This window comes from Clostridia bacterium (assembly GCA_036654455.1).
Classification (GTDB): Bacteria; Bacillota; Clostridia; order Christensenellales; family CAG-314; genus JAVVRZ01.
In genome coordinates this window covers 1-44,310 of sequence record JAVVRZ010000006.1, presented here as the reverse complement: position 1 = coordinate 44,310, position 44,310 = coordinate 1, and the positions used below count along the sequence as shown (strand labels likewise).

Here is a 44,310-nt window from a genome sequence, read left to right as displayed (position 1 = left end):
TGGATTGTGTATCCCGACGGAGTAATACAAAATACGACGCCTTATGGAGGTAAAATATGAAAGAATTTGATAGGGTAATTCTTACGGTAGAAAAAGAAAAATATGCAACAGAAGGCGTTCACAAAGGAATGGACGGATGGATTTGTGACCCGCGTAAAATTGACGGTAAACGGTTGGTGAGTTTTGACCAATACGGAGAATTGCCGGAAATCGCTTGCCTTTCCGTGAACGAAGAAGATTTGGAAGTTTTAATAAGTGATGAACCATATAATACGTATGCCATTGTAGTGACAGACAGAGAGAAATATGCAAGACTTGGCGTACACAAAGGAATGTACGGAAAGGTTTTGTGGGAAGAAAACAGCAAAAAAGGAGCGATTATGATAGAATTTATCGACAGTAATTCGAACAAAACTTTAAAAGTGGAAATTCTACGGGATGACTTAAAGGAATACAAGGGACAATTGTAGAGCGTTGTAGTTTTTTTGTATGTGAACGAAGAAAAGGACGGTTATTTTCTTCGTTTATGTTGACGGTATAATTTTGCCCGTAAATTTAAAGATTATGTATGCGGTCTTTTCGTTCTATAAAGACAATAAAACCACGCTTTTTAAGATATAATAACTTACTAAGCGTGGTTTTGTATATTTTGCGGTAAAGTACGCTAATAGATGTTTTAAGCTAGCAACATTAATGTTGCTAGCTTAATTTAATAACTTTTTATGCGATATTTATAAACCCAATAATTAGTTTATTTTATTTGTCAATTACAATTTAAACGCTAACTAGATATATTTATAGCTACGTTAATCTTTGCTTAACACAAAGCTACTTAGCTGGCGTATTTGTAGTTTGGCTATCGGTAATTTTAGAAGGCGCTACCGCAACTTGATTGTCGGTCGAAAGTTCTTGGCTGGGTTGTTCTGTAATAATTACGGGTGTTTTTTTAGACTTTTTGCCACGAGGCGAGTGTTTGCGTTTGCTTTTTTCGTCAACAAACATCTCTTTATAGGTTGCAAGCGGAACGGCTCGAAAAACTTTGCCCACAACGGCGATTGAAAAAGAAGGAAAAAGCCGATAAAAGAAACTCATAATATGGGCGGGAAGCCCTATCGTCATACGTTTGCGACAGCGACGCATTTTACTAATAATTTGTTTGGAGGCTTTTTGCGCAGATATACCGAAGTTAGTTATGAAATTATCTTTGACCAACTTATCTACGGTCTTTTTGTTGCGAGGTTTGTAAAGGTCGGTCTTGACAGGGCCGGGCATAACTGCGCCGACATAATATCCTTCGCCCGAGAGTTCTTCGTGCAAAACTTCGCTAAACGCAAGAGTTGCGCTCTTAGTAGCGGCGTAAAGACTAACTCCGGGGCAGGCAAGATAAGCGGAAGCGGAAGAGACGTTGATAATCGCTCTCTTAGGACTCTTGTCAAGCAAAGGCAGTAATATTCTTGTAGAATTGACAACCGAAAGAAAGTTGGTGTTGATTGTGTTATTTACTATTTCGTCGTTAAGCATTCTAAACTTAGCAAAACGGTGTATTACTCCGGCGTTATTGATTAAAATATCGGGACAAAAGTTAATCTCGACAAGCTTGTCATACACTTGTTGCCAACTCTGTTGAATTGAAATATCTGTTGCAAGATAGTCGAAGTTGTCGCCGATTTCTGCTTTGAGTGATTTCAATTTGTCGGTATTGCGAGCAAGCCCAAACACTTTGCAATTATACTTTTGACAAAAAAGAATAGCTAGCTCACGCCCAATACCCGAGCTAGCTCCGCTCAAAACAATATTAGAGTTATTAATCCAATTAAGTTTTCTCATACCCCACCCTGTATTATTAATTAGCATAGTTAAATAAATAATATAACTAATACGCCACCTAGTCAACTATATTGCTAAAATATGCGATTTTATGGTTTTTCTATTAGATAACTGCGTATTAATATATAAACGCTTGCTAAAATATATGCAATTTGCTATAATATCGCTGAGGGAGTAACTCCGCATTTAGTTTTTTGGTCAAATGCGAGACAAGTCAACATTTCATCGATTAGTTCGATTGGTTTGTCCTGATGAGTGAGACTCATATACTAAGTATATGAGTCTTTTTTTATAAATAAAACAAGGAGAAATTATGAAAGAATATTTGCAAAGCGTCGAAGACGTTTTGAAACAAAATCAAACTACAAACAAGGGTTTATCGGCTGGTCAAGCCGAAGAAAGACAACTGTCGCAAGGCAAAAATAAACTTAAAGAAGGTAAGAAAACACCCTTTATTTTGCGTTTCCTCAAACAGTTTGCCGACCCTATGACAATTATATTGATAGTTGCGGCTATAATAAGCGCAGTCACCGCAATTTTTTCTAACGAAGGTTTTGCCGACGTAATTATCATTATGATTGTAGTGCTAATTAACGCAATTTTGGGAGTATTGCAAGAGTCAAAGGCTGAAAAAGCTATTGAGGCGTTGCAAACTATATCGGCTACTACAAGCAAAGTTTTGCGTGACGGTAAAATAAACGTAATAAAGAGCGAGGACTTAGTCGTAGGCGACGTAATTATATTAGAGGCAGGCGACGCTATTCCTGCCGACGCAAGAATAATCGAATGCGCTAGTATGAAAGTCGAAGAAGCCGCCCTTACAGGCGAATCTGTGCCTGTAAATAAGCAAGTCGAATCGATTAAGCTAGGTCAACTCAAAGATATCTCGCTAGGCGACCGCAAAAATATGGTCTATATGGGTTCGACATTAGTATACGGTAGAGGCAAAGCTGTAATCGTAGCTATTGGTATGCAAACCGAAATGGGCAAAATCGCCGACGCTATTACTCAAACAAAAGACGGCAAAACCCCTTTGCAACGCAAACTTGGGCAGTTAAGCAAAGTTTTAAGCTATATGGTAATTGGTATATGCGTATTTATCTTTGCCCTTGATATAGTGCGAAATTTAATAAATACCGGCACAATCAACGGTAAGTTTGTGCTTGACACGTTTATGATAGCCGTAAGTCTTGCGGTTGCGGCAATTCCAGAAGGTCTTGCTACCGTAGTTACAATAGTGCTGTCAATAGGCGTTACAAATATGTCTAAGCGAAATGCAATTATTCGCAAACTTACAGCGGTAGAAACGCTAGGTTGCGCCCAAATAATTTGTTCGGATAAGACCGGCACACTTACGCAAAACAAAATGACGGTTGTAGAATATTCGTCCTCTAACCAAAAATTACTCGCAGAATCAATGGCGCTTTGTTGCGACGCAACGCTTGACGACGACTTTAACGCAGTAGGCGAGCCTACCGAATGCGCCCTAGTAAACTACGCATATTCGTTAGGACTTAACAAAGAAACAATCGAGGAAGATAAACCCCGAGTAGCCGAAGCTCCGTTTGACTCTATGCGTAAAATGATGTCGACTATCCACAAAACTGAAAGCGGTTATGTTCAATATACTAAGGGAGCGCCCGACGAAGTAATTAAATATTGTACTCACGCCCTTATCGATAATCAAATAGTAGAACTTAGCCCCAAAATTAAAAATGATATCTTAACGCAAAATAAAAAGATGGCTGACAAGGCCCTAAGAGTTCTTTGTTCGGCATACCGTAACTACCCGACTTTGCCACAAGACGTTCAACCTAGCACGCTTGAAAAAGGCTTGTGCTATATTGGACTAACCGGAATGATTGACCCTGTTCGTCCCGAAGTAATCGGCGCAATAGAAGAATGTAGATACGCAGGTATTAGACCTATTATGATTACCGGCGACCATCACGATACCGCAGTGGCAATAGCCCTTCAATTAGGAATAATTACCGACGAAGCGCAAAGCATTACAGGCGCAGAACTAGACGAAATTAGCGATGAACAACTAAAAACCGACATTATAAAATATTCGGTTTACGCCCGAGTTCAACCCGAACACAAGGTTAGAATAGTTAACGCTTGGAAATCTCAAAACAAGATTGTAGCTATGACGGGCGACGGCGTAAATGACGCCCCATCGATAAAGAGCGCCGACATTGGCGTAGGTATGGGTATTACCGGCACAGACGTTACCAAAAACGTAGCCGATATGGTGCTTGCGGACGATAACTTTGCAACCATAGTAACGGCTGTTGGCGAGGGAAGAAGAATTTATGACAATATTCGCAAGGCGATACAATTCTTACTGGCTAGCAATTTGTCCGAAGTTATGTCAATATTTGTAGCTACCATACTGGGCTTTACAATACTTAAACCCGTCCATTTGCTATGGATTAATCTAATTACCGACTGTTTCCCGGCGCTTGCGCTTGGACTAGAACAACCCGAAAAAGATATTATGAAACGTGAGCCTCGTAGCGCTACCGACGGAATATTTAGTAACGGTCTTGGCGTTGACGTAATTTGGCAGGGCGTTATGGTCACTGCGCTTACTATACTTGCCTTCTTTATAGGCGAGCGTATGGAGAATGGAGTTTGGCAAATCGCCGACAGCTTAGACGGAACAACAATGGCATTCTTAACGCTGTCTATGGCGGAAATATTCCACTCGCTAAATATGCGTAGCCGTCGTAAGAGCTTGTTTGCTATGCCTCACCAAAATTGGTATTTGTGGGGAGCGGCAGGAATTTCCCTACTTTGCACAACGGCTGTAATTTACATTCCTTTCCTTGCAAGAGCGTTTAGCTTTACTTCGATAAGTTTAATCGAATATGTCGTAGCTATGTCGCTTGCCCTATGCGTAATACCGATTACCGAGTTAGTCAAGCTAGGTCAAAGAATATACTATAAACACAGTATTTTAGGCAAAAACAAGGCAAAATAATTAGCAAATATCTAAATATATTTAAAAAGTCGTTAAAAGTTAACGACTTTTTTTATGTAGTCAATATGTAAAAAATAGTGCTAAAAAAGTACTTAACGGTATGCTATACCTTGATTTCTTGATTGAATATGTATTGACAAAGAATGTCTAGTAAACTATAATTATAATATATAAATAAAGCTAAAATTATCATTAATTTATATATTTTACGAGGACAAAATGCATTATTTAAGAAGATGTTGGGCAGAAATTAACCTAGACAACGTACTGTACAATTACAACTTATATCGTGACAAAATTAAGAACGAACAATCACGCATAATTGCAGTGGTAAAGGCAAACGCTTATGGTCACGGCGCAAATCAAGTTGCAAAGTTGTTGCAAGACAACGGCTGTGACTATTTTGCAGTTTCTAACGCTACCGAGGCAATCAACCTAAGAAAAAGCGGTATTTGCGGTAATATTATGTTACTTGGCTTTACCCCACTTGACAGCATTAGCGAACTTATCAAATACAACATTATAGTAACTATAACCTCAACTGCTTATGCGCTTGCTTTAAACGACCTAGCCATACGACTTAACAAGGTTATTCCCGCTTATGTCAAGCTTGACAGCGGTATGGGCAGAATCGGTTTTATCTGCGGTGAAAAAAACACTGTTGACGAAATTTACGCAATTAGTAAATTGTCTAATCTAACCTTACAAGGAGCGTTTACTCACCTTTGCGTAGCCGACAGTCAAAAAGACGAGGACAAACTATACACTCGTAATCAAATTAGCGCATTTGAACAAACAATAGATAAATTAAAAGAATTAGAAGTCCCTCTTCCCTTGTTGCACTGCTGTAATAGCGCAGGCGGACACTATCTATCGACAAAACATAAGTCGGCAATTAGACTGGGCATAAGCCTATACGGACTAACATTTAGCGACGGCGACATCGAAGGTTTGCCACTTCGTCCGGCAATGACGCTCAAAACAGCTATTTCTAATATTAAGACTATTCACTCGGGGCAAAGCGTAAGCTACGGCAGAAGATTTATCGCTAGCAAAGATACCGTAGTAGCTACCGTTACTATGGGTTACGCCGACGGCTATTCTAGACAACTTACTAATAAAGGGCAAATGTACCTTAACGGCAAACTAGTCAATGTAATCGGCACTGTCACAATGGACCAAGTAATGTTAGATATCACCGGCGTAAACGCTTCAATAGGCGACGAAGTAACCGTTTTTGGCGGACAAGGCTTAACTTGTACTCAACTTGCTAATTCAATAAATACCATAAACTACGAAATAACTTGTAATATATCTGCAAGAGTACCTAGAATTTACATCAAAGACAACAAAATTATCGAAGTTGTCGACCATACTTATTAGGAGAAGACAAATGTACAAAAAAATTATCACCAGCGACTTATTAGGTAGCGTTTCCAGCGTTCCTAACGAAATTAGCCCTCTAAAAGAAGTTCTACTTCACCGACCGGGTAGAGAACTGCTTAACCTTGTGCCGGAGTATTTGCCCGAAATGCTTTTCGACGATATTCCTTGGCTTGAAAAAGCGCAAGAAGAACACGACTATTTTAGTCAAGAACTAACAAAGAATGGAACAAAGGTCACTTATTTAGAAGATTTGGTAGAGCAATCTATTGTAAGCGAACAAGTTAAAGAACAATTTGTAATGCAGTATATAGCCGAATCAAGCGTCTATACCGACGGCGCAAGAAAAAGCGTTAAAGATTTTCTATATTCCGTATCAAATAAACAAATGATTGAGTATATGTTTGGCGGTATTCGCAAAAGCGAAATAACAAACCAAAAACAGCACTTGGCGGACTATCTTTCTAACGATTATCCTTTCGTTTGCGCTCCTATGCCCAACTTATATTTTAGCCGTGACCCGTTTAGCTTTGTTGGAAATGGCGTAATAATTAGCAAAATGTATACCAACCAAAGACAAAGAGAAACGCTATTTGCCGAATATATATTTAATTATCACAAAGAATTTAGTAAAGTTCCACAATATTATAGCAGAGACGCAATGTTTTCAATAGAAGGCGGAGATATTTTAATGCTCAACAGCTCAACTCTTGCCGTAGGCATTTCTCAGCGTACTCACCCAAGCGCCGTTGAAAAATTAGCTAAAAATTTACTATTTGGCAACAGTGGCATAACTACCGTACTTGCAATCGACATTCCAAAAAATCGTAGCTTTATGCACCTTGACACAGTATTTACAATGCTTGACAAAGATAAATTTACAATTCACCCTAACACAATGGGACAATTTAACGCATTTATCCTTACTGCAAAGGACGGCGAATTGTTAATCAATCAAAAACTCGATAAAATAGAAAATATTCTTAAAGAAGTTCTTGGACTTAACAATATTACTCTAATAAAATGTGGCGGAAACAACAGTATAGATTCGGCTAGGGAACAATGGAGCGACGGAGCTAACACACTTGCTATTGCGCCGGGCGAAGTAATAGTATACGCCCGAAACAATGTCACTAACAAATTACTTGAACAAAATGGAGTTATCATACATCAAATACCGTGTAGCGAATTATCTCGTGGCAGAGGCGGTCCTCGCTGTATGAGTATGCCTATCAAACGCAATTAATAAAAAATATTATAGACAAAGGAGTTATTGATATGACACAACAAAACATTAAAGTAGCCATTTGGGGCTTCGGCGCAATGGGTAGCGGTATTTGCAAAACGCTACTTGGCAAAAAAGGCGTAGACATAGTAGGCGTATGCGATATACACCCTCTACGTGTTGGCAAAAGCATATTTGAAATGCTTAAAGTTGAACGAGGCGACAGAGCAGATGTGCTTGTTCAAAGCGATATAAGTAAGGTAGTATTTAACAAAAATTGCGATATCGCCGTACTAGCGACCGACTCTTACACAGCAAAAGCCTTTGATAAAATTAAATATATTGTCGAACAAGGCGTAAACGTAATCTCAACCGCAGAAGAAATGTCTTATCCTAAGGCTCAACAACCTAAGTTAGCCCAAAAGATTGACTTACTTGCAAAAGAACACAACGTATCCGTACTCGGCACAGGCATTAATCCCGGACTGATTATGGACTTACTTGTAGTATGCTTAACGGGTTGTATGACCGACGTTACAGGCATTGAAGCAAAACGTGTAAACAGCCTATCCCCCTTTGGACCAGCAGTTATGGAAGAACAAGGTGTAGGCATTAGCGTAAAAGAATTTGAAGACGGCGTAACTAGCGGAAAACTTGCCGGTCACGTTGGCTTTGCAGAATCTGTAAATATGATTGCCGACGCTCTTAGCTGGAAAATTGATAAATTTACTCAACAAATGAAACCTATCGTAACCACAGTTGACCGTAAATCTCCATACGGAAAAGCCGACGCAGGCGACGTAGCAGGCGTAAATATGACCGGACAAGCCTATGTTGACGGCGAAGTAAAGATTAATATGATACACCCTCAACAAATCGAACCCGAAATGGAAGGCACGTTTACGGGCGACTATATTACCCTTGCAGGCAACCCTCCCGTATCTATGAGCATTAAGCCCGAAGTAAACGGCGGTATTGGCACAATAGCTATGGTAGTAAATATGATACCCGCTTGTATTAACGCAGATAGCGGACTTGTAACAATGATAGACCTACCTGTTCCACGCGCAATTATGGGCGACTATCGCAACGCAGTTAAAGATTATAAACGTATTATAAAATAAGGCGGTATAGATATGATTAAAAAAGGCGAATATGTGACTATTCGTTCGGTCGTACTTGACGTAGGTCAACGTGCCCCGCAAGTACCCGACGACACAAAAAAAGTTCCACTTGAAATGTGGGTTAAAGGGCGCTTAGTAGAAGACGCCGAAATGGGACAACAATGTAGCGTTATTACACGCACAAATAGACGCCAACGTGGCGAACTTTGCGAAGTTAATCCTAGTTACAAACACAACTTTGGTAACTTTGTTCCCGAACTCCTACAAATTGACGACCAACTGAGAGAGCTTCTCAAAAAGGAGGAGAAATGAACACTTATCAACAAGTAATGGATAGAAAGAACGACATAATGAAAAAAGCCGTTTCAATCGACTATTCCAAATTCGAAAAGGGCGTAATCGCATTCGATTACAACGCATTGATGGACGCAGTCCCCTATACGCTTGAAGAAATTGCAAAAATTCAACAAGAATACGCCGTTGGCAATACACCATTAATCGAACTAAGAAATATTACTAGACTTGCTCGTCAATGCTCCAAAAAAGGTTACGGCGCTAGAATAGTAATTAAAGACGAAGCTAGCAACGCTTCGGGCAGTTTCAAGGCTCGTCGTGCATCATTATCGGTTTATCAAGCCGAAAAACTAGGCTACAAGGGCGTTATATCGGCTACAAGCGGTAACTATGGCGCAGCCGTAGCTTCACAAGCGGCAATGCATAACCTTGACTGTATCATAGTTCAAGAGTGCTACGACAGCAAGAAGATAGGTCAACCCGAAATTATTGAGAAAGCTAGAAAGTGCGAAGCTCTCGGCGCAGAAGTAATTCAACTTACGGTTGGACCAGAGCTATTCTTCGAGTTCTTACAAATGCTAGAAGAAACAGGCTACTTTAACGCTTCGCTCTATACCCCATTCTCTATCGCCGGCATTGAAACCTTAGGCGCAGAAATAGCAAGTCAAACAATGGCTAAGTTTGGCAAACACCCCGACGTAGTCGTTTGCACTAACGCAGGCGGAGGCAACTTGACAGGCACGGCACGAGGACTTAAAAAGGCTAATTGCAACAGCAAAATTTGCGCAGCGTCAGTAGACCTTTCGGGGCTACACATGGCAAGCGATACTCAATTTAATAAAAAATCTTTCACAACCGGTCATACCGGCTTTGGTATCCCCTTTACAACTATGCCCGACAGAAGCGACGTTCCAAGAAGCGCCGCAAGACCGCTTAGATATATGGATAGATATCTAACAGTTACGCAAGGCGAAGTTTTCTATATGACAGAAGCCCTTGCAAATGTCGAAGGACTAGAAAAAGGGCCTGCCGGCAACGTTGCTTTGGCGGCGGCATTCTCAATAGCGCAAGAACTACCCGAAGACGCAATCGTGCTTGTGCAAGAAACCGAATATACCGGCGCAGGCAAACACCTTCAACCTCAACTTAGCTTTGCTCGTGACAATGGCATAGATATTCACTTTGGTTCTCCCAAAGACGAAATTGCAGGCAAAAACATTATTCTGCCCTCTCACCCGAGTTTAATTAAAGCAGTTGACGTTGATTTAACCAACCTACGCAAGAGCAACATTAAAAACGCTATCAAAAATGCTCACGAAAAACTAACCAAGATAGATATTGATTACCTAATTGAAGAGACAAATTCTTCACGTCAATTTGTAATTGATACAATATTAGAGATTAACAAGGAGTTATTATGAAAAGAGCCGACGATTACGCTACAAGACGAGCTCATCTTGCAGATTTAACCGATAAGCAGTTGGAAGACTATTTTTGGAAGCTAACCGGCGACCTTGTCGACCCGCTTATCAAACTTGGCTATGAAAATACAACGCCGTCGATTGAGCGTTCAGTTCTACTACGTATGGGTTTTTCTTCCCTAGAAGCTAAACCTCTTGTAAATAGCGCTATCGAACACAACTTAATCGGCTTTGGCGTAGGCAATGTTATTTACCGCTTGGCAAAGCACCTCAACAAAAATGTTAGAGAGGCAGGGCTAGAACTTCTTACCGGTAAATACTGGCAAGTAGCCGAAGAATTATTTAAGGAGGACAAATAATAATGGATTACCAACTACCTCCCAATAAAAAACTTGACGTAAAAGAAATATTAAAAGACTTAGAGCATTATGTTCCTCGTCGCTTCGGTTGGACGTGGAGAGAACCTAATCCTAACCAAGTCGAACCGCCTTTTACTTACAAAGAAATTAGTAAAGATTTAAAAAACAGCGTAGGTCTACCTACTGCGCACTACTTCAATAATATTGACCCTCAACCAATGCCGGTAATCACTACCGAAATTGCAAGCGGTCGTTTTGAAGACGATATTCGCCGTATGCGTATGGCAGCCCATCACGGCGCAGACCATATAATGGTAATTCGTACGGCTGGACAGAGTCACTTTGACAGCCTTATAGAGGGTACTCCGCAAGGAATAGGCGGTGTTCCAATATCTCGCAAACAAATTCGCGCGCAACGCAAAGCCCTTGATTTAATTGAAGACGAAGTCGGTAGACCAATTAACTACCACTCTTACGTTTCAGGCGTAGCCGGCCCTGATATTGCCGTTCTATTTGCCGAAGAAGGCGTAAACGGCTGTCACCAAGACCCGCAATATAACGTAATCTACCGCAATATTAATATGGTTCGTTCTTTTGTAGACGCTTGCGAAAGCAAAAAATTAATCGCTTACGCAAATATGGCGCAAATTGACGGAGCGCATAATGCAAACGCTACGGCAAGAGAAGCCTGGAAAGTTACGCCCGAGCTTATGGTTCAACACGGCATAAACGCATTATTTTCGGCAAAAGTCGGCATAAGCAAACGCAATATTTGTCTCTCAACCGTTCCTCCAACAGCAACCCCTGCGCCCTGCGTATATATGGACCTACCTTATGCGGTAGCGCTAAGAGATTTATTCCACGAATATCGTATGCGGGCTCAAATGAACACAAAATATATTGAGGCAAGTACAAGGGACGCAACAGTCACCCACGTTCTCAATATGCTTATAAGCAAACTGACTAGCGCAGACATTCAATCTACTATCACCCCAGACGAAGGTCGTAACGTTCCGTGGCATATCTACAACGTTGAGGCTTGCGACACGGCAAAACAAACCTTGCTAGGGCTTGACGGACTACAAGACCTTGTAACCCTTAAAAAAGACGGTTATATCGGCGAAAAGTCAAGAGAACTTAAAGAAAGAGCGGTATTATTCCTAGAAGAAATGATAAGTCTAGGCGGTTACTACAAAGCTGTTGAAGCCGGAATGTTTGTAGACAGCGGTTTCTATCCCGAGCGTAACGGCGACGGTATTGCTAGGGAAATTAATGGTGGCGTAGGCGCAGGCGCAGTATTTGCTCGCAAAAAGAATTATTTTGCCCCTGTTACGGCTCACTTTGGCTACAATAACGTAGCGCAGTACGATAAAAATGCAGTAAATAATCCTTCTTCCTTAATCAATGGTTGCACGCTAGAAGACCGCAGTAAAATTGTCTATATCGACGAGCTTGACGAAGTCGACAACTGCAACGTTCGTATGGCGGAAAATGACAAGTATAGAGATAAAAACTTAATCAAACCCGAGATGGAATGGCTTGCCGACGGCACAATACTTCTTACAATGTTCTTCCCGGCTAACAAACTTATTGCCGAAGCCGCCGCTCTTGAACTTGCAAAGCGACTCAATCTACTAGAACCCGAAGTAATCAATAGAGAAGTTATGCACGAACAAGAAGGCACAAGAATAGAACTTAAAGGTAAAGTAAACTTCGATATCGAAATAGACAAGCTAACTCTACCTGTCGAACCCGACATTATGAGCGACGAAGAAATTAGAGCCGATATCGAGCAGCACCCAATGACCGTAGTCGCAGGCACAATCGGCGAAGACGAACACTCGGTTGGACTAAGAGAAATTATTGACATTAAACACGGCGGAATTGAAAAATACGGTATCAAAGTACACTATCTTGGCACTTCTGTTCCTGTTGAAAAAATTGTCAACGCCGCAATAGAACTTAACTGCGACGCTATCCTTGCAAGCACAATTATTAGTCACGACGACATTCACTACAAAAATATTGCTAACATCGATAGAATCGCAAGAGAGAAGGGCGTAAGAGATAAGCTTATGTTTGTTGCCGGCGGTACGCAAGTTACTAACGAGCTAGCTATTAAACACGGCGCTGACGTAGGCTTCGGCAGAGGCAGTCACGGCGTTCACGTTGCAACCTTCCTTGTAAAACAAAGAAGAAAATTAAACAATATTAAATGAAAATAGATTGTCTTGTAGCCGAAATCGGCTCAACCACAACTTTAATCAACGCTTTTATGTTAGGAGCAAAGCCCAAATTTATTGGTCAGGGCTTTGCCCCTACTACTGTCGAGCAAGGCGACGTTTGTATTGGCTTAAACAATGCAATCGATAGCCTTGCAAAGACGCTAGGCGAAAAAGTCACCTACAAAGAAATGCTCGCCACGAGTTCTGCCGCAGGCGGACTAAAAATGACGGTGCATGGACTTGTTTACGAAATGACGGTTAGGGCGGCAAAAGAAGCCGCTCTTGGCGCAGGCGGAATAATTAAACTGCTAACCGCAGGCAAATTAAGTCAGTACGACTTAGGGCAAATTATTAAAACTAAGCCAAACCTAATTCTTCTAGCAGGCGGAACGGACTACGGCGCAACCGAAGTACCGCTCTATAACGCCGAATTGCTCGCTAAGGCAGATTTGCCCTGCCCTATTGTTTATGCCGGAAACAAAGCCTTAGACGGTCAAATAGCCCAAATTTTTGAGGACGCAGGCAAATCTTGCAAAATTGTAGACAATGTTTATCCTCAGCTTGACAACCTTTGCATCGAGCCGACTCGCAAAGTTATTCACTCGACTTTTGAACAAAATATAGTTAAGGCGCAAGGTATGGAGCATATTCGCAAACTTGTAAGCGGTAACATCATACCTACTCCGGGCGCAGTTATGGAATGCGCAATGCTTGCAAGCGAACTGCTTGGCAATATAGCCGTAATCGATATAGGCGGAGCAACAACGGATATTCACTCTGTTTGCGACGACAACGCCGAAATGGCAAGCCTTGCAATCGAGGCAGAACCTCACTGCAAGCGAACGGTCGAGGGCGACTTAGGCGTGTATATCAACGCTAGACACTTAATTGATTTACTTGGCGAACAAGAATTATCGGCAAAACTTGGTTTCGACATCGTTACTACGCTAGCCGAATATAAAGCAATTCCCGTAGGCGACAAACAAATCGAACTTGTCGAAGAACTTACCCTTCAAGCAGGCAAAATTGCTTTGACTCGTCACGCAGGCTCAATTAGATATATCTTTGGAAACAACGGTAGGCAAACCCTTACGCAGGGTAAAGATTTGACCGACCTTAAATATTTAATCGCTTCGGGCGGAGCGTTAACTCGTTTACCCCACCGAGAGCAAATTATGCGTAACCTTGCAAACATCAACGCAAATAAAACTATGCTTTTCCCCAAGGTGGACAAATTACAAATTCTATTTGACAACGATTATATTATGGCAAGTTTAGGAGTACTGGCAAAAACGCACAAAGACGAGGCGATTGAGCTACTTAAACAAACGCTGTCAATTAAATAAATTTTAATTTTTAAACAATCCTAATTTAGATTGTTTAATTTATAAAAAGAGGTAAAAACAATGCCGATTATTATTGATTTAGCAAAATTTAAACATAACGCCGACTTTTTAATTGAAAAATTGAAAAAACACAACTGCTATCCTGCATTTGTAACTAAGGTGTTCTGCGCCGACAAAAAGATGGTAAACGTACTTGAAAATACCGACTGTAAGTACTTTGCCGACTCACGAATTGAAAACCTTGCAAGCTACGCTAAAAGCTCTAAGACCAAAATATTGCTTAGGTTGCCTCAAAAAAGTCAAATTAAAGAGACGGTAAAATATGCCGACATCAGCTGTAATTCTTGTATAGAAATGCTTAGTTTGCTAAACAACGAAGCAAAAAAACAAGATAAAAAGCACGGCGTATTACTTATGATTGATTTAGGCGACCTTAGAGAAGGCGTAATGTACGACAATTTAGAATATATAGACGCATATTACCAGCAAGTAGAGCTATGTAGCAACTTATTTCTTGCGGGAATTGGCGCAAACCTTACGTGCTATGGTTCGGTGTTACCAAGTAACGACAATATGAACGTACTTGCAAACCTTGCTAATCGTTACGAAGAAAAATATCATAAAAAATTGCAAATCGTAAGCGGTGGCAATTCTAGCTCGCTACTACTTCTTGAAAAAAATATGCCTAGCAAAATTAACAATCTTAGACTTGGCGAATCGCTTATACTGGGACTCGAAACTGCCTATTCTACGCAAATACCAAATATGTTCCACGACTGCGTACGACTTGAAAGCGAGATTATCGAAGTTTTCGAAAAACCTAGCTACCCTATCGGGGAAACATCGATTAACGCTTTTGGCGAGAAAATGACCTATATCGATAAAGGCATAATGAAACGAGCCATACTTGCCATAGGTAGACAAGATACAATTTGCGACGGGCTAACTCCCGACGACAAGAATATAAGCATAGTAGGCAGTAGCTCCGACCATCTAATCGTAGACATTACAAACAGCGCTAAATCTTATGCGGTAGGCGACAAATTGACATTCACCGCAAACTATGGAGCAATTCTACACCTATTTACAAGTAAGTATATTAAACGCAAATATATAAACGGTTAAATTTATTAATAATTTAAATACAAATAAAAACCTAAAACATATTGTTTTAGGTTTTTTAGTCGCAAAATTTGCTTTTAAAAGATAAACTGGATAATTTTATAAGGAATTTATCGACTTATTTGACGAAATCAATATCGCCGTAAATAAAAACCCTACCGAACAAAAAATTAATACTGCGCCTAGTCCTAATAGTCCTATAATAACTCCGCCTAACATTGAGGCTATTGGAGTCAACCCCATTGAGCCAATATTAAGCACGCTAGAAACCTTAGCTAGCATATCTTTATCTACCCTAGATTGTATAATCGTAGCGACGGGAATATTAATATTAACTACCGACAATCCAAAGAAAAATAGCAAACAACTGGTTATTATTAGATAAGCCGAAACGCTTAACTTTGTATATACAAATATGTAAAAACTAATCGGCGCTATCGTCATTGCAACAGCCATAAGCAACATCCACAGCTTAATAGATTTGCCATATTTTGCCTTTTGCGCTTTATGCGATACAATCAAACCCATAATAAGCGAACCTGCTCCAACACAAACTGACCAAATTGACTGCCACATTTCAGGCTTGACTACGCTACTTAATAAATATTCGCCGTTTAAATAAGTCTTAATAAAATACGGCGCTCCGTTAGACATATAAGGCGTTAAAAAGAAATTTACAAAGAGTATGCCCATTATTAAGCCAACAAGGGCTTTTTCAGGTTTAAGATATCTTATCCCTTGAACAAAGTCGGCAAATACATTTTTAATAGTAATCGTCCCTTCTTTCTTAACAAAGTCGTATCTTATAAATATTTCCGAAATTCCGCTTAAAACGTATAGGATACCTATTAAAACAAATAACCACATTATCGGTAATATGGAATAAATTATGCCGGCAATTAAAATACCTACTATGCCTTGCAAGGAATTTAAAACGCTAAAATAACTGTTAGCCTGTTGAAGTTGCATAGGTTTTACAATATAAGGCGTCAAACTTGAAGTCGCAGGCGAAAAAATTGCGCCAATAATGTTACTGACTATGCCCATTATAAATAAAACTACTATTTGCAGAATAACCATATCGTTTGCAATACAAAAATAAATTACAACTGCCGAAATAATAATAATTCCGCCCTTTATAAAATCACAAATATAAATTATTTTAGCTTTGTTGTATCTATCGGCAAGCACTCCGCCTACTGTCGAAAACAATAAAAAGACAACGCCACAAGTCGCAAGAAAGGCTCCTTGAATAATGGCGTTGTTATTAGTGATAGCTAAAATGTAAAAACTTACTACAAAACTATAAAATGTATTGCCTACGTTAGAAACAAGCGTGCCTAAAAAAAGCAATAAGAAATTTTTATTTCTCAGTACGTTAGGCAGTTTTGGACTGTTTGAATTGCCGACGTCGTCTTGATTTGTTTGATTTTGTCGGTCGACATTGTTAACTTCTTGTCCTTCGATTAGTTGCTGGTCAATTTTGTTGGTCAAATTTTTCTCCTTAAAAAAGTTTGCGTGAGACCATTTCTTGTACGGCAAAGGAAATAACGTCTTCGGCAAATTTGCCCGAACCAAAACCGGCGTCATAGCCAAGCTCTTTGGCTAATTCGTGGTTAATTCTTGCTCCGCCACAAATTAAAACAACGTCTTTGCGTAAATTGTCGGCTTCTAGTAGCTCGACTAATTCGGTTAAATTTGCAATATGAATATTTTTTTGCGTAACTGTTTGAGAAACAAGCAAAATATCGGCTTTAACTTCCCTTGCTTTTTTGATAAAGTCTTCGTTTGCAACTTGGCTACCCATATTGATAGCCTCAATCATATTATATCTTTCTAGACCATAGTGACCGGCAAAACCTTTGCGGTTCATAATAGCGTCTATACCTACGGTATGAGCGTCCGTACCTGTTGAAGCGCCTAAAACTACAACTTTCCTGCCGATATTACGCTCGATATATTCGTCGACTTGACGCATATCCATAACGTCGCTTGTAACGTCTAGCGCTACTATCTCGTCATAATTAATTGTATGAACGCAACTGCCATAAACTACATAAAAGGTAAAATTATCGTCAAGCGCCCTTGCATAAGCTACGTTTGGCTCGGCAATACCCATCTTCTTTGCGTAGAGAGCCGCTGCCTCGTTGCCCTTTGCATTGTTTGGAATAGGCAAAGTAAAGCTAATCTGCACTTTTGAGTCGTTAATTGTGTCGCCATAAGGGCATAGTTGCTTAGTGTCAAGCGTGGTATTAGTACTTTTTTTAGATAAGTCGTATAAACCTGACATTTATTTGCCCTCCTTATTTGTAAGCATAAGCTCGATAAAGGGGTTGAAATATTTCTCTCCCTTGCTAAATACGCCGTTAAGCCCTTTTCCGCCGTCTTGCGACCGCTTTATTGAGGCAAATATACCTTTTTCTAGCGTGCCAAACAATTTAAGCTTCTCAATCTCTTGAAGTAGGTCGGTTGCCTTAGTTAGAACTTCGTTAGCCCTCTGTTCGACTAATCCGCCCTTAGCAAAAGTAATCTCGTTGCCTAAATCGCTCATAGTGTTGAAAATATATTGAGCGTTTTCAATAGCTAAGGCTCGGTCTGCCATAAATGGAGTATGAATAGCCTCAGTCATCATACCTAGCAAATGTATTTTTTGTCCGGTAAGAATTGTAACCATATTAAATAAAGCGTCTTGAATATGTCCTCTAAAAATATTGCCCGTCATAAACTTTGTTGGTGGCATATATTTAAGGGGCGCTTTGGGAAATATTTCCCTAGCCATTTGAGCTTGGGCTAATTCGTATACAAAGCCATTTTTTACCTCTGGGTCAATCTCAAAAGCGTGACCTAAGCCCATTTGTTCTTCGGGTAGCCCGGCTTTAAGAGCGAATTGTTCGTTTAAAAATTGCGAGGCAAGCACAGTATGCGCTTCTTCTACGGCGTCGGCTGTGGTTAAGTAGTTGTCCTCGCCTGTATTTATTATCACGCCTGCGTAGCCATTGATTACCCTAGAAAAATATTGGTCGACAATAGTACGCTTCATATTGATATCTCTAAATAAAATACCATATAGCGCATCGTTAAGCATAACGTCAAGCCTTTCTAATGCGCCCATTGAGGCAATTTCGGGCATACATAGTCCCGAACAATAGTTGCATAGTCTAATATATCTCTTTTGCTCCTCGCCGACTTCGTCTAATGCCGAACGCATTAAGCGGAAGTTCTCTTGCGTTGCATAAGTACCGCCGAAACCTTCGATAGTCGCTCCATAAGGAACATAGTCAAGCAAGCTTTGCCCCGTCGTGCGGATAACTGCAATAATGTCAGCTCCCTGCTTTGCGGCGGCTTTTGCCTGCGTAATGTCTTCGTAAATATTACCTGTCGCTACAATCAAATAGATGTAAGGACCGTCTTTTTCGCCAAATTTTGTTAAATATTCTTTGCGTTTAGCAACGTTAGCGTCAATACGCTTCATTGTCTGTCGGGCAATATCAAAGATTGCCTTTCTAACTTCGCCTATCTCACGAGGTTTAACTCTCGACAAATCGAGTTTACCCTTGTTAATTGCTTCGGCGGTTTGTTGCGGACTAAGGCCATTTTCGAGTAACGAACAGCCTAAGTAGTACGCTACGCCCATAGCTAAGTGATTGTTGTTTGCAAGGTGGTCGACGACGATGTTAGGCATAGGAACGCCTACTTCGTTAACTCCGTCAATGCCAAGCAAACGGCATACCGCGCGCTCTACCGTTTGGGTAGAGTGCAAGTCGATATACTGTTGGGTGTGTTCGGCAACCCGCATAGCAGATTGCCGAGCTTGATTTACCAAATTTTGATTTAAATTAAGTTTACTTTTCATATCTCTTTTTGTGTGGTCTTGCGACCTAAATACTATTTTTTGTGTCGTTGCTCTCTTGCAAGATTTGACGGAGCAATAGATAGCGTTTGTCCTTGTTCTAGTCCGGCGACGCCTACCAGTTTAGGTTTGTTACCGCTTTGACATACTTTACAGTGACAATCTTGGTGATAGTTTGTCGGTTCGGCATAAGTTGTAATAACGCCTTCGAAGTTTCTAAGTATAACTTTATTTGCCGAACTTGAAATAACATAGTCTGGCATAACCGGAATTTTACCACCGCCACCGGGGGCGTCTACAACAAATGTTGGTACGGCAAAGCCCGAAGTATGCCCTCTTAACGCTTCAATTATCTCAATTCCCTTAGAAACTGAGGTGCGGAAGTGTTCAAGCCCCATTGACAAGTCGCATTGATAGATGTAGTACGGGCGAACACGAATTCTTACAAGTTGCTGTACAAGTTCCTTCATAACAAACACGCAATCGTTTACGCCTGCAAGTAGAACGCTTTGGTTACCTAGCGGAATACCGGCATTAGCGAGCATAGCGCAAGCCTTGCTTGACTCGGCAGTAATCTCGTTAGGGTGATTAAAGTGAGTGTTAAGCCATATCGGGTGATACTTTGCAAGCATAGCGCATAATTCGGGCGTAATTCTTTGTGGCAAAACTACGGGAACACGAGAACCTATTCTAATAATTTCTACGTGAGGAATAGCCCGCAAACGCTTAATAACGCTTTCTAATTTGTCGTCGCTTAGCGTTAATGGGTCACCGCCAGAAAGCAATACGTCACGAACTTCTTTATGAGTGGCAATATACTCTATACAGTTATCTATTTGATTGTCTAAGCAAGGACTGTCGGTTTGACCTGCAAAACGCCTGCGAGTACAATGCCTGCAATACATAGAACATTGGTCTGTAAGCAAAAATAGCACTCTATCGGGATACCTATGAGTTAACCCTTTAACCGGCGAATCTACGTCTTCGTGCAAAGGGTCGAGCAAGTCGCTTTCGCTACGATGTAATTCGTCAACTGTGGGTATTGCCTGACGTCTAATAGGGTCAAACGAATTCTTTAAATCTATTAAGGACAGATAATATGGCGTAATTGCCATTCTAAGCGTAGAAAGGCACTTACTAACCCCAACTTGTTCCTCTTTTGTAAGAGTGATGTATTTATTTAGCTCATCAAGAGTCTCAACACGGTGTTGTATTTGCCAATGCCAGTCGTTCCAAAGCTCGTCTTTCACAGAAGCAAACAAACCGTTAGCTCTACTTATATTCATTTTTCCCCTCTCTCTGTTTTTAATTTATTAGATATATTTTTTCTCGAATAACTCACGAATCTTAGGACTCTCTCTTAATACGTCGAGAGTGATGTCGGCGTGGTTTTTGGTGTAACCGTTACCAATAATCATAGTAACGTCTTTGCCAATACCCTCTGCGCCAAGCGCTGCTCTTGTAAAGCTTGTAGCCATTGAGAAGAAGTAAACAATACCGCCATCTCTTACGGGTAGAATTGTTGACATTTCGGTGTTAGGAATATTTACGCAGTTGATAGAAATATCATATTCTTTGCCATCGTTAACTGCTAAGGCTTTTTCAAGCACTTCGGTAGGCATAGTTGCGCTTGCAAGTACTGCGTCGTCGATTACGCCGAGTTCTTTAAGGGTGTCTACATACTCTTGTTTGCGAACAACAGCTACTACTTTGCCGTTCTTTCCGGCTTTCTTTTTTGCTTCATAGCAAACAAGAACGCCACTCTTTCCGCCTGCGCCAAGTACTAATACGCTGTCGCCTTTTTTAACAAGGTTTCTTGTTTGAGCGGGAGCGCCTGCTACGTCAAGAGCTGCAAGAGCTAGGTTTTCGCTCATATCGCTAGGAAGTTTTGCATAAATTGCGCTTTCGAATAAAACTGCCTTAGCTATAACGTCAACTCTTTCTATCGCCGTATGTACTGCGAGAACTTTTTCAATTTTTAAGGGAGTAGTTGACAAAGATACTAAGGAAGCAATCTTATCGCCAACTTTTAGTCCGCTCTTTTCTACTAGGTCTTGACCTATATAAGCGACCTTACCTATAAACATACCGCCACTGCCTGTAACGGGGTTTTGCATTTTGCCAATACCGCCAACAATTTCACAAACCTTGTCAGCTATTTTTTGCTCGTCGCCGTTTGCCTCATTCTTAATTTGGGTAAAACTAGCCGAGTCAATATTTAACGAAATAACGTCGCAAATAATCTCATTGCTGTATAATTTTGTCATATCGTTATCGAGTTTTTTCGCAGCCTGTGGTAGAATTCCTACGGGTTCAATAACTCTGTGCGCGCCATACTTGTTTCCTCTCATTTTTGTAAATCTCCTTTAATTTTTTAATTATTGTTAAGATATATATATCTTATTTTAAATTTAATATCGCTCTTGCTTCGGCTGGATTTGCAATTTCTCTGCCGAGTAATTTAGCGATAGCTACTACTTTTGCTACTAATTCGCCATTGCTCTTTGCTTTAACGCCTTTTTCTAAATATACGTTATCTTCAAAGCCAACTCTTACGTTACCGCCGAGTAGTATTGACATTGTAGCCATTGGAAATTGTCCTTTGCCTACGCCCGACACTGTAAAAGTACTGCCTTGCGGAATACTGCCAGCCATAAATACTAGGTCACGAGGAGTTGCGCCGATACCGCCGTTTACGCCCATAACAAAGTTAAAGTGCATAGGAGAAGCGATAATGCCTTTTTTGTTGAGTCTTAAAGCAATATCAACCATACCTTTGTCAAAAACTTCAATTTCGGGTTTAATATGTCTTGCTTGTATTTTTTCGGCAAATTCAATAATAGTGTTTTCGGTGTTGACAAATATATCGTCTCCGCCAAAGTTGCAAGTGCCACAATCAAGAGTTGCCATCTCGGGCATAAGGGTAATAGGCTCTAATCTTTCGTCATTGCTCATACCAACTGCTCCGCCTGTGCTAGGTTGAATGATAACGTCGGGACACTTTGCCTTAATAGCCTTGATGCAAGCGTCGAAACGCTTAGCCGATTGCGTTGGAGAACCGTCGTCTTCTCTTACGTGTAGGTGAATTATGCTTGCGCCGGCTTGGTATGCGCCATAAGCCTGCTCGGCAATTTCTGCTACGGTATAGGGAACTGCGGAATTTTGTTCCTTAGTTACTTCTGCGCCACAAATTGCGGCTGTAATAATTAATTTATCCATATCTAGTACCTCTTTAATATATTTCTTGTTGAGTAATAAGTTATAATAATTTAAATAAGCCTTAAAACTATATTTAAATATTCTAATTCTACCTTGGTTATGTTGTCGGTAGCGACAAACTTATTAAGTTAGACGAGACTATTTGTTTCTTTGTTTGTCGAGCGGAACTACGCAAGTACCTGAGGCTTTGCAAACAAGAATAGGCGTTTCTAACACGTCGCAAGCCGAATCGTTGATGTCGTTTCTTGGAGTGATTATTTTATAAGCGGCAAATGTCATTTTACGGCTTGTTCTGCCGACATTGACAATTTCGCCTTCCGCCTCAATAAAGTCGCCGGCGTGAACTGGGGCTTTAAATTCTACGTTGTCATAAGCGCAGAACAAACCTTCGTCGCCGTCTTGTCTAATGAGTAGTTCGGTAGCAACGTCGCCGAACAAAGCAAGCATTCTTGCTCCGTCAACTAGATTACCGCCATAATGCGCATCATGAGCGCTCATTCTTAGCCTGATTGTACATTTCATATTAAAACTCCTCCTAAAAAATACAAAAAGCTATTAAAGAATGTAAAATTCTCTAATAGCGCTTCAACTAACTATCTGTTAAATTGACAGTAACAACACCCTAAGTATTGTTACCAGACGAACAGTCGCAACAAACTGCTAGCCTTCGGCAAGCAGCATATTCTAACTAACTATCGGGGGTTGCAGCCCAAGTTAAGTTATACCTTGTTACTCGCTCCTCTATGTATTTAATTATATTTATATTATACTATATTGTAACTTATTTTGTCAACAGAGTTTACACAAATTTTTTTGGTTTAAGGCTCTATTTTACTTAAAATATCGCTATCAAGCCCGAGTAATTTGCAAATTGTAATAGCGTCTTTTGGCAAAGGAATATTGTCGACTTTTACAAGACCGTAATTCATACAACCGGCGATTTGCTCTATGCCTTGTTCTTGGTCGAACAAACGCATTTTTTTAATTTTATCCTTATCTAACCCGATTACTTGATAGTGATATTTTGCCTCGTCGGCAACGTTATCTAGGTGCGTTGTCATTAAGACAAAACTACTATTTTGATTGAAAGTTTTGACAACGGCAGAAAAAATTGTTTGCGCTTCGCCTGCGTTAGTGCTACGGGCAAACTCGTCAAAAACAATAAAACCAACTTCTTTTTTTGCCTGACGATAGACGAAATTTAAGTTGACTATTTCTGTCCCAAATCCCGACAACCCCTTGCTAATTTGTTCCTGTTCGCACGAAATAAAGGAGAAAAAATCAAAAAATGGCGTTTCAAATTTTTTAGCAAAAACATAGCAACCAAGGTGCGCCAAAATAACGTTAAGCGTTATAGTTTGAATAAACACGCTTTTACCGCCCATATTAGCCCCTGTGACGACCGTTACCCCCGAACCTATACAAATAGCAAGGGGCGTAAAGCTCTGCCCACGTTGTTGCAACAAATCGCTTATTTGCGGATTTGTCATATCTACAACTTTTAAATTTTCGCAGTCTATTTGAGGTCTAGACGAAGGATATTTTAAGGCAAAAACAGCCTTAGCTATCAATAAATCAAGCCTAGCTATTTGATTGCAATTATATTCTATGTCGCCAAGATAAGGAATTAATTTTTGGCATAACGATGCTTTAATAACATTTTCTATTTGCATTTCTTTTACCGACAAATTAATAAGTTCTTGCATATTTGAGGGTGTTTTTAAATTTTGTTTTATCAGTTTTTCTATCGCCCTTTTTTGTTTTCTAACCGCTTCGAGTTCGGGCGAAGAAGTGTCTTCTATATAAAAAGTGGGTATACCGCTACCGTCTTTGTCGAGAATTTCAAGCGGTTTTGTAGTGTCGGCAAAACTTAAATTTAACTTTATTTCTTGATTTATTATATTAAATTGAGTGATAATTTTTTTGCAAAGCAATAGAAATTCCTTAAACTCAAACAGCTCTACTTCGTCGAGTTGAAGGCTAGCGCACCTTTTGATAGAACGCAAAATATACTTACTTTGACTAAACAAATGAGCGAGCATCTCAAATTCTGCTTGAAATTTACGATAATTATCAACTACTAATTTAAGATTATCAAGTTCGCAATTCAATTCGCCAATTTGGCTACGTGAAAAAACACTTAGCCTTTTAAGCCTCTCTATTCCATAGGGCGATGTTGGACAAATATTCTCAATAACAAATTTAAGCCCGATTAAACGTTTTTGTTCGGCGGTAAAAGTTTTCATTCTTCCTCGACATTTACAACAGGTATTTGTATTTCTTGTTGCATTCTCTTTAATAATATATTTTTGTCTAGCATAATTCCCCTATATGACAATGGATTAATAGTAACGACTCTTAAATTTGCATTTTTAACGACGCCAAGACCAATTTTTCTTACGACAAGATTATCATAGATTTTTTTGCTAAGCATAATTTTGCTACTGTCATAAGCGTAAATTGTCAAATCATTAATATTTAAACTCAGTAACGGAGCTACTAAGCTGTCGGTCAACGCCGTATCGACATAGATAAATTTAGTATTTTCAGGCGTTTCTTTTAAGGACAAATCTTTTGCAAGCAAGTCATTTTTGCTAGATAAAAACAACGTGCCTTTATGCTCTTTTATCGTTTGGTAAAGTTTCTCGTCCATTTTTTCAACCGAAAGCAATTTTACCATATAAGCGGTTTGCTCTACAAGTTCGTCGATACTGTGGCTAAGCGATGCGCCGGTTGATAAAATTATAGAGTTAGACAAGTCGGGGTTTCCAATACTACGCCGAGAAATTGCGCCATCGATTAAAATTTTGGTTGCGCCAAGCCCTATAAACAAGTCTTTAAGCGTTTGCAGTTGGTCGACCATAGACGGCCCAGCAAGTTGAACAAAACCGCAAGAAAGCGCCCGAACAATTACAACTTTGCCTAACGGAGTGTTTATATTTGTTGTATAAATAATCTCTTTTGTAATATGGCAAAATGGCAACAGCTCGCTTGCGGTTGCAAACATAACGCCTTTATTTACATAAATCTTAGGTTTTATAGTATTAGTAACAACGTCTTGCGATTCTCCGTCACGCCCAACCGAAGTAAGCGCAAGCCTTTCGCCTCTATATTGCTCTATTAATTTATTAAGTACGGTAGTTTTGCCGGCATTTTTACACATTCCAACTACCGATACCACATAATCATTTTCTATATAATCAATTATCATTTTTTTAAAAATCTCCAAGCGCCGTTATATTATCTTAACTAATGTAAATTGCGATAAATATATTTTTGCTTATGTTTTAAGCGTAAATTGCGATAGAATATTTTTCTTGCGCTTACATATCTATTTTACAAGAATTTACAGTATTTTCATAGCGTTTTGTCGATAAATTACAAAATATATCTTGGCAAGCAAACGCTGTAATTTTCATTTTTGTTTCTAGGTCGAAGCTTGTAAATTACAAAATATATCTTGACAAGCAAACGTTACGCTTGTTAATTTTGCGTCTAACTCTACCAAATAAATAATTTTAGGTAGAGTAAGGCGTACAAGACAGCTAAATGCAAGGGGTAATATATGTAAAACAAATATTTAAGTTGGGCTTGTCCCCTCTTTCCGCTGTAACACAGTAGTAGAGGCAAAGCTAGTAGGCAAAACCATTGTACGGCGACGCTACTTAGCGATAAAAGAATCAAACCCAAGCTAAAACTTGCAAAGTTAAGCCATTTGTTGTCGGCAAATAACAGCGTTGAGGGCAAAACTATGCCGATTAAGCCATAGTCAATCGCAAATTGCGGGTTGTTAATAGTTTTTCCCAAATAGTAGCATAGGTAATACATCAAAGACAGATAAATTATTGCAACGCAACTAGCTAGAATAATTTGCCGAGTATTTTGAGTTTTTACACTATTTTTTAGCCAAAGCGAAATGTAGCAAAAAAGTAAGGCAAGCGACAGCGTTATTAAAACATTCTGGTGATAGTCGTTTAGAGCAAGCACGGATACAGTTTGACAAAGTATGCCGAGTAGAAATATTTGCATAAAATATTTTAGCTTATGGCGTGTAAACATCGAACCTTGCGCAAGCATAAAGGCAAATATTGGGTAAGAAATTCTACCGATTGCTCTAAGCCAAGTTGCTTGCGGATAAAACAACATACCGAAATGGTCTATTGTCATACTAATAATCGCAATTAATTTTAGCGCATTGCTTGACAAAACGCCCACATTCTCTCTTTCTTTAAGCACAATCACCTCTAAAATTAATTATAGCATAAGATAAAATATAATTCAATATATCTTGCGTTTTGCAAATATTTTAGCCCAAGTTATTACAAAAATGACATATAAATTAAATAAGTTAGAATGTTTTTTTAAAAAAATAAAACGAATTTGTTATGCCACTAAATTAAACTAAATAATACCCGGGTATTAAATTTGCTACGCTAATGTAATTTAAATGACTAAAAAACAAACGCTCTTGCTAGAAAAATTAACAAAGGTAAATGCTTTTGGTAAAAGTAACCCTGCCATACAATTTAAGAACTACTTTGCTACGAACTGGAAACTAAAACTATTCTCATTACAAATGTTTGTGAAATAAAAATGCTCTCATAAAGAGAGCAAATAGTTAATTAAATTTAGTTTTACACATTGAACAATAATAACCTACGCCGTCTTTATTCTTGCGACAATATCTACTTCCGCATTTAGGGCAAACGAGCGCCTTACTGTTTAATCTATTAGAACTTGCATTTGAGCAATTAGCGCATAGTCCGTAGCTACTAATTTCCCTACCGCATTTAATACATTGTGGCATATTTATAGCCTCTTGTTAAACAACACAGTAATAGGCGATTAAAAAAGCCAAACTTACTACTAAATATCCTAGACCGATAAAAATCATGTGCATAAACGGAACGTCTTCTACGTGTTTCTTTTCTTTGTATTCGGCAAAATTACGTATTTTTCTTTTTTCGGGAGCTACAAAAATGGACGAAACCGTAAACTTAATGCCGTAAACAATCATATCAAAAGTACCTTTGTTGCCTGTAAAAATTAAAAGACCTAAACCCGTAATAATAACCGCTACAATAAAAAAAGAATCGCATAGAGCCATTAATATGTCGGCTGTTTCTGTTGATTTAAAAAGTCCAACGGCAAACATACATAAAAAAAGAAAAATTACCGAAATTGCGGCTGTAATAAGATAGTTTTTCAGTTTATACCGTTTAAGCGCTTGCCTTTCTCTCTCTTTATCTACGTCGTCTTTTGGTATTAATTGTTTGCTCTCGTCAAATGGCATATTACTCCTCTATTTATAAAAGCCTTGTTATATACAAGGCTTTTATAAACTAAATACGTTAAATTACTTTAATTCCTTCTTGTATCTTTCAAACTCCTCAGTGTTACACAAGATAAAATGCCCTTCTTTGATTTCTCTTAAAATTGGTTTTTCTTTTGTGTAATCGTGGTCTGCGATAGGATTATAGACAATTCTCTTTCTAGTCTTCTCATAGATTGGGTCTGGAAGAGGTATTGCCGATAACAAGGAACGAGTGTATGGGTGTAAAGGATTTAAGAATAACTCGTTTGAAGTAGTTAACTCAACCAAATTGCCATAGTACATAACTGCAATTCTATTTGAGAAGTACTTAACAACCGACAAGTCGTGGGCAATAAACATAATTGTTAGCCCTAATTCTTTCCTTAGGTCGTTTAAAAGGTTGATAACTTGCGCTTGTATAGAAACGTCTAGCGCAGAAACAGGTTCGTCGGCGACGATTAGCTCGGGGCGCATAATGATTGAACGAGCTACGCCTATTCTTTGTCGTTGACCGCCACTAAATTCGTGGGGATATCTATCGGCGTGTTCACGCACAAGGCCAACTTGTTCAAGCGCTGTGTTGACTTGGTCGTTTATATACTTTTTGTCCTTAACGCCTTTGATAATTAAACCTTCGGATATAATATCTCTAACCGTCATACGAGGGTCAAGAGAAGCTATTGGGTCTTGGAAAATCATTTGAATTTCGTTAATCAATCTTTCTTTCTTAGCTAGTCTAACTTTTTCTTTATATTCGGTGGTTAGCTTAGCTTTTTCGGCATCAGATTGAGCGGCATCAATTTGAGGTAGGTATTCGTCGTTTAATTTGTCAACTAATTTGCGAGAATAAACTTTATCGCAATTTAGATGGTCAAATCTAGCCTCTTTGATAAGTTGTCTTTGGGCTAAAACTATTTTTTCGGTTTCGGCTCTCTTTTTCTCTATTTCAAGTTTATCGGTAGAAGTTTTGCAAAAAGCCTTAAAGTCATTTTTTGCCGTTTTGATAGCGTTTTGATAAGAACGTGTCCCTGCTACAATTCTTTCGCCCTTGAAATAAACGTTACCCGACGTAGCGTCGTATAACTTCATAATTGAACGACCCGTAGTTGTTTTACCGCAACCAGACTCGCCAACTAGCCCGAAAACTTCGCCTTTTTTGATGTTAAAGCTAATGTCATTTACAGCTTTAAGTTCAAATCCTGGTCCCATCTTAAAGTATTGACATAAATGTTCTACTTTGAGTAAAATTTCATTATTATTTTCCATCACTAGCGCCTCCTAACTTCTTCATACGGGCAATTCTGTCTGTAACAGCCTTAGGCGGGTCAACTTTTGGAGCGTCCGGATGCAATAGCCACGTAGCGGCATAGTGCGTTTCGTTGATTTGGAACATTGGAGGTTGCTCCTCAAAGTCAATTTGCATAGCGTATTTATTCCTTTCTGCAAATGCGTCGCCAAGTGGCGGGTAAATCATATTTGGAGGCGTGCCGGGTATAGCGTCCAACTTTTCATTTGTGTCAAGGTCGGGCATTGAAGACAACAAAGCCCAAGTATAAGGGTGTCTGGGGTTGTAGAAAACGTCTTCTGCTGTGCCATATTCTACAATTTTGCCTGCATACATAACGGCTATGCGGTCTGCCATATTAGCTACGACGCCTAAGTCGTGGGTAATAAAGATAACCGACAAATGCCTTTCACGTTTAAGGTCATTGATTAATTCAAGAATTTGAGCTTGGATTGTAACGTCTAGCGCAGTTGTAGGTTCGTCGCAAATCAAGATATCGGGGTTAGCCGACAAAGCGATAGCGATAACAATACGCTGTCTCATACCGCCTGAGAATTGGAAAGAATATTGTCTAAATCTCTTGCGAGCTTCGGGTATACCAACTTCTTCCATTAGTTTAAGGGCAGTATTATTTGCCATTGTGGGCGTTACTTTATAAACCATTGCCGACGACATAGTCTTAAAGAAGTCTATTAGGTCGATTGCCGTTGCGTTAGCGTCATAATGTTCGGCGTTATCTTCTGCCTTAGAATAGTGAGCGATAAGGTTGTTGATAATGCGTTTAATATGGTCTTTCATTACGTCAAGGTCTTTTACGTCGGCTGGAACTACCGTCCAGCTAACTTCCTTGCCCCTTGCCTCAGCCTTGTTCTTCTTTGCAGTTTGTTTATTAAATCTAACAACTTCGGTAGCGTTCTTCTTAATAGCTACAAAGTAGTTGTCGATTGCGCTTTTTAAAGACGACTTAAAGGTATAAGCAAGGCTGTCTTTAATAATTTGCAATCTATCTAGCGATAAGCTAACTGCTTTAAACATAAGTTTGAAAGCATCGTTTGCGTCTTTTTTGGTAAAACCAGATTTGTCAAATATCGCAATTTGTTCGCTAAGTAATTTAACTACGTTTTTCTTTTCTTCTAGTGATTTTTGGAAAGAGTATTTAATACCATTCTCCATTGTAGCGATAAAGTCAATCATAAACTCGTCGTCAAGAACTTTTCTCATTTCTGCATTGAGTTGAGCTATGCTTGCTTTTTCAGGAACTACGCCGTCTACAAAAGTTAAATAGTAACCTAGCGCAAAAAAGTTTGGTTGTTCTAACGCCAAAGCGTTATCTAGCAAAGTTTTAATTTGCTTTGCGATTGGCATAATATCGTCAAATAGTTTGTCTTTTTTGTGTAACTCGGCAAGCTCGGTTAGCTGAGTTGACAAAGCGTTCATTTCCTCGCCATTGATTACCACAAAGGGGTTAATTGCAAGAACTGACTTTTTGACTATGCTTTGAACTTCTTTTACAATATTAACTACTGCAAGCTTGGGTATTTGAAGGATTAACTCTTCTACGTCTTCTAACCCTTCTTTTGCAGCTTCGTGAGCAATATTGTACGACGCCTCTAATTGGATATGTTTAAGTTCAAATTTGTTAAACTTTTTAACTTTTGCGCTGTTTGCCGCTGATACTTCTTTATTAGTTTGAGCGCCCATAGCAAGGTTAGTGCATTTCAACAGTAAATTCATTTTCTCGTGGAAATCTCTACGGCTGTTTCTTCTGCTTGCCTTGTTTTTGAGTAACATTGCCTCAGTTAGTTGTTTGCCGATACGCACAACCGGGTTAAGACTCGACATAGGGTCTTGGAAAATCATAGCTATCTTGTCGCCTCTTATCTTATGGAAGTCGTCTTCGGTTATTTTAAGTAAGTCTTGACCGTCGTAGAATATCTCGCCATCTTCAATAATAGAGTTGTTTGCAAGTATGCCTAAGATTGCTCTACTGGTAACAGATTTACCGCTACCACTCTCGCCAACTATGGCGAGTGTTTCGCCTTTGTTGAGGTCAAAACTAACGTCACGAACAGCTTGCACTTTGCCATTGCTTGTTCTAAACGATATTTTTAAATTCTTTACTTGTAATTTCTTTTCCATTGTTTAGTCCTCCGCTCCTCTTAATGATGGGTTGAACGCATCTCTTAGACCGTTACCAAACAAGTTAAATGTTATTAACAGTAAAGCTAGGAATAGCGAAGGCCAGAACAATACGTGTGGCGCAGATGTTAAATAAGTGTTACCTTGCGCAAGTAATGTGCCAATACTGGTATTGTTTGTACCGCTTAGGTCTACTATGCCTAAATAAGTCATCATCGTTTCACTACTAATTACACCCGGTATTACAAGTACGCAACTTGTTATAATAGTGCCTAGCGAGTTGGGGAAAATGTGCTTAAACATTATTCTAAAATCTCCCGCTCCTAATGATTTAGCGGCTAAGATATATTCTTGTCCTTTAAACCTATAAAATTGCTTACGTACTAACGACGCCATACCTATCCACCCCGTCATTACGAAAGCAAACAGGAAGCTGACGACTACGCCTACCTTTTCAGCCAAGTGCATCTGGAATAAGGTCGCTACGACCATAAACGGCACACCCGACAAGACGTCCGAAACCCTTTCTAATATCATATCGATAGCGCCACCGTAATAACCTTCAATTGCGCCATAAATTGCGCCGATTGTTAAGTTAAGCGCCGATACTACAATAGCGAGCATAAGTGAAAATCTTGCGCCTTGACCTATTGCGCAGAATAAATCTTGTCCTAAGCTAGTCGTGCCAAATAAGTAAGTTGGAGCGTAGCCATTAATATAGATGTAATATTCATAATAGCATATACGAGTACTGTAACCGGATTGGTTTAGCTCTGCATAAACATAATTGCCTACGTCGCCTTTGATACGTTGACTAGTATAATTATCAGTTCTGCTTTGTCCGGGCTTAGTCTTGTCCAAATACGCAGGGATAAAGTTGCCATCTTTGTCAAGTTCGGGTTTGCCTAATTTATCAACGCAATACCAATAGTTTGGTCCGCCAACGGTCTCGTCTCTACCATTAAGTAGAGTCTTGTTAACCAAAGGATAAATTATTTGTCTGCCTGTCGCATCTTGATAAGCCTGTACTTGCTCGTATTCGGCGGCTGACAAGTTCTTCATTATTATGCCAACCTCGTGATACGAGTCAATTCTTACATCGTAATTCTTTCTCGTAATTTTTTGAGGAACGCCGTTAACTATCACCTCAACTTCTTCGGTAATCTCTTTGTGTAGCGCAATTATTGGGTTGTGTCCGGTTTCTATAAACTTAGCGTGTTCAAATAAATAGTCGCTTTCGTTCTTCATATTATTATAGCCACCGTCCCAAAAACCAAGGGGTGCAAAAATTGCCGCATAAGGACGCTTTGTTTGATAAACTAAGTCTTTATCTTGCAAGGTGTATTGCGATATCATAGGCGCAACGATTGCAAACAATACCAAAAAGGCAATTATAAATGCGGCTATAACCGAAGATTTATTCTTTCTAAATCTTATAAGAGCATCTTTAAGATACCCTACCGGCTTAGTTTCTAACTTTTTGTCGCTTAATCTATCGCCAAGTTGAGCAAATTGAAACTTCTCTTTGGCGATTACAGTTGTCTTCATATCTTGTGAGTTCATTATTTCTTCGCCCCCATTCTAATCCTCGGATCAATGAATCCGTAACTGATGTCGACAACAATACCAGCGGCTAGACCAATAAAGGTATAGAACGCAGTTAACATCATAAAGAAGTTATAGTCTCTTGCAGTAATAGAACCTAAGTATAGCTCGCCAACGCCGGGAATACCAAATATCTTCTCAATGACCAGCGAGCCTCCTAAAATTCCAATAAATTGACCAAATATAGCGGGCAATATAACTACCATACAGTTTCTCATAGCGTGTCTATATGTAGCCTGAGCCTTAGTTAAACCTTTTGTTCTGGCAAGCAACATAAATTCGCTCGTCAATACCTCGGTAAGTTCGGCTCTTGTTACCCTTGTAAAGCCGGCAATCGTACCAAAGGACAACGACATAATCGCAGGCATAATGCTCAAAAACATTGGTAGCGAAAAATATACCCCAGCTTGTTTAATCCAAGACAAATCATCGTATCCAACTAAGTTTAAATCATACCCCATCTTTTTCATACACTCGCCTAAGGCTAGCATTTGCATATCAAACCAACCTAGTTTAAAGCAGAATAAATATTGAACCAGGAAGGCGTAAACAAAGGACGGGACGGAAATAGATAACATAACAACCGTAGAAATTGTGTGGTCGGTAATAGAATTCTTTTTAAGAGCAGCCCACACACCAAGCGCTATGCCAATCGGGATACTTAGTATAATAGACCATAAGTTGACTATCATAGTCGCAGGTAGCTTCTCGGCAAAAACATCGGCTACTTCAAGGCCTGTCATATAAGTTTCACCCAGTCCCCAATTCCAGTCTGTAATTACATATTTAGCCAGTAAGCCAAATTGTACTAAGATTGGTTTGTTGTATCCTAGCATCTCTCTTCTTGCAAGTATTGCTTCTCTGTATCTTTCGTCTAGTACCTCTGGCAGAGGCAATAACTTAACAAGTACGAAACAAATTAGCATTATAATGCTGAATGTCAACAACATGAGGAGTATTCTTTTAATTGCATACTTAAACATCGTATTTCTCCTATAGTTATTTTAATTTATTTACATTGCCTATAACGTTATTTCTAGCGACATAGGTAATGCAAATATAGCTTAAATTTCTAGCGACATAAGTAAAACAAATATAGCTTTTCGGTTAAGTACTGGGGCATATTAAATGCCCCAGTATTAACTTAGTTTCTATGCTAGAATAAGTGTAAAATCTTAGCTAGTTAAGTACTATTATGTACTTGACTTGTAGTTAAGTTCTCCGCCTTGCGCAGCTACAAATGCTGTCCAAGCCTTATCAGAGTAGTTAAATCTAGCGTATGTTAGACCACCACGACCCATAACGGCGTCATAGTCTTGTTTGATCCATTCAAGCTTGAATGATAGTAATGATGCGCCAGCGTCTTGTAACATTGGGATGTAGTTGTAAGTTTGTAGAACAGTACCTTCAATAGCAGCCAAAATATCAAGTCTTGCATCAGCGGGAGCCATACCATAACCAAAGTTTAAAGTAATCTTAATGGGAGCTTCTACTGTGCCACCAACTGTTACTTCAATAGCTGTACCACTAATACAGTCAGACCATTGTTTTAAGGTTAGGGTTATTGGTTTGCCTTCGTTATAACTAATTGTCTCGCCAGCAGGTAAATCTTTACCGTCAGCATCTTTGGTGTAACCAGCAAGAGTTAGAGTTAACTTAACTTCGTTTGCATTGAACCACTTGCCATCATATTGTTTTGCAGGGTTTACATAGCAGTCCATCATTCCAAACGGGTCAAGTAGTCCGCCAGACCAACCGCCAAGAACGGTGTCAAGTTCGCCACTTCTAATCTTTTCTGACCATTGGCCACCACAAGGAGCGCTCTTAACTACGGTAATCTTATCTTCGTACTCTGTGCCTGCAAGTACGGCTTTAATTCCTGCGTTAAGGTAATTGATTGTTTGTGTCATAAAGTCTGAGTCTGATGAAATTGCATAAACAATTTCAACTCTATCGCCGGCAACCATATCGCCATTCTTAATAGCTTCGTTGATTGCTTTTAAGAAATACTCTTTTGAAAGAGTTGGGTTGTAACCGGTAATAGCTGCAACGGCTTCTTCAATTGTAGCATAAGCTTCGCCATCGCCATATTCCATACCGTAGAAGTCACAAAGTACTTGCATAGCTTGTTTGGTGCTACGATATTGAGCGCCGGTTTCCGGTTCGTAAATGTATGGGTCGCCTATTAGAGCATAACCACCTGAACGAGCGGGAGAAATCGAAGCTGCAAATGCTTCTTTATCATAAGCTAGTGACATAGCCATCTTGAAATCTTTGTAAGCAATAATCTTTCTGCAAACGCCGGGCGTTGCATTTTGTCTAGCTTCAAGAGCCTTGGTATAGCCGTTTAAGATTAAGAAGAATATTGTTTCGCTAGGAGTAAAGTAAATACGAGTGCTTGTACGATATTCTGCAAAGTCAGCTTTTTGTAGACCGTAACCGTCAAGTTGTCCTTTTAAGAACATTTCTTTTCTGGTTGAAGCCTCAGCTACTAATTTTGCGTGAACAGCGGTAGCTTGATACATTTCGTGCTCTACGCCCTTAGGGTCTATAAACGTGTGTTTGCCATCGGTCCAGCCGTACCATTTTTCATTCTTAACTAGGTACATTTCTTTGCTGTTCTGGTATCTTTGAAGTTTGTAAGGACCATAGCTTAGCGTTGTGTCTGTGGATGTGTTGTATGTTGAAGAGAATGTGCTACCAACAACAACCTTATTAGCTTCGTATAAGCCTTTGTGAACAATGTTATTTGAAGATAAATTGTAAAGTAGATAGAAACCGCTTAGAGCTTTTTCAAGTACAATTACAAGTTCGTATTCGTCTTTGCCTTGATACATACCAACGTTAGCAAAGTCAAATTTTTCGGTCATTCCTTTGTATAACGAGTAGAATTCACGAAGGTTACCGGGTTGTAGCATTTGTTCTGGGCTCATTCCAAACGGAGAACCATATTGACCTACGCAATACTCAAAGTCAGCTCTGTTTGTATCGTCAAGTTTGAAATAGCCATACATATTTTCAAGTTTGGTTAATTTCTCACGAATATTAACGCCATCTTTAACGTATGATGCGCCATAATCTTCTAGGTCAAAGAATGTATAAGAGCCAAACGTAGGATACTTAGTCATTGATACCCACAAATCTTTGGTTGCCCAATCAGGATCTGTGATAACTGGCTTATCGTCTACGTATTTAACAACAGCTTCATAAATAGGAGAGTCTGATCTAAAATACTTTTCAGCATTCTTATAAACTAATTGTCCGTTGATTGCGTCTTGCGCACGGTAGTTTTGCGCAGCGGGATTAAGTAGTTCTTTTAAAGAATACATATAAGTTTCAGCATTGATAGGTGTGCCATCTTCCCAAACAGCGTTTCTGTTAAGAGCTATTTTATAAGCGTAACCCTTAGTAGCGTCAGCTGGGATACCCCATTTTGCTTCTTTCTTTGCTTCTTCAGTGATGTCAACGGGTTCAGCTTCTGCCATTTCAGGTTTAATACTGTATCCATTAAACGTATCATTGAAATAGAAACTATACAAACCGTTTGTGATGTAACCAATTAGGTATGAGTCATCAGTTGTACGATATGTATGAGGATTCCAAGTAGAAGGAGCGGTCACAAATGTATCTTGGTATGTGAATTCCTTAACTGTGTGAGCAATTCCATTGATTGCAGCTTTGCCATTAGCAGACGCTGCGTCGATAGCGTCTTGATTAAGTCCGGCATTAATTGCAGCTTTAACCTTAGCAACTTCGTCGTTACGTTTGGTTAAGTTTGCCGCAGTGTAATCGTACTTTTCGTCAAGCTGAGCTACTTCTGCCTCAATCGCCTTAATAGCGTCCGCTCTTGCCTTAGCAATCTCGGTAGCTGCGTCAACTGCGGATAGAGCAGCCTTACCAGCGGTAACGGCAGCAGCTAGGGCGTCAGAGTCTTTGGCGTTGTCAAGCGCTGTCTTAGCAGCTGCCAAAGCTTCGTCTAACTGAGCTAGTTGCTCTGTTGAGTAATCTGTCTTTCCTTTTAACTCGGTTGCGAAAGCGTCTAATTCGCCCTTTGCTTTTGCAATTTCGTCAGCGGAAGGAGCACAGGCAGCAAGACCAGCAGTCAATAGCATAATTACAGCAAGTAATAATGCTAAAATTTTGCTTTTTTTCATAGTTTTACCTCCATTTTTATGTTGTGTTTAATTATATTAACCTGTAAGGTTTTTGGCTTACCTTAGCAAGCGGAGCACCTTCAAGAAATATATTTTGTTAATTTTACCCCATCAAGGCAGGTTTGTCAAACTTGTGACGCTAATATTAATAAAAATTAATAATAAAGGTAGCAAAATGCGCTCATCTTGCCATTTTATCATTTAATAAAGTGTTATGTAAGTTCTGCGCGTATGTATTCCACCTTAGATATATTTTTTTGATTTTCCATCACAAACTACATTTAAATTTTACCATACTCACAATAATTGTCAATACCCTTTTTAAAAAAAGATTGTAAATAATTAACAAATCTTTTCCTTTTTGCTACTTTTAAGAACATTCGCTTACATCAATATTTAAATTTTACCAACTATTTTTGAATTAGCGACTCTATTTTTATTTAATATGCAATAAACATAATCAACTTTTGCCATTAAAGACGACAATAAAAACTTAAATTTTGTATTTATATAGCTTTAACCGTCTTTAAAATATAATTATATAATCTTAACCATAAGGCTTTTTATTATATGATATTCCATTGTGTTTTGTATAATAAGAAGAAAATTTGAATATTTTTGTTTTGAGAAGTCTTTTTTTGTATAATTTATTAAAAATTGCCTTTTTAAATACTGTTTGATATCTATGATATTTAACAAAAAATATTTAAGTTTTTATGCTCTTGACACTTGTCTATTTGTGTGATATATTTTGTTTAAATTAAAATAATATTAAGGAGAAATATAATGATATCAAAAAAAATGATGCAACTGGGTAAAAAACGCTCGGCAATAAGAGAAACCTTCGAGTACAGCAAGATACGTGAACAACAAATTGGCAAAGAGAACGTATTCGATTTTAGTATTGGCAACCCTAGCGTACCAGCGCCCGATTGCATTACACAAACATTAATTGACTTATTAAAAAATTCTAATCCGGTTGAACTGCACGGTTATACTTCGGCGCAAGGCGACCTTGCATCTCGCAAAGCGGTTGCGGACTTTATTGACAAGACTCAACACGCTTACCTTGACCCTAACTACATATACCTAACCGTTGGCGCATCGGCGGCATTATCGGCAACTTTCCACGCAATTTCTGTGCCGGACGACGAAATTATTCTATTTGCTCCATATTTTGCCGAATACAGCGTATTTATCGATTCGGCAGGCGCAAAGCTTGTTTCTTGTCCTTCGCATAGCGACACGCTATTGCCTGACTTTGATGCGTTAGAGAAATTAATTACGGCTCACACTAAGGCAGTTGTAGTAAATTCCCCCAACAACCCAACCGGCGTAGTTTATCCTAGCAAAACTATTCAACAACTTGCCGACATTCTTGTTCGCAAAGAAAAGGAATTTGACAGCCAAATATTTATAGTATCCGACGAACCATATAGAGAACTTGTCTATGACAACACCGTTGTTCCTTATATCCCAGCGTATTACACCGACACTATTGTTTGCTACTCTTTCTCCAAAATTTGGTCGCTTCCGGGCGAAAGAATTGGATACGTAGCCTTAACACCAAATATGCGTAGCATTGACGATATCTACGCAGCAATTTGCGGAGCAGGCAGATATTTAGGCTATATTTGCGCCCCGAGTATGTACCAAAAGTTAATGCCACTATGTATGGGCGCAACAAGCGATATTAAGGTCTACGAACAAAATCGTAATATATTATATGACGCCCTCACGCAATACGGTTTTTCTTGCGTTCACCCCGACGGAGCATTCTATTTATTTGTCAAGAGTCCCGAAAGCGACGCAAATAAATTCTGCCAAAAGGCAAAAGAATTTGAATTACTGCTTGTTGCGAGCAACAGTTTTGGTTATCCGGGTTTTGTGCGTATATCTTACTGTAAAACTACTCAACAAATACTCAACAGCTTGCCTGCATTTGAAAAACTTGCAAAATCTTACAATCTTAAATAGTAATTATTAAATATTAAGTATAATTAAAAAAGACGGAACAATTGTTCCGTCTTTTTTAAGTTAATGTAATATTTGTTTAACGCTTACATTCTTTAAATATGTTTATATTATAGTAAGCAACATTTATCAAAGCATTGTTTGTTTAGGTATCGGGTTTGTCGTCCTTATTATCAAAGCCGTCTACTCGGGTGGGAATAGCCTCAATCTTTATCGGGTCGGCTTTACTTTGTTTATTTGTAGGTTTGGGTTGAGAATTAGCTTGCATTAATCCCTTGCCCAACCTCGAATCTTCAATTTTTATCGGCTCGATAACTTTGGTTGAAGACTTTTTTGCTTTGAGAATGTTTCCGTCAGTTTTTGGGCTTGCCTTAGCTGGTGGCTTTTTAACTTTAACTTCACCGTCAGTTTTTGGGGTTGCCTTAGCTGGTGGCTTTTTCGACTTAATTTCGCCGTCAGTTTTTGGGGTTGCCTTAGCTGGTGGCTTTTTCGCTTTAATTTCGCCGTCGCTAGTATTATTGTCTTTGCTTGCCGTTGCCGAAGAAGTAACCGCCTTTTTTACAGTTGAAGTCTTTTTTACGGTTGAATTTGCCTTAGCTACGGTGTTTTTGTCAGCTTGCTCGCCATTTGAGGCTTTCTTTGCTACTTGTTTGCCACCTGTTTGGCTTGACCGACTAGAAGAAGCGTCTTGCTCGCTAGCGATCGCTATTTCACTTGCCGAACCGCCCTGTTTAGTATTATCTACGTTTGGCATTTCTATTTCGTCAAGCAACTTACCAACTTTAAGTACATTTTTATCAATGGGCGTTGAATCGGTTGAAGGCGCAACAATTTGAGTATCGCCCGAAAAACTCTTAACGCTGGCTTTTAATTCGGGTGTCGTAGCGTCAATTTGTACTTTCTTTCCGTTTGATTTGTCACTATCTATTTTATCACTATTTATTTTCTCGCCGATTGTTGTGTTGTCGTCTTGGATTAAACCGACTTTAATATCAGGCGACGCAATTTTTTTGTTTATGCTTGTAGATAAGCTGTCGCCGATACCTTTGGCAATTTTCCACGAATCGTCGGTAAACAAATTCTCAAATTCGTTAGTAGATACCGGTCGTGTAAAGTAGAAACCTTGTAAATACGGCAATTTGTATATATGCGCTAAGTCTAAGTCTTCTTTGTTTTCAACGCCGTCAGCGACTAACATAATATTTTTTTGTCTTACGTAGTCCGACAATGTGTTTATTATTCCGCCGTACAAGACGTTCTCTCTTGCTCGTTCAAGCAAACTCATATCGACTTTAATTTGCGACAATGGTAATTGTTCTAACTCGGTTATAGAGGAACTGCCTTTGCCGAATTTATCAACCGATATTTTAAAGCCCATACGGGATAGTTGGTCAACGGTCGTGCGTATGCCTTCTAGCTTAGAATACATAGCTAAATCGTATACTTCAAAATAGAAGTCGCCGGCTACTAAGTCGTATTTTTTCAAAATTTTAGTAAACTCACGCACTATTATAGGGTTGCTAAGTTGGTTGATTGACATATTTACCGACAGCCACAAGTTGTTCGACTTTTGGGAGCGCCAATAAGCGAGCTGTTTTGCCGAATGGTCAAACACCCATAGCGCAAGCGCATGCATTTCGCCTAGTCGTTCAAATACCGGGAAAAAAGCCGATGGCGGTAACATACCTCGTGTTGGGTGATTCCATCTAATTAAACACTCTGCGCCGGCTATCTTCATATTTCTTGTTTCTAATACGGGGTGGTAGAATAGCACAAACTGTTCTTTATCAAGCGCTTCTTTAATCTCTTTGCGTTCGGTTTCGTAGTCTTCTACGGCGATTTGTCCGCTTCTACTTACAGTAAGATTGCCCGAAACTGCACGTTTGCCATCGGTTAAAGATATTTGAAGCATACTCATAAGGGTGCTGAGATTGTCGCCGTCGTTTGGGTAGCCTACGATAGCTACCGAAAAATCTATTCGTATGTTTTTTCTGCTTTCTAGCAAAACGTTTCTTGCTGATATATCTTTAAGTTTTTTTGCGATTGTGCCTATATCTATGTTTTTTTCCTGCTTAACAAATACTAAGATGCTGTCACGCTCTATGCGAGAAAGCCTTACTCCTTCGGGCATTTCGGTATCGATGCGAGAAAAAATTAAATTCATTGCCGATTCTACGCTATCCTGCGAATATAGAGAGATAAGGTCTTTGTAACTTCTGGCTTGTAGCATAAATAAGTAGAATTCTCTATTTATGCTGATAGAGCCGTTAAGGGACTTTAACATTTCGGGCTTGGTAAAAATTCTTTTTTTGTTGTATAAATCTATAAAATAAAGTCTATCGTGTCTTGTTCGAACAACAAGCAACCATATAAGTAGCCCTGAAACAATCAAGATTGCAATTATTAAAAAGATACCGCCAACTGTGTTTGTATTTAAAAATCCTAACACTTACGCCTCCTTTTTGACATAATCAAGCAAAAAAGATAGAGTTTCTTTTTCGCTCATAGCTTTTGCGATAATATAGCCTTGTATTATGTCACAATTAATTTTTCTTAGGATATCAACTTGTTTTTGCGTTTCTACGCCTTCGGCGATAACTTTCTTTCTTAAACTCTTAGCTATCATAATAGCTCCGCTAACTATAATAGAATAAGAGTCGTCTATTAGTTTGTCGACAAAACCTCTGTCAATCTTAATGCAATTTGCAGGCAAACTTGCTAAATAAGATAAAGACGAATATCCTGTGCCAAAGTCATCGATATGAATATTAAAACCAAATTGAATTAGCTGAGAAAGTTTGGGTAAAATAGCGTCGACCGAATACATCATAGCCGTTTCTGTTATTTCGATGTTAATTTTTGAAGTATCTAAATTTAAAGACCTAGCATAATTAGTAAACGCCGTAACAAATCCCCTTTCTAACAACTGAATAGTAGAAACGTTGATGGCTATTTCGACGTCTTGCCCTTGCGTTTGCAATGTCTTAGCAAAACTTAAAGCTTTTTTATAAATAAATTCGCCTAATGGCAAAATTCCGCCACACTTTTCGCTAATAGCTATTAATTCGGCGGTTGTAATATCTTTTTTATCTTCGCCTATAATACGAGTTAGAGCTTCAAGCCCTATAATCTTATTGGTTTTTAAGTCGACTTGGGGCTGGTAATATACGTCAAACTGGTCACGCTTAATCATTTGCTCTATTACGCCTTGTTTAGAAAAGTCGGTTGGAATACGGTCGGTATAATAACTTAACACAAAGCTACGAGCTGATTTTGACCTTGAAGCCTTTTCTACTGCAAGACGAGTTGAGGTATCGATTATTTGGTAATTTATATCTCCGCTATAATTTCTAAAATCGACGATGCCTATTCTTATATCTAACATAACATTTCTGTCTTCGATAGTAAATACGGTTTTAATTTGCGATAAAGCCATTTTTGCAATCTCTTCTAGATATAAATCTCCGCCTTTTTTCATTACGATAAACTCAAAGTCGCTTATTTGATATGTCGTATCTTTGCCAAAAACGCTTACTACCATTTCGGCAACTTTGTTAAATATGATAGTTTTGAAAGCCTTGCCTAGCATTAACGAATATTCTTCTAAATTGATAATGGATATTCTAAATACAAGTAGGCTGTCAAAATATTTCTTTAATTTATGTTTACAATGTTCGTCAAGCGTGTAAGCGTTGCCAAGCTTAGTAGAGCTTACAATGCCATACTTTTGACGCATAGTTAAAATTTCACCAATGTCGCTAGTAACGTCAACGCCATTTGCGTAAATTTTGTTTTTCTTATTCTCACACTCTAAAAAGGCATAGCGGACAGCTCCGCTTATATCTTCGAGTTTGACAACGGCGTTAAACTTTGCCGAGTTAGCTTCTAGTTCAAACGAATAGGCAAGGTCAAAAAAACCATCTATCCATCTGCTACAATAGGTAGATTTAAAAGTTTTATCAACTTTTACAATATTTTTATTGTCTATTACAATTTGAAACATTTTACCTCAATTTATTTGGTTTGTCGCTTTTTACAATTTACGTTTGCTTAAATTCTATTTATTGTAAAGATTATTTGCCTTTTTGTTATTTTAAAATTAAATTATTACTTTTATTGATTATCTTGCCCGCTCTTATCATTTTGGTTATCGGGGTTAGTGTTTGCGTCGCCTTGATTAGCTTGGATTACTTTATCATTATTGCTTTCTTCTTGTTCCTTTTTAATTTTTTCCATTATTTCTTGGCGCATAACTTGCTCTTCGTCATTTGGCTTAGCTTTTTTAAATGAAGTTACAAGTTTGGCTATCAACACTGCCATAAAAACTACAAGAACTATTATCAAGAGCAAAAATATAATATTTGTGCCTTTCATAAAAAACAGCATTACTGCGCCAAACGCCCTAGACTTACCCGCCATTTTACCTATAAGTTCGCCCGAAGGATAGTCGTCGTTACGACTATTATTATCGCCTTTTGTAATAAACGAAGTATGCTCTTCGTTAGCGTAGCCTACTACCCTATGCAATATTTTCATAGGTTTGCCATCGACTGTTTGAGAAGGGTCTTGACTTACAAAAAGAATAATATCGTGCATAGCTATATCTTTACTGTCACAATGCTTAACTATCACCATATCGCCGATTTCAATACTGTCTTCGTTCTCCGTTTCCATTGAGGGCGATACTACAAGGTGAAACGAATAGCCAAACAGCGTAGGTATTTCATTTCTAATTCTCGCAACAAGTACGGTTACAAATATAACTAGCACTACTGCAAGAAGTATATATGATAATATAGATAGTATTTTGCCTGCGACTTTCATTTTTTCCCTTTTTTTGTAACAAGATATTTGTGGTTTTTATCTTAGTTTAGCTTATAAAGCTTGTACGATTTTGTTAATGGTTGTCTTGCGATTAGTCTATTTTGGTATCGGTTGAGGCTACCTCTTTATCTTGATTGATTTGGTCAAGCAAACGTTGCTGTTCGTCTTCTCGTTGTTGAGCAAGAAGGCGATGTTGTTCCTCTCTAAGCTGTCTTGCCTTTTCTAGCAAAGCCTCACGGCTTAAACGCTTGCGTTGGCTTTCGGCTTGTTGTTCGGCTTGTTGTTTTGCTAAAATTTCTTCTTGACTAAGTTCTTGTTCAATCTCGATTGCAATTTCTTTTTGGCTTGGCTCAACTTTTTCTTGAACTTTCTTAGTTTGAGTCTTTTTTTCTTGAACTTTTTCTTGAACTTTCTTAGTTTGAGTCTTTTTCTCTAATTCCGTTTTTTCTTTTCGTTCTTGTTTCTTGCGTTCGCTTTCGGCTTTTTCAAGTGCTAGTTTTTCTTCACGAGCTTTTTCAAGAGCAATACGCCTTTCCTCAATTTCTTTTTTATGCTGTTGCTCTTTTTCAAGCCTTGCTTGTTCAAGTAGAGTTTGACGTTCTTGTTTCTTGCGTTCGCTTTCGGCTTTTTCAAG

Annotated in this window: 34 protein-coding genes, 1 pseudogene and 1 riboswitch; of the genes and pseudogenes, 12 read left to right on the top strand and 23 right to left on the bottom strand. The window is 39.0% G+C overall.

Annotated elements, in window-relative coordinates:
• Nucleotides 1–56 precede the first annotated feature (56 nt).
• On the top strand, nucleotides 57–470 hold the full coding sequence (locus tag RR062_05495) for a hypothetical protein (GenBank protein ID MEG2027161.1): 414 nt from the start codon (nucleotides 57–59) through the stop codon (nucleotides 468–470).
• Between the two features lie 358 nt (nucleotides 471–828).
• Here RR062_05495 and RR062_05490 read toward each other — a convergent pair whose 3' ends face one another.
• A complete protein-coding gene (locus RR062_05490) occupies nucleotides 829–1,827 on the bottom strand; it encodes an SDR family NAD(P)-dependent oxidoreductase (protein MEG2027160.1) in 999 nt (332 codons plus the stop codon).
• Between the two features lie 313 nt (nucleotides 1,828–2,140).
• Here RR062_05490 and RR062_05485 point away from each other — a divergent pair, with 313 nt between their 5' ends.
• From RR062_05485 to RR062_05440, 10 genes are all read left to right on the top strand, one after another.
• On the top strand, nucleotides 2,141–4,813 hold the full coding sequence (locus tag RR062_05485) for a cation-translocating P-type ATPase (GenBank protein MEG2027159.1): 2,673 nt from the start codon (nucleotides 2,141–2,143) through the stop codon (nucleotides 4,811–4,813).
• 219 nt (nucleotides 4,814–5,032) lie between these two features.
• A complete protein-coding gene (alr, locus tag RR062_05480) occupies nucleotides 5,033–6,196 on the top strand; it encodes an alanine racemase (protein ID MEG2027158.1) in 1,164 nt (387 codons plus the stop codon).
• Nucleotides 6,197–6,206: 10 nt separating this feature from the next.
• Nucleotides 6,207–7,442, top strand: coding sequence for an arginine deiminase (locus RR062_05475; protein MEG2027157.1), 1,236 nt, complete (start codon nucleotides 6,207–6,209; stop codon nucleotides 7,440–7,442).
• Between the two features lie 32 nt (nucleotides 7,443–7,474).
• Nucleotides 7,475–8,545 carry a 2,4-diaminopentanoate dehydrogenase gene (gene ord, locus RR062_05470; GenBank protein ID MEG2027156.1) on the top strand — a complete coding sequence of 357 codons (1,071 nt, stop codon included), beginning with the start codon at nucleotides 7,475–7,477 and terminating at the stop codon, nucleotides 8,543–8,545.
• Nucleotides 8,546–8,557: 12 nt separating this feature from the next.
• Nucleotides 8,558–8,857 (top strand): 2-amino-4-oxopentanoate thiolase subunit OrtA, encoded by a 300-nt coding sequence (gene ortA, locus RR062_05465; GenBank protein ID MEG2027155.1) that lies wholly within the window; start codon nucleotides 8,558–8,560, stop codon nucleotides 8,855–8,857.
• Nucleotides 8,854–10,260, top strand: a complete 1,407-nt coding sequence (gene ortB / locus RR062_05460; protein ID MEG2027154.1) for a 2-amino-4-oxopentanoate thiolase subunit OrtB — start codon at nucleotides 8,854–8,856, stop codon at nucleotides 10,258–10,260. Before ortA ends, ortB begins: the two co-directional genes overlap by 4 nt.
• A complete protein-coding gene (locus tag RR062_05455; protein MEG2027153.1) occupies nucleotides 10,257–10,619 on the top strand; it encodes an ornithine aminomutase subunit alpha in 363 nt (120 codons plus the stop codon). The genes ortB and RR062_05455 overlap by 4 nt, the downstream gene beginning before the upstream one ends.
• A 2-nt stretch (nucleotides 10,620–10,621) precedes the next feature.
• Entirely contained in the window at nucleotides 10,622–12,838 is a 2,217-nt protein-coding gene (oraE, locus tag RR062_05450) for a D-ornithine 4,5-aminomutase subunit OraE (protein MEG2027152.1), read from the top strand.
• Complete coding sequence (locus RR062_05445) at nucleotides 12,835–14,190, top strand: GlmL-related ornithine degradation protein (protein MEG2027151.1); 1,356 nt, start codon at nucleotides 12,835–12,837, stop codon at nucleotides 14,188–14,190. The genes oraE and RR062_05445 overlap by 4 nt, the downstream gene beginning before the upstream one ends.
• 60 nt (nucleotides 14,191–14,250) lie before the next feature.
• Nucleotides 14,251–15,315, top strand: a complete 1,065-nt coding sequence (locus tag RR062_05440) for an alanine/ornithine racemase family PLP-dependent enzyme (GenBank protein MEG2027150.1) — start codon at nucleotides 14,251–14,253, stop codon at nucleotides 15,313–15,315.
• Nucleotides 15,316–15,411: 96 nt separating this feature from the next.
• On the opposite strand, the gene RR062_05435 is transcribed toward RR062_05440, so the two are convergent.
• The 18 genes and pseudogenes from RR062_05435 to RR062_05350 all read right to left on the bottom strand — a co-directional run bounded on the left by RR062_05435 (nucleotide 15,412) and on the right by RR062_05350 (nucleotide 36,878).
• A complete protein-coding gene (locus tag RR062_05435) occupies nucleotides 15,412–16,806 on the bottom strand; it encodes an MFS transporter (protein ID MEG2027149.1) in 1,395 nt (464 codons plus the stop codon).
• 10 nt (nucleotides 16,807–16,816) lie between these two features.
• Nucleotides 16,817–17,602, bottom strand: a complete 786-nt coding sequence (locus RR062_05430) for an OAM dimerization domain-containing protein (protein MEG2027148.1) — start codon at nucleotides 17,600–17,602, stop codon at nucleotides 16,817–16,819.
• The gene (locus tag RR062_05425; GenBank protein ID MEG2027147.1) at nucleotides 17,603–19,165 is read right to left on the bottom strand and encodes a lysine 5,6-aminomutase subunit alpha; all 1,563 of its coding nucleotides are present in this window, start codon (nucleotides 19,163–19,165) and stop codon (nucleotides 17,603–17,605) included.
• A 32-nt stretch (nucleotides 19,166–19,197) separates the two neighbouring features.
• Entirely contained in the window at nucleotides 19,198–20,448 is a 1,251-nt protein-coding gene (ablA, locus tag RR062_05420; GenBank protein ID MEG2027146.1) for a lysine 2,3-aminomutase, read from the bottom strand.
• 27 nt (nucleotides 20,449–20,475) lie between these two features.
• Nucleotides 20,476–21,513, bottom strand: coding sequence for an L-erythro-3,5-diaminohexanoate dehydrogenase (locus RR062_05415; GenBank protein MEG2027145.1), 1,038 nt, complete (start codon nucleotides 21,511–21,513; stop codon nucleotides 20,476–20,478).
• A gap of 49 nt (nucleotides 21,514–21,562) precedes the next feature.
• Nucleotides 21,563–22,381 (bottom strand): 3-keto-5-aminohexanoate cleavage protein, encoded by an 819-nt coding sequence (locus RR062_05410; GenBank protein ID MEG2027144.1) that lies wholly within the window; start codon nucleotides 22,379–22,381, stop codon nucleotides 21,563–21,565.
• A gap of 138 nt (nucleotides 22,382–22,519) precedes the next feature.
• Nucleotides 22,520–22,903, bottom strand: coding sequence for a hotdog domain-containing protein (locus RR062_05405; protein MEG2027143.1), 384 nt, complete (start codon nucleotides 22,901–22,903; stop codon nucleotides 22,520–22,522).
• A gap of 48 nt (nucleotides 22,904–22,951) precedes the next feature.
• Nucleotides 22,952–23,133: riboswitch (Lysine riboswitch) on the bottom strand.
• 66 nt (nucleotides 23,134–23,199) lie between these two features.
• Nucleotides 23,200–24,627, bottom strand: coding sequence for a hypothetical protein (locus tag RR062_05400; protein MEG2027142.1), 1,428 nt, complete (start codon nucleotides 24,625–24,627; stop codon nucleotides 23,200–23,202).
• The gene (locus RR062_05395) at nucleotides 24,624–25,592 is read right to left on the bottom strand and encodes a hypothetical protein (protein MEG2027141.1); all 969 of its coding nucleotides are present in this window, start codon (nucleotides 25,590–25,592) and stop codon (nucleotides 24,624–24,626) included. The genes RR062_05400 and RR062_05395 overlap by 4 nt, the downstream gene beginning before the upstream one ends.
• 290 nt (nucleotides 25,593–25,882) lie before the next feature.
• A complete protein-coding gene (locus tag RR062_05390; protein MEG2027140.1) occupies nucleotides 25,883–26,617 on the bottom strand; it encodes a TraX family protein in 735 nt (244 codons plus the stop codon).
• A 382-nt stretch (nucleotides 26,618–26,999) separates the two neighbouring features.
• Entirely contained in the window at nucleotides 27,000–27,188 is a 189-nt protein-coding gene (locus RR062_05385) for a hypothetical protein (GenBank protein ID MEG2027139.1), read from the bottom strand.
• Nucleotides 27,189–27,203: 15 nt separating this feature from the next.
• Nucleotides 27,204–27,674: a DUF3899 domain-containing protein gene (locus RR062_05380; GenBank protein MEG2027138.1), complete on the bottom strand. Its 471-nt coding sequence runs from the start codon at nucleotides 27,672–27,674 to the stop codon at nucleotides 27,204–27,206.
• Between the two features lie 63 nt (nucleotides 27,675–27,737).
• Nucleotides 27,738–28,961, bottom strand: coding sequence for an ATP-binding cassette domain-containing protein (locus RR062_05375; protein MEG2027137.1), 1,224 nt, complete (start codon nucleotides 28,959–28,961; stop codon nucleotides 27,738–27,740).
• Nucleotides 28,951–30,015, bottom strand: a complete 1,065-nt coding sequence (locus tag RR062_05370; protein ID MEG2027136.1) for an ABC transporter ATP-binding protein — start codon at nucleotides 30,013–30,015, stop codon at nucleotides 28,951–28,953. Before RR062_05370 ends, RR062_05375 begins: the two co-directional genes overlap by 11 nt.
• Before the next feature lie 723 nt (nucleotides 30,016–30,738).
• Nucleotides 30,739–31,119, bottom strand: a pseudogene (locus RR062_05365) (ATP-binding cassette domain-containing protein).
• A gap of 3 nt (nucleotides 31,120–31,122) precedes the next feature.
• Nucleotides 31,123–32,682 carry an ABC transporter permease gene (locus RR062_05360; protein ID MEG2027135.1) on the bottom strand — a complete coding sequence of 520 codons (1,560 nt, stop codon included), beginning with the start codon at nucleotides 32,680–32,682 and terminating at the stop codon, nucleotides 31,123–31,125.
• Nucleotides 32,682–33,707, bottom strand: a complete 1,026-nt coding sequence (locus RR062_05355) for an ABC transporter permease (protein MEG2027134.1) — start codon at nucleotides 33,705–33,707, stop codon at nucleotides 32,682–32,684. The genes RR062_05360 and RR062_05355 overlap by 1 nt, the downstream gene beginning before the upstream one ends.
• Nucleotides 33,708–33,917: 210 nt before the next feature.
• Complete coding sequence (locus RR062_05350; GenBank protein ID MEG2027133.1) at nucleotides 33,918–36,878, bottom strand: ABC transporter substrate-binding protein; 2,961 nt, start codon at nucleotides 36,876–36,878, stop codon at nucleotides 33,918–33,920.
• A gap of 786 nt (nucleotides 36,879–37,664) precedes the next feature.
• Between RR062_05350 and RR062_05345 the strand changes: the two genes are divergently transcribed.
• Nucleotides 37,665–38,855 carry a pyridoxal phosphate-dependent aminotransferase gene (locus RR062_05345; GenBank protein MEG2027132.1) on the top strand — a complete coding sequence of 397 codons (1,191 nt, stop codon included), beginning with the start codon at nucleotides 37,665–37,667 and terminating at the stop codon, nucleotides 38,853–38,855.
• A gap of 142 nt (nucleotides 38,856–38,997) precedes the next feature.
• Here RR062_05345 and RR062_05340 read toward each other — a convergent pair whose 3' ends face one another.
• From RR062_05340 to RR062_05325, 4 genes are all read right to left on the bottom strand, one after another.
• A complete protein-coding gene (locus RR062_05340; GenBank protein ID MEG2027131.1) occupies nucleotides 38,998–41,301 on the bottom strand; it encodes an EAL domain-containing protein in 2,304 nt (767 codons plus the stop codon).
• The gene (locus RR062_05335) at nucleotides 41,302–42,855 is read right to left on the bottom strand and encodes an EAL domain-containing protein (protein MEG2027130.1); all 1,554 of its coding nucleotides are present in this window, start codon (nucleotides 42,853–42,855) and stop codon (nucleotides 41,302–41,304) included. It lies immediately after the preceding gene.
• Between the two features lie 110 nt (nucleotides 42,856–42,965).
• The gene (locus RR062_05330; GenBank protein ID MEG2027129.1) at nucleotides 42,966–43,676 is read right to left on the bottom strand and encodes a signal peptidase I; all 711 of its coding nucleotides are present in this window, start codon (nucleotides 43,674–43,676) and stop codon (nucleotides 42,966–42,968) included.
• A gap of 91 nt (nucleotides 43,677–43,767) precedes the next feature.
• On the bottom strand, nucleotides 43,768–44,310 hold a 543-nt coding region (locus tag RR062_05325), incomplete at its 5' end, for a hypothetical protein (GenBank protein ID MEG2027128.1).

Bases quoted from the DNA above. Each gene is read 5' to 3' on its own strand.
- RR062_05495 (MEG2027161.1), top strand. From the start codon at position 57: ATGAAAGAATTTGATAGGGTAATTCTTACGGTAGAAAAAGAAAAATAT.
- RR062_05490 (MEG2027160.1), bottom strand. From the start codon at position 1,827: ATGAGAAAACTTAATTGGATTAATAACTCTAATATTGTTTTGAGCGGA.
- RR062_05485 (MEG2027159.1), top strand. From the start codon at position 2,141: ATGAAAGAATATTTGCAAAGCGTCGAAGACGTTTTGAAACAAAATCAA.
- alr (MEG2027158.1), top strand. From the start codon at position 5,033: ATGCATTATTTAAGAAGATGTTGGGCAGAAATTAACCTAGACAACGTA.
- RR062_05475 (MEG2027157.1), top strand. From the start codon at position 6,207: ATGTACAAAAAAATTATCACCAGCGACTTATTAGGTAGCGTTTCCAGC.
- ord (MEG2027156.1), top strand. From the start codon at position 7,475: ATGACACAACAAAACATTAAAGTAGCCATTTGGGGCTTCGGCGCAATG.
- ortA (MEG2027155.1), top strand. From the start codon at position 8,558: ATGATTAAAAAAGGCGAATATGTGACTATTCGTTCGGTCGTACTTGAC.
- ortB (MEG2027154.1), top strand. From the start codon at position 8,854: ATGAACACTTATCAACAAGTAATGGATAGAAAGAACGACATAATGAAA.
- RR062_05455 (MEG2027153.1), top strand. From the start codon at position 10,257: ATGAAAAGAGCCGACGATTACGCTACAAGACGAGCTCATCTTGCAGAT.
- oraE (MEG2027152.1), top strand. From the start codon at position 10,622: ATGGATTACCAACTACCTCCCAATAAAAAACTTGACGTAAAAGAAATA.
- RR062_05445 (MEG2027151.1), top strand. From the start codon at position 12,835: ATGAAAATAGATTGTCTTGTAGCCGAAATCGGCTCAACCACAACTTTA.
- RR062_05440 (MEG2027150.1), top strand. From the start codon at position 14,251: ATGCCGATTATTATTGATTTAGCAAAATTTAAACATAACGCCGACTTT.
- RR062_05430 (MEG2027148.1), bottom strand. From the start codon at position 17,602: ATGTCAGGTTTATACGACTTATCTAAAAAAAGTACTAATACCACGCTT.
- RR062_05425 (MEG2027147.1), bottom strand. From the start codon at position 19,165: ATGAAAAGTAAACTTAATTTAAATCAAAATTTGGTAAATCAAGCTCGG.
- ablA (MEG2027146.1), bottom strand. From the start codon at position 20,448: ATGAATATAAGTAGAGCTAACGGTTTGTTTGCTTCTGTGAAAGACGAG.
- RR062_05415 (MEG2027145.1), bottom strand. From the start codon at position 21,513: ATGAGAGGAAACAAGTATGGCGCGCACAGAGTTATTGAACCCGTAGGA.
- RR062_05410 (MEG2027144.1), bottom strand. From the start codon at position 22,381: ATGGATAAATTAATTATTACAGCCGCAATTTGTGGCGCAGAAGTAACT.
- RR062_05405 (MEG2027143.1), bottom strand. From the start codon at position 22,903: ATGAAATGTACAATCAGGCTAAGAATGAGCGCTCATGATGCGCATTAT.
- RR062_05400 (MEG2027142.1), bottom strand. From the start codon at position 24,627: ATGAAAACTTTTACCGCCGAACAAAAACGTTTAATCGGGCTTAAATTT.
- RR062_05395 (MEG2027141.1), bottom strand. From the start codon at position 25,592: ATGATAATTGATTATATAGAAAATGATTATGTGGTATCGGTAGTTGGA.
- RR062_05385 (MEG2027139.1), bottom strand. From the start codon at position 27,188: ATGCCACAATGTATTAAATGCGGTAGGGAAATTAGTAGCTACGGACTA.
- RR062_05380 (MEG2027138.1), bottom strand. From the start codon at position 27,674: ATGCCATTTGACGAGAGCAAACAATTAATACCAAAAGACGACGTAGAT.
- RR062_05375 (MEG2027137.1), bottom strand. From the start codon at position 28,961: ATGGAAAATAATAATGAAATTTTACTCAAAGTAGAACATTTATGTCAA.
- RR062_05370 (MEG2027136.1), bottom strand. From the start codon at position 30,015: ATGTTTAAAGCAGTTAGCTTATCGCTAGATAGATTGCAAATTATTAAA.
- RR062_05360 (MEG2027135.1), bottom strand. From the start codon at position 32,682: ATGAACTCACAAGATATGAAGACAACTGTAATCGCCAAAGAGAAGTTT.
- RR062_05355 (MEG2027134.1), bottom strand. From the start codon at position 33,707: ATGTTTAAGTATGCAATTAAAAGAATACTCCTCATGTTGTTGACATTC.
- RR062_05350 (MEG2027133.1), bottom strand. From the start codon at position 36,878: ATGAAAAAAAGCAAAATTTTAGCATTATTACTTGCTGTAATTATGCTA.
- RR062_05345 (MEG2027132.1), top strand. From the start codon at position 37,665: ATGATATCAAAAAAAATGATGCAACTGGGTAAAAAACGCTCGGCAATA.
- RR062_05335 (MEG2027130.1), bottom strand. From the start codon at position 42,855: ATGTTTCAAATTGTAATAGACAATAAAAATATTGTAAAAGTTGATAAA.
- RR062_05330 (MEG2027129.1), bottom strand. From the start codon at position 43,676: ATGAAAGTCGCAGGCAAAATACTATCTATATTATCATATATACTTCTT.